The 57,671-nt window shown below is 63.7% G+C and carries 53 protein-coding genes (2 of these 53 only partly in view); 35 read left to right on the top strand and 18 right to left on the bottom strand.

Translation table 11 applies throughout. The annotated features are described in order from the left end of the window. The 4 genes from SB764_RS09590 to SB764_RS09575 form a co-directional block, all read left to right on the top strand. A protein-coding gene (locus SB764_RS09590) for an AAA family ATPase (protein ID WP_410863376.1) crosses the window boundary here: on the top strand, positions 1-2,301 show its 3' portion. It extends 2,988 nt beyond the left edge of the window; the window shows 2,301 of its 5,289 coding nt (coding positions 2,989-5,289); its start codon lies off the left edge, out of view; its stop codon occupies positions 2,299-2,301. A 266-nt stretch (positions 2,302-2,567) separates the two neighbouring features. Beyond that, complete coding sequence (locus SB764_RS09585; RefSeq protein WP_410863375.1) at positions 2,568-3,014, top strand: DUF3331 domain-containing protein; 447 nt, start codon at positions 2,568-2,570, stop codon at positions 3,012-3,014. A gap of 288 nt (positions 3,015-3,302) precedes the next feature. Then, entirely contained in the window at positions 3,303-4,070 is a 768-nt protein-coding gene (locus tag SB764_RS09580) for a class II aldolase/adducin family protein (protein ID WP_410863373.1), read from the top strand. Between the two features lie 76 nt (positions 4,071-4,146). Then, the gene (locus SB764_RS09575) at positions 4,147-5,166 is read left to right on the top strand and encodes a 2-dehydropantoate 2-reductase (RefSeq protein WP_410863371.1); all 1,020 of its coding nucleotides are present in this window, start codon (positions 4,147-4,149) and stop codon (positions 5,164-5,166) included. 54 nt (positions 5,167-5,220) lie between these two features. On the opposite strand, the gene SB764_RS09570 is transcribed toward SB764_RS09575, so the two are convergent. Beyond that, complete coding sequence (locus SB764_RS09570) at positions 5,221-6,369, bottom strand: branched-chain amino acid ABC transporter substrate-binding protein (RefSeq protein ID WP_065058863.1); 1,149 nt, start codon at positions 6,367-6,369, stop codon at positions 5,221-5,223. 521 nt (positions 6,370-6,890) lie between these two features. On the opposite strand from SB764_RS09570, the gene SB764_RS09565 reads away from it, so the two are divergent. The 3 genes from SB764_RS09565 (at position 6,891) to SB764_RS09555 (ending at position 9,759) form a co-directional block, all read left to right on the top strand. Continuing rightward, positions 6,891-7,688 (top strand): PhzF family phenazine biosynthesis protein, encoded by a 798-nt coding sequence (locus SB764_RS09565; protein WP_410863369.1) that lies wholly within the window; start codon positions 6,891-6,893, stop codon positions 7,686-7,688. A gap of 91 nt (positions 7,689-7,779) precedes the next feature. Beyond that, a complete protein-coding gene (locus tag SB764_RS09560; protein WP_321869864.1) occupies positions 7,780-8,562 on the top strand; it encodes a DeoR/GlpR family DNA-binding transcription regulator in 783 nt (260 codons plus the stop codon). Positions 8,563-8,613: 51 nt separating this feature from the next. Next, entirely contained in the window at positions 8,614-9,759 is a 1,146-nt protein-coding gene (locus SB764_RS09555) for an MFS transporter (RefSeq protein ID WP_074986928.1), read from the top strand. Between the two features lie 30 nt (positions 9,760-9,789). Here the strand turns inward: SB764_RS09555 and SB764_RS09550 are convergent, their stop codons facing one another. The 4 genes from SB764_RS09550 to SB764_RS09535 form a co-directional block, all read right to left on the bottom strand. Further along, the gene (locus tag SB764_RS09550; protein ID WP_410863367.1) at positions 9,790-11,529 is read right to left on the bottom strand and encodes a hypothetical protein; all 1,740 of its coding nucleotides are present in this window, start codon (positions 11,527-11,529) and stop codon (positions 9,790-9,792) included. Between the two features lie 204 nt (positions 11,530-11,733). Then, complete coding sequence (locus tag SB764_RS09545; RefSeq protein ID WP_410863366.1) at positions 11,734-13,218, bottom strand: aldehyde dehydrogenase family protein; 1,485 nt, start codon at positions 13,216-13,218, stop codon at positions 11,734-11,736. Between the two features lie 61 nt (positions 13,219-13,279). Then, complete coding sequence (speB, locus tag SB764_RS09540; RefSeq protein ID WP_065058795.1) at positions 13,280-14,230, bottom strand: agmatinase; 951 nt, start codon at positions 14,228-14,230, stop codon at positions 13,280-13,282. A 116-nt stretch (positions 14,231-14,346) separates the two neighbouring features. Further along, positions 14,347-15,189: a helix-turn-helix transcriptional regulator gene (locus SB764_RS09535; protein WP_410863364.1), complete on the bottom strand. Its 843-nt coding sequence runs from the start codon at positions 15,187-15,189 to the stop codon at positions 14,347-14,349. Between the two features lie 251 nt (positions 15,190-15,440). Between SB764_RS09535 and SB764_RS09530 the strand changes: the two genes are divergently transcribed. The 5 genes from SB764_RS09530 (at position 15,441) to SB764_RS09510 (ending at position 21,238) form a co-directional block, all read left to right on the top strand. Next, positions 15,441-15,788: a cupin domain-containing protein gene (locus SB764_RS09530; RefSeq protein ID WP_074986924.1), complete on the top strand. Its 348-nt coding sequence runs from the start codon at positions 15,441-15,443 to the stop codon at positions 15,786-15,788. 301 nt (positions 15,789-16,089) lie between these two features. Beyond that, entirely contained in the window at positions 16,090-17,526 is a 1,437-nt protein-coding gene (locus tag SB764_RS09525) for an NAD(P)/FAD-dependent oxidoreductase (protein WP_241030695.1), read from the top strand. A 19-nt stretch (positions 17,527-17,545) separates the two neighbouring features. After that, the gene (locus SB764_RS09520) at positions 17,546-18,469 is read left to right on the top strand and encodes a LysR family transcriptional regulator (RefSeq protein WP_110328761.1); all 924 of its coding nucleotides are present in this window, start codon (positions 17,546-17,548) and stop codon (positions 18,467-18,469) included. A 157-nt stretch (positions 18,470-18,626) separates the two neighbouring features. Further along, entirely contained in the window at positions 18,627-20,168 is a 1,542-nt protein-coding gene (locus tag SB764_RS09515) for a purine-cytosine permease family protein (RefSeq protein WP_080180882.1), read from the top strand. Between the two features lie 209 nt (positions 20,169-20,377). Beyond that, on the top strand, positions 20,378-21,238 hold the full coding sequence (locus tag SB764_RS09510) for a mechanosensitive ion channel family protein (protein ID WP_082991771.1): 861 nt from the start codon (positions 20,378-20,380) through the stop codon (positions 21,236-21,238). Positions 21,239-21,242: 4 nt separating this feature from the next. On the opposite strand, the gene SB764_RS09505 is transcribed toward SB764_RS09510, so the two are convergent. Further along, positions 21,243-22,637, bottom strand: coding sequence for a DHA2 family efflux MFS transporter permease subunit (locus SB764_RS09505; RefSeq protein WP_410863361.1), 1,395 nt, complete (start codon positions 22,635-22,637; stop codon positions 21,243-21,245). Positions 22,638-22,792: 155 nt separating this feature from the next. Between SB764_RS09505 and SB764_RS09500 the strand changes: the two genes are divergently transcribed. Further along, entirely contained in the window at positions 22,793-23,188 is a 396-nt protein-coding gene (locus SB764_RS09500; protein WP_074986968.1) for a hypothetical protein, read from the top strand. Between the two features lie 16 nt (positions 23,189-23,204). Here the strand turns inward: SB764_RS09500 and SB764_RS09495 are convergent, their stop codons facing one another. The 7 genes from SB764_RS09495 to SB764_RS09465 form a co-directional block, all read right to left on the bottom strand. Beyond that, a complete protein-coding gene (locus tag SB764_RS09495) occupies positions 23,205-23,486 on the bottom strand; it encodes a DUF971 domain-containing protein (RefSeq protein ID WP_074986921.1) in 282 nt (93 codons plus the stop codon). Further along, entirely contained in the window at positions 23,483-24,463 is a 981-nt protein-coding gene (locus SB764_RS09490; RefSeq protein WP_183716889.1) for a HEAT repeat domain-containing protein, read from the bottom strand. The genes SB764_RS09495 and SB764_RS09490 overlap by 4 nt, the downstream gene beginning before the upstream one ends. A gap of 58 nt (positions 24,464-24,521) precedes the next feature. Beyond that, positions 24,522-24,767 carry a ferredoxin family protein gene (locus SB764_RS09485; protein WP_065058806.1) on the bottom strand — a complete coding sequence of 82 codons (246 nt, stop codon included), beginning with the start codon at positions 24,765-24,767 and terminating at the stop codon, positions 24,522-24,524. Between the two features lie 26 nt (positions 24,768-24,793). After that, positions 24,794-26,530 carry a fumarate reductase/succinate dehydrogenase flavoprotein subunit gene (locus SB764_RS09480; RefSeq protein ID WP_110328757.1) on the bottom strand — a complete coding sequence of 579 codons (1,737 nt, stop codon included), beginning with the start codon at positions 26,528-26,530 and terminating at the stop codon, positions 24,794-24,796. Beyond that, the gene (locus tag SB764_RS09475) at positions 26,527-27,318 is read right to left on the bottom strand and encodes a GntR family transcriptional regulator (protein WP_065058809.1); all 792 of its coding nucleotides are present in this window, start codon (positions 27,316-27,318) and stop codon (positions 26,527-26,529) included. Before SB764_RS09475 ends, SB764_RS09480 begins: the two co-directional genes overlap by 4 nt. Positions 27,319-27,485: 167 nt before the next feature. Further along, the gene (locus tag SB764_RS09470) at positions 27,486-29,603 is read right to left on the bottom strand and encodes a secretin N-terminal domain-containing protein (RefSeq protein ID WP_321905703.1); all 2,118 of its coding nucleotides are present in this window, start codon (positions 29,601-29,603) and stop codon (positions 27,486-27,488) included. Between the two features lie 832 nt (positions 29,604-30,435). Continuing rightward, the gene (locus tag SB764_RS09465) at positions 30,436-30,636 is read right to left on the bottom strand and encodes a hypothetical protein (RefSeq protein WP_234775384.1); all 201 of its coding nucleotides are present in this window, start codon (positions 30,634-30,636) and stop codon (positions 30,436-30,438) included. On the opposite strand from SB764_RS09465, the gene SB764_RS09460 reads away from it, so the two are divergent. The 9 genes from SB764_RS09460 to SB764_RS09420 all read left to right on the top strand — a co-directional run bounded on the left by SB764_RS09460 (position 30,614) and on the right by SB764_RS09420 (position 40,049). Then, on the top strand, positions 30,614-32,239 hold the full coding sequence (locus SB764_RS09460; RefSeq protein ID WP_260183781.1) for a phospholipase C: 1,626 nt from the start codon (positions 30,614-30,616) through the stop codon (positions 32,237-32,239). The genes SB764_RS09465 and SB764_RS09460 overlap by 23 nt on opposite strands. A gap of 100 nt (positions 32,240-32,339) precedes the next feature. Beyond that, complete coding sequence (locus tag SB764_RS09455) at positions 32,340-33,770, top strand: cytochrome-c peroxidase (RefSeq protein ID WP_065058812.1); 1,431 nt, start codon at positions 32,340-32,342, stop codon at positions 33,768-33,770. A gap of 47 nt (positions 33,771-33,817) precedes the next feature. Beyond that, positions 33,818-34,222, top strand: coding sequence for a type II secretion system minor pseudopilin GspI (gspI, locus tag SB764_RS09450; RefSeq protein ID WP_322019449.1), 405 nt, complete (start codon positions 33,818-33,820; stop codon positions 34,220-34,222). Next, the gene (locus SB764_RS09445) at positions 34,200-34,886 is read left to right on the top strand and encodes a type II secretion system protein J (protein WP_074986914.1); all 687 of its coding nucleotides are present in this window, start codon (positions 34,200-34,202) and stop codon (positions 34,884-34,886) included. Before gspI ends, SB764_RS09445 begins: the two co-directional genes overlap by 23 nt. 2 nt (positions 34,887-34,888) lie before the next feature. Further along, on the top strand, positions 34,889-35,980 hold the full coding sequence (gene gspK / locus SB764_RS09440; protein ID WP_410863357.1) for a type II secretion system minor pseudopilin GspK: 1,092 nt from the start codon (positions 34,889-34,891) through the stop codon (positions 35,978-35,980). 163 nt (positions 35,981-36,143) lie between these two features. Beyond that, positions 36,144-36,335 (top strand): hypothetical protein, encoded by a 192-nt coding sequence (locus SB764_RS09435; RefSeq protein ID WP_124263269.1) that lies wholly within the window; start codon positions 36,144-36,146, stop codon positions 36,333-36,335. Between the two features lie 194 nt (positions 36,336-36,529). Then, positions 36,530-37,087, top strand: a complete 558-nt coding sequence (locus tag SB764_RS09430) for a sugar dehydrogenase complex small subunit (protein WP_065058815.1) — start codon at positions 36,530-36,532, stop codon at positions 37,085-37,087. A 12-nt stretch (positions 37,088-37,099) separates the two neighbouring features. Continuing rightward, positions 37,100-38,701, top strand: a complete 1,602-nt coding sequence (locus tag SB764_RS09425) for a GMC family oxidoreductase (protein WP_065058816.1) — start codon at positions 37,100-37,102, stop codon at positions 38,699-38,701. 10 nt (positions 38,702-38,711) lie between these two features. After that, the gene (locus SB764_RS09420; protein ID WP_410863354.1) at positions 38,712-40,049 is read left to right on the top strand and encodes a cytochrome c; all 1,338 of its coding nucleotides are present in this window, start codon (positions 38,712-38,714) and stop codon (positions 40,047-40,049) included. 96 nt (positions 40,050-40,145) lie between these two features. Here the strand turns inward: SB764_RS09420 and SB764_RS09415 are convergent, their stop codons facing one another. Beyond that, on the bottom strand, positions 40,146-40,643 hold the full coding sequence (locus SB764_RS09415; RefSeq protein ID WP_176081801.1) for a GNAT family N-acetyltransferase: 498 nt from the start codon (positions 40,641-40,643) through the stop codon (positions 40,146-40,148). A 116-nt stretch (positions 40,644-40,759) separates the two neighbouring features. On the opposite strand from SB764_RS09415, the gene SB764_RS09410 reads away from it, so the two are divergent. Next, positions 40,760-41,710, top strand: coding sequence for a LysR family transcriptional regulator (locus SB764_RS09410; protein WP_065058818.1), 951 nt, complete (start codon positions 40,760-40,762; stop codon positions 41,708-41,710). Between the two features lie 140 nt (positions 41,711-41,850). Here the strand turns inward: SB764_RS09410 and gcvA are convergent, their stop codons facing one another. After that, complete coding sequence (gene gcvA / locus SB764_RS09405; RefSeq protein ID WP_074986909.1) at positions 41,851-42,759, bottom strand: transcriptional regulator GcvA; 909 nt, start codon at positions 42,757-42,759, stop codon at positions 41,851-41,853. A gap of 153 nt (positions 42,760-42,912) precedes the next feature. Here gcvA and SB764_RS09400 point away from each other — a divergent pair, with 153 nt between their 5' ends. From SB764_RS09400 to SB764_RS09380, 5 genes are all read left to right on the top strand, one after another. Then, on the top strand, positions 42,913-43,755 hold the full coding sequence (locus SB764_RS09400) for a DMT family transporter (protein WP_065058820.1): 843 nt from the start codon (positions 42,913-42,915) through the stop codon (positions 43,753-43,755). An 83-nt stretch (positions 43,756-43,838) separates the two neighbouring features. Further along, complete coding sequence (locus SB764_RS09395) at positions 43,839-44,261, top strand: GFA family protein (protein WP_410863351.1); 423 nt, start codon at positions 43,839-43,841, stop codon at positions 44,259-44,261. A gap of 69 nt (positions 44,262-44,330) precedes the next feature. Continuing rightward, the gene (locus tag SB764_RS09390) at positions 44,331-45,332 is read left to right on the top strand and encodes a hypothetical protein (protein WP_410863349.1); all 1,002 of its coding nucleotides are present in this window, start codon (positions 44,331-44,333) and stop codon (positions 45,330-45,332) included. Between the two features lie 262 nt (positions 45,333-45,594). After that, complete coding sequence (locus tag SB764_RS09385; RefSeq protein WP_065058822.1) at positions 45,595-45,903, top strand: hypothetical protein; 309 nt, start codon at positions 45,595-45,597, stop codon at positions 45,901-45,903. 272 nt (positions 45,904-46,175) lie between these two features. Further along, positions 46,176-47,450, top strand: coding sequence for a hypothetical protein (locus SB764_RS09380; protein WP_410863347.1), 1,275 nt, complete (start codon positions 46,176-46,178; stop codon positions 47,448-47,450). Positions 47,451-47,481: 31 nt separating this feature from the next. Here SB764_RS09380 and SB764_RS09375 read toward each other — a convergent pair whose 3' ends face one another. Beyond that, complete coding sequence (locus tag SB764_RS09375) at positions 47,482-48,096, bottom strand: carboxymuconolactone decarboxylase family protein (RefSeq protein WP_410863345.1); 615 nt, start codon at positions 48,094-48,096, stop codon at positions 47,482-47,484. Positions 48,097-48,134: 38 nt separating this feature from the next. Then, positions 48,135-49,481 (bottom strand): MFS transporter, encoded by a 1,347-nt coding sequence (locus SB764_RS09370; protein WP_410863343.1) that lies wholly within the window; start codon positions 49,479-49,481, stop codon positions 48,135-48,137. 393 nt (positions 49,482-49,874) lie between these two features. Between SB764_RS09370 and SB764_RS09365 the strand changes: the two genes are divergently transcribed. From SB764_RS09365 to SB764_RS09350, 4 genes are all read left to right on the top strand, one after another. Further along, the gene (locus tag SB764_RS09365) at positions 49,875-50,405 is read left to right on the top strand and encodes a PAAR domain-containing protein (RefSeq protein WP_410863341.1); all 531 of its coding nucleotides are present in this window, start codon (positions 49,875-49,877) and stop codon (positions 50,403-50,405) included. Positions 50,406-50,407: 2 nt separating this feature from the next. Continuing rightward, positions 50,408-50,920 (top strand): PAAR domain-containing protein, encoded by a 513-nt coding sequence (locus SB764_RS09360; RefSeq protein ID WP_082991773.1) that lies wholly within the window; start codon positions 50,408-50,410, stop codon positions 50,918-50,920. 114 nt (positions 50,921-51,034) lie between these two features. Next, positions 51,035-51,538, top strand: a complete 504-nt coding sequence (locus SB764_RS09355) for a lysozyme (RefSeq protein ID WP_074986902.1) — start codon at positions 51,035-51,037, stop codon at positions 51,536-51,538. Beyond that, on the top strand, positions 51,525-52,028 hold the full coding sequence (locus SB764_RS09350) for a lysozyme inhibitor LprI family protein (protein WP_410863338.1): 504 nt from the start codon (positions 51,525-51,527) through the stop codon (positions 52,026-52,028). Before SB764_RS09355 ends, SB764_RS09350 begins: the two co-directional genes overlap by 14 nt. A 348-nt stretch (positions 52,029-52,376) precedes the next feature. Here SB764_RS09350 and SB764_RS09345 read toward each other — a convergent pair whose 3' ends face one another. Then, positions 52,377-53,168 carry an AraC family transcriptional regulator gene (locus SB764_RS09345; protein WP_410863336.1) on the bottom strand — a complete coding sequence of 264 codons (792 nt, stop codon included), beginning with the start codon at positions 53,166-53,168 and terminating at the stop codon, positions 52,377-52,379. A gap of 321 nt (positions 53,169-53,489) precedes the next feature. On the opposite strand from SB764_RS09345, the gene SB764_RS09340 reads away from it, so the two are divergent. The 3 genes in view from SB764_RS09340 to fhuB are tightly spaced (at most 25 nt apart) and all read left to right on the top strand, a layout consistent with a single transcriptional unit that may run on beyond the window. Beyond that, positions 53,490-55,736, top strand: a complete 2,247-nt coding sequence (locus SB764_RS09340) for a TonB-dependent siderophore receptor (RefSeq protein WP_322005682.1) — start codon at positions 53,490-53,492, stop codon at positions 55,734-55,736. 25 nt (positions 55,737-55,761) lie between these two features. Then, positions 55,762-56,700: an ABC transporter substrate-binding protein gene (locus SB764_RS09335; RefSeq protein WP_410863334.1), complete on the top strand. Its 939-nt coding sequence runs from the start codon at positions 55,762-55,764 to the stop codon at positions 56,698-56,700. Beyond that, a protein-coding gene (gene fhuB, locus SB764_RS09330) for a Fe(3+)-hydroxamate ABC transporter permease FhuB (RefSeq protein ID WP_410863333.1) crosses the window boundary here: on the top strand, positions 56,693-57,671 show its beginning. It continues 1,046 nt past the right edge of the window; only the first 979 of its 2,025 coding nucleotides appear in the window; its start codon is at positions 56,693-56,695; its stop codon lies off the right edge, out of view. Before SB764_RS09335 ends, fhuB begins: the two co-directional genes overlap by 8 nt.

Genomic DNA, 57,671 nt, shown 5'->3' with positions numbered 1-57,671 from the left:
CAGTCGCGCTACAGGTCGCGCATCTACATGCGCTTCGGCAGCCTCGTGATTCCGTGGACGCGGCCCGCGCAAGACGGCATGCCCTATATCGAGCAGGCCACGAAGGTCGCGCGCGAAAGCGGCGATCTGGTGTTCGACGTCTCGGGCGCGCGCAACGTGACGAGCGTGCTGCTGCTGGCGGGCCGTCCGCTCGACGAGGTGCTCGTGCAGGCGCAGAACGGCCTGAACGTGGCGCGGCTGTCGAAGTTCTTTCTGTACTCGGGAATCTTCCGCGCGCAGATTGCGTTGATCGAGCAGGTGCGTGATGGACGTGATGGACGCGACACGCACGCCGTCGACGAAGAAGCGCAGCGCGACCTCGAACTCGTGAAGTCGAACGCGACGAGCGTGGGCTTCGCGTACTGGACCTGCAGGTTGCAGGCGAGCGTGATCGGCGGCGATCTGGCGGCGGCGCTCGAAGCGGAAGCGGCGGCGCAGCGCGCGATCGGCGCCTCGCGCATGTTCCTCGAATTGATCGAATATCGCTTCTTCGGCGCGCTCGCGCGGGCGAAGGCGTACATGCTCGCGGCCGCGCCCGCCGAAGCGGCGGCGCATCGCGCGGCGCTCGATGCGCATCATGCGCAACTGGCCGGGTGGGCGCGTGTGGGGCCCGCGAATCTCACGGGCCGCGCCGCGCTGGTCGAAGCCGAGATCGCGCGCATCGATGGCCGCGCGGGCGATGCGGAGCGGCTCTACAACAAGGCGATTCGCCACGCGCACGAACGGCGCATCCTGCATGTCGAGGCCATTGCCTGCGAACTCGCGGCGGATTTTCATCGGCAACAGGGACTCGCCACGGTTGCCGACGCGTACCTGCGCGACGCCTCGCACGCCTACGCGTGGTGGGGCGCGAACGCGAAGGTGCGCGCGCTTACGGAGCGCGGCGCGAAACCGGAAAGCGCTGCGGGCGCGCTGGCGGCGAGCGCGGACTATCCGGCGCAGCAACTCGATGTGGCGGCGGTGATCAAGGCGTCGAGCGCGCTGTCGAGCGAGATCGTGCTGAGCCGCCTGATCGAAACGCTCGTGCTCGTCACGCTCGAACACGCCGGGGCGCAGCGCTGTGTGCTGGCATTGCAGCACGAAGCGCCGCCGGGCGATGCATCGCGCGAGACACGCTGGCAGATCCACGCCGAAGCAGTGACGCTCGCCGAACTCGCGGAAGTCAACGTCGTGCGGCGCGCGGTGTCGAGCGAGGATTTGCCGCTCACGGTACTGCGCACGGTGATGCGCACGGGTCAGCCGCTCGCGCTGGGCGACGCGGCCGGCGACGGGGCTTACACGCGCGACGACTACGTGCGCCGCACGCGCGTGAAGTCGCTGCTGTGCATGCCGCTGCTGCGTCAGGGCGGGCTGGTCGGCCTGCTATTTCTGGAGAACCGCCTCAGCCAAAACGCCTTCACCGACGACAAAATCGCCGTGCTCTCGGTACTCGGCGCGCAGGCGGCGATCGCGCTCGAAAACGCGCGGCTTTATCACGACATGGTCGAGCAGAATCAGCGCATCGCGCACACCGAGGAAGCGTTGCGCAACGCGATGGCGGAACTGGCGCGCGTGACGCGGCTTACGACGATGGGCCAGTTCGTGGCGTCCATCGCGCACGAAATCAGCCAGCCGGTGAGCGCGATTCATTCGTCGGCATCGGCGGGCGTGCATTGGCTCAATCGCGAGCCGCCCGCCGTCGACGAGGCGCGCAAGCTGTTCGAACTCGTCGCGAACGAAAGCCAGCGCGCCTCGGACGTGATTCACGGCATGCGCGAACTCGCGCGCAACGTGCCGCCGCGCCTCACGGTGTTCGACTTGCGCGGCGCGGTGTCGGAAGCGCTGCTGCTCGCGGGCGCCGAAGTCGATCATCACGACGTGGAGGTGCGTAACGGCATCGCGTCGGGTTGCTTCGTGAAGGGCGATCGCATCCAGATCCAGCAGGTCGCGCTCAATCTGATCGTCAATGCGGTGGAGGCGATGGGCGGCGCCGCGTCGCCCGAGCGGCTGCTCGACCTGTCGAGTACGATCGACGACGACGGCCGCGCGCGCATCACGGTCGCCGATACGGGACCGGGACTCGACGCCACGGTCGCCCATTCGCTGTTCGAACCGTTCGTGACGACCAAGGCGACGGGCATGGGACTCGGGCTGTCGATCTGCCGCTCGATCGTCGAGCGTCATGGCGGCACGCTCGACGTCGAACCGAATACGCCGTGCGGTACGCGCTTCGTGTTCTCGCTGGCCGCCGCGTTCGGCCCCGGCGAAGCCGCTCCGGAATGAGCCGGTTCGCCTTTTTGTGCATACGCACAGATTCGGGGCGCGAGAGCGGCGCGATCGGGCGAATCGGCGCCCGGCGCATACCTCGCGCGCGCCCGGCTTATGCCTTGGTATAAGGCGCCCTACGCCAATGTATGGCGGCGGAAACCGATCGTGCAATGGACCGCGGCGATGCTCAACGGATAACGTTACGCTTGCGTGCGTGAGCACGCGTTGGCCCGGCGCGATGCCGGCGATGCCGAACAACGGAGCCCGAGGGAGCCACAGCGATGGACGTTTCCGCCATGCAATCCGATCCGTGGGCGCATACGCTCTTGGTGCTGTCGCGGCTCGCGTGCGCGCCCGGCGAGGCGCCGCGCGCGGCGCGTACGCGCAAGACGGCGTCGCCGCGTCTTGCGGCCGCTTCGCGTCCGCAGGGGGCGCTGGGTGCGAGAAGTAGCGCCGCCGTGCGCATCGTGGAGCGCCCGACGCCCATGACCGCTTCGATCATCTGGATGGACCCCACGGCGTGCCGTTACGGCGAGCAGATCTGGCGCTGCACGAAGGCGCGGCGCAACGGCGTGTGCGTGCTGAGCGGCGAGTCGATCCGGCGCGGCGACGAAATCTATCGGCCATTCGGGCGGCGGCCTGCGCCGGCGAATGCGGAGTCGATGATGCTCGCGACGCGCGTGCGCCTCGCTCCGATCAACGAACTGCTGGCGGCCGTGGCGACCTGAGCATTTTCGCGGCCGGTTATCTCGCGCGTCCGCTCGGCGGCGTGATCATGGCGCATTTCGGCGATCGCGACGGACGCAAGCGCATGGCGTGGTCGGTGCGCTCGCGGCGCTCAAAATCGGAATGATGAATAGGCATCCGAATTAATTTCAAGTTGACGAGTTCGGTGCTGCGATGTCGACCGCGCCCGGCGCCCCAGGCCCGATCGCATCGAGATGTCGCCTGGCCGACAAATGGCGGGCGCGTTCGCGCGCATGATAGCGCTTTCGAACCTCGATCAAGGAGCGACCGTGACTTCGTCCAATGCCAGCCTCAAGCACGACATTTCCCCCGCCGAGTGGGACGCGCGCGTCAATCTCGCGGCGGCTTACCGGCTCACCGCGCTGTTCGGTTGGGACGACTTGGTGTTTACCCACATCTCCGCGCGCGTGCCCGGCCCCGAGCATCATTTTCTGATCAACCCGTACGGCATGATGTTCGACGAGATCACCGCGTCGTCGCTGGTGAAGATCGATCTCGACGGCCGCAAGGTCAGCGACTCGCCTTACGACATCAATCCGGCCGGATTCACGATTCACAGCGCCATTCACCAGGCGCGCGAGGACGCGCTGTGCGTCATGCATACGCATTCGGTCAATGGCGTGGCCGTGTCGGCGCAAGGGGCGGGGCTGCTGCCGCTCTCGCAGCAGTCGCTCGGCGTGCTGGCCTCGCTCGGCTATCACGACTACGAGGGCATCGCGCTCAACGAAGCCGAAAAGCCGCGCCTCGTCAGCGACCTCGGTAAGAAGACCTACCTCATGCTGCGCAATCACGGCTTGCTGACCGTGGGCGCGACGGCGGCGGACGCCTTCGTGGCGATGTACTTCTTCGAAGCGTCCTGCATGATCCAGGTGCGCGCGCAGTCGGGCGGCGGCAAGCTCACGTGCATCGGCCAGCCGATTCTCGACGGCATCAAGCAGCAGATCGCGCAGGTCACGCGCGGCATCTCGCCGGGCGCGCTCGTGTGGCCCGGTTTGCTGCGCCGTCTCGACCGGCTCAACTCCGGTTACGCGCAATAAGCTTGCAGCACCGGGAATAACGCGCGCGGCCAAACGTTATTCCTCGGGCGGGACCTTTCGACACACGAGTCACGGCATGGCAAAAATATTCATCTGCGGGGCGGGATCGGTCGGCTGCTACCTCGGCGGGCGGCTGCTGGCGGCGGGCGGCGACGTCGCCTTCATCGGGCGCGCGCGGATCGCGGACGCCTTGCGCGCCGAAGGGCTCACGCTCTCGCGTCACGACGCGCGCCGCTGGCAGGTGCCGCCCGAACGCGTGGACGTCGCGACGCACGCGGCGCGCGCCATCGCCGCCGATCTCGTGCTGGTCACCGTGAAGTCGGCCGCGACGCCTGTCGCCGCGGCGGAACTCGCAGGCGTGCTGCGTCCCGGCGCGGTCGTCGTGAGCTTTCAGAACGGCGTGGGCAATGCGGACGTGCTGCGCGCCGCGCTGCCGCATCAGACGGTGCTCGAAGGGATGGTGCCGTTCAACGTCGTCGAGCGCGGGCCGGGCGCGTTTCATCAGGGATCGGCGGGCGAACTGGTGATCCGTCACGCCCCCGCCATGCAGCCTTTCGTCGATGCGTTCAGGCAGGCGGAACTGCCGCTCGTCGAGCACGCCGACATGCTGCCGGTGCAATGGGCCAAGTTACTGCTCAATCTGAACAACGCGATCAACGCGCTGGCGAACCGGCCGCTCAAGGAAGAACTGTCGCAGCGCGCGTACCGCTTGTGTCTCGCGATGGCGCAAAAGGAAGCGCTCGCGCTGCTCGGGCTGGCGGGCATCCGGCCGGCGAAGGTGACGCCGCTGCCCGCGACGTGGATTCCGCGTCTGCTGACGGTGTCCGATGCGTGGTTCGAACGCCTTGGCCGCGCGATGCTGACGATCGATCCGCATGCGCGCTCGTCCATGTCCGACGATCTGGCGGCGGGCCGCAGCACGGAAATCGACTGGATTAACGGCGAAGTGGTGCGCCTCGCGGGGCATCTGGGCCGCAAGGCGCCAGTGAACGGGCGGCTGGTCGAACTCGTACGCGAAGCCGAGCGCAGCGCAGCGCGGCCTTCGTGGACGGGCGACGCGCTGCTGGCGCAGTTGCGCGCGGCGCGACCCGCATAAAAAAGCCGCGAAAGCGCGCACGCCTTCGCGGCTTCGTGCGTGCACGTGCGCGGCTTAGTCCTTCACGCCCACGGTTTGCAGCGGCTTCCACTCGCCGCCCACGACCTTGTAGACCGTCACGCCGCCGTACTTCAGGTCGCCGTACTGGTCATACGAGAGTTCGCTGGTCGTCACGCCCTTCATGTTGGTGGCTTTCAGCGCGCTCAGGAACACGTGCGGATCGGTCGAATCGGCCTTCTTCATCGCGTTGAACACGGCCATCGTGCCGTCGTAGGCATACGGCGCGTACAGCTCGACCGGCTGGCTGAAACGCTTCTGATAGTGATCCGCGAACGCCTTGCCGCCGGGCATCTGCGCGAGCGGGCTGCCTTCCGACGCGGCCAGCGTGCCGTCCGACGCCTCGCCCGCCACCTTGATGAGGTTGGCCGACTGCACCATGTCCGGGCCGATCAGCGGCGCCTTGATGGCGAGCGAGCGCATCTGCTTGAGCATCGGCGCGGCCTGCGTGTCGGCGCCGCCGTAGAACACGGCATCGACGTTCGCCGCCTTGATCTTGGTGAGAATCGCGCGGAAGTCCACGGCCTTGTCGCTCGTGTATTCCTGATCGACGATGGTCGCGCCCGCCGCCTTCGCGGCCTTGCTGAATTCCTCGGCGACGCCCTGGCCGTAAGCCGTGCGGTCGTCGACGATGGCCAGACGCTTGAACTTGAGGCCCTTCACCGCGTAGTCGCCGAGCACGCTGCCGAGCTGCGTGTCCGAGGTCAGCAGGCGGAAGGTGGTCGGCAGACCGAGGCGCGTGTAGGTCGGCGCGGTGGCCATGGCGATTTCCGGAATGCCGGCCTTCGCGTAGATCGGCGCGGCCGGAATGCTGGTGCCCGAGTTGTAATGGCCGATCACGGCGACCACGCCGTCGTCGACGAGCTTCTGCGCGACGGTCGTGCCGGTGCGCGGATCGGCCTGGTCGTCCTGGGCGTCGAGCACGAAATGCACCGGCTTGCCGCCGATGACCGGATTGGCGGCGTTCATGTCGTCGATGGCGAGCTGTACGCCGCTCTTGAAGTCGGCGCCATAGTGGGCCTGGCCGCCGGTCAGCGGCGCGGCGAAACCGATCTTGACCTCGACGGGCGCGGCTGCGAAAACGCAGGGCGCGATGCTCAGGGTTGCGCCCAGAACGCATGCGGCGGAAACGAACGACTTCTGCATTTTCATTGTTGTTGGACTCCTCGATGGTGGATCGTGCGGGAACCTGCACCCTTGACGGTCTTGCAGGCGCGTGCCCCTCGCATTGCGGCATTGCGCTGGTCGGCTGCGAGCAATATAGAAGTCCAAAAGTGGTCGAGTCTTGCAGGAATTAAACAGCTTCGATGCAGAAATCGGCATAGCGGCGCATTTCGGGCCGGAGCTGTCGTAATTCGCCGGGCATGCCAATTATCAGAAACACTGATAAGTCCGAACATTTTTGGCAGGCTGATCGTCGCCAGACGCTCGATGCGAAAGGCGGTGATCGGGCATTGATCTGGTTTACCCCATCATGGCGGCGATTGCTTTCGTTCGGCATTCGGGGCCACTGTCGGCCGACCGGAAGCGAACAGTCGAGGTGAGTTTGCGCAGCGGTCAATTTTTATCGAGCTAAGTCTCAAGGCGTATCTGTCCGAAGCGAATAGCGGCCGATAGCATAAGGACGACTTTCGGAAGCAATTTATCGTTCAGGATAACCACGCGCCATGAAGCTGCCTCTCTACCAAATCGATGCGTTTACCAGCGAAATCTTCAAAGGCAATTACGCAGCGGTCGTATTGCTGGAACACTGGCTTCCCGTTTCGCTGATGCAAGCGGTGGCGACGGAAAACAACCTGTCCGAAACGGCTTTCGTCGCGCCCGATGCGAATGGGCGATTCGCCATTCGCTGGTTTTCGCCGATCACCGAAATTGCCTTTTGCGGGCACGCGACGCTGGCAAGCGCATTCGTGTTGTTCAAACGCTTTCCCGAACGCGAGCAGATTGAATTTCACGCCGATGCAGTGGGCGCATTTAGCGTTCGACGCGGCGCGGACGGCATGATCGAAATGGATTTTCCTGAGCGCGAAATCGAGCCGGTCAGCGAATTGCCGGATGAACTGGCGCGCGGTTTGTCGATTCGTCCGCGAGAAGTTTTTGTTTGTCAGCAAGCCTATATTGCCGTGTATGAAAACGAGGCGCAGGTGCGCGCCGTCGTGCCCGATCTCGCCTTGATTGCGCGCCTCGGGCCGCGTGATGTGGTGGTGACGGCGCCGGGCGATGGCGTCGATTTCGCGTCGCGCTACTTCTGGCCCGCAAATGGTGGCGATGAAGATCCCGTGACCGGCTCGATTCATACCGCGCTCACGCCGCTGTGGGCGAAACGGCTCGGGAAAACGCAGTTGCTCGCGTTGCAGGCTTCGCGGCGCAGTGGGCTGCTGCATTGCAGGCTCGATGCGGGCCGCGTGCGGATCGCCGGGCAGGCCGTGCAGTATCTGGAAGGGGTGATTGAGGTGCCGGAATGAGGAAGGACGCGATCAATCAGACCGATGGATAGGAATAAACGTGCACGTTTGTGCACGTTTACATTCTCGTTTATGCACGTTATCATCGGGCATGACCGATGACATTCCGCTTGCCCGCCGCGAACTGATCGCCAGCCGCCTCACCGCCGGCGAGTCCGTCGTGGCCGTCGCACTCGCCGCCGAATTCGGCGTGTCCGAAGACGCGATCCGCCGCGACCTGCGCGCGCTCGCCGCCGAAGGGCGCTGCCGCCGCGTCTACGGCGGCGCGCTGCCCGTCTCGCCCGCGTCCGCGCCCATGTCCGCGCGCATGGACGCCGCGCGCGAACGCAAGGCCGCGCTCGCGCGCGCCGCCGTCGCGCAGATCGAACGCGGCGAACTGCTGTTTCTCGACAGCGGCAGCACGCACCTCGCGCTCGCCGACGCGCTGCCCGAAGACCACGATCTCACCGTCGCCACCAATTCCATCGATGTCGCCGCCGCGCTGCTGCGGCGCGCCGACATCGCGCTCATCATGGTGGGCGGCGCGGTGGACCCGGTGGTGGGCGGCAGCGTCGATGCCGCGGCGCTCGCCTGCATCGCGAACATGAATATCGACCGCTGTTTTCTCGGCGCGTGCGCCGTCGCGCCGCAAGACGGCGTGAGCGCGTTCGAATTCGCGGATGCCGGTTTCAAACGCGCGCTGCTCGCGCGCAGCCGCCGCGTTGCCATATTGAGCACCACGGACAAACTCGGCGCGAGCGCCGCGCATCGCGTCGCGTCGATCGACGACATCGCGAGCGTGATCGTCGAGCACGACGCACCGCCTGCGCACATCAAGGCGCTCACGAAAGCGGGCACCGTGGTCATCAAGGCCGAACGTCCCGACGCACGCTGACGCGTCTGCCGCTTTCCCGCCATTCAACCTCACCGCACGGAGCCGAACCCGATGGATTTCGCCGATCGTCCCGCCACGCGTCTCGCGACGCGTCTGGCTTTTCTCGTCGCCGGTTTCGGCATTGCGTGCTGGGCGCCGCTGGTGCCGTTCGCGAAGCATCGGCTCGACGTGGACGACGGTCTGCTCGGCATGCTGCTGCTGTGCATCGGCCTCGGCTCGGTCGCGGCGATGATGCTAACCGGCGCGCTGAGCGCGCGTTATGGCAGCAAGCCGATCATCGTGGCGAGCGGCATCGGGCTCGCGATCGTTCTGCCGCTGCTGACGATCGCGGCCACGCCGCTTGCGCTCGGCATCACGCTGCTGGCGTTCGGCGCGGCGCTCGGTTCGCTCGACGTCGCCATGAACGTGCATGCCGTCGAGGTCGAGCGTGCGGCGCAACGTCCGCTGATGTCGGGCTTTCATGCGCTGTTCAGCGTGGGCGGCTTCGCGGGATCGACGTTCATGACCTTCCTGCTTTCGATGCAGGTGGGCGCGCTCGAAAGCACGCTGCTGTGCTCGGTGCTGATGCTGGCGGCGATGCTCGTGGCGCGTCCGCGTCTGCTGCGCGCGAAGCAGGCGGGCGGCGGTCCGTTGTTCGTCACGCCGCGCGGCATCGTGCTGCTGATCGCGGCGCTCACGGGCATCACGTTTCTCGCCGAAGGCGCGTTGCTCGACTGGAGCGCGCTGCTCATCACGGGCAAGGGGCTCGTGAGCGCCGCGCAGGGCGGCCTCGGCTACATGCTGTTCGCGATCGCGATGACGGCGGGCCGCCTGACCGGCGACGCCGTGACCGCGCGCATCGGCGACCGCGCGACGCTGATCTGGGGCGGCGCGGTGGCGGTGGCGGGGTTCGCGGTCGTGCTGCTCTCGCCGCTCGCGACGCTGGCGCTGGCGGGCTTTCTGCTGATCGGCCTTGGTGCGGCGAACATCGTGCCGGTGCTGTTCCGGCGCGCGGGTTCGCAACAGGCGATGCCCGCCGCCATGGCGATCGCCGCGATCACGACGACGGGTTATGCGGGGATTCTGGTCGGCCCGGCTGGGGTGGGCTTCGTTGCGAAGGCGGTGGGGCTGGAGACGGCGTTCTGGGTGCTGCTGGGGTTGCTGTGCATCGTGCCGTGCTGCGCGACGCTGGTGACGGCGAATTCCGCGAAAGCGTGAGGCGCGCCGCGTCGATGGCGCGCGTGGTGCTCAGTTTGCCGGTGTGGTTTCCGGCCCGCGCGTGAGGCAGTCGCAGGGGCGCGGCGCGGGATGCGGATGCGGGTGGGGTTTCGGTGCCGGCTTCGGCTGGGGTGCCGGCGTCGGCACGGGTGCAGGCCGCTTGATGGCATCGACATAGTGCGAGTAGCCGTGGAGGTAGGTGCGTGCGCCGTCCGGCGTGAATCCGACCAGTTGATCCTTGGGGACGCTGAGGTGCACGCAGGTCAGATGCGCGGGATCGAGGTGCGTCGGATACCGCAAGCGTTCCATCAGCAGCGAATCACAGCCGGTGTCCCGCTGTTGCTGCTGGGGAACGCCAAGACAGAGCGTCAGTTCACGCAGACGGATTTCGCCGTGTGCGTCGCTTGACGGCAATTGCCGGGACGCGCTGCCTTCGAGGCCACAGACCTGCGTGTCGTCCACCATCAGTTCCATGAGCACCGAATTGCCGAGGCGGTTCAGGATGTTCACGTTGGTCATCGTGATGCTCTCGTCTTTCTTCGCTTCACAATCCACGCCATAGGGACGCAGCGTCGCGCATTGCTGCGATGAGAGCGTGACGCTCGATGCGTAGATATTCCCGAGTCCCAGCATGCGTACGACCATCTGCGGATAGAACGTTGGGTTCTGCATCAGCAAAGGCACGAAGGCCACGCAGAAGAACAGCGCGCCTGCCATGGTCAGTAACCGCACCGTCGTCCTGTGGGCCGCGAAGCTCAGCCAGTTCAGCATGGCGAGCATCACGCAGCCGGCGACGGCCACGTATGTTTGCAGTTCCGTTTTACCGTTGACGACGATCGCCCAGAGGAACAGCACCGGCAACACCATCGCGAATCCAAAGAGCGCGGTGGTGAATATTTTCGCGTTGCGCAATCGCATTTCCTGGTCGGACACCAGCCGCTGGAACAGTGCTTTGATCTCCTTGAACCATCGCGTCAGGATGTAGATGGCGATCGCTACGGCTGCGATCGCTGCCACGCAATACAAGGGATTGAACGAAGACAGGCGATGAATGGCCAAGGTGAGCCAGTCGCCGCTTGATGGATCATGCGCGGCGGCGCTTGCTGTGGCAGCAGCAGGTTGCGCGGTAACGGGCGGGACCGGGCTGGGCGCATAGATTCGCCAGCCGAGCCACACGCTCCACGTCAGCAACATCGCTCCGCCCAATGCGAACTTCGGCCATGGGTGTAGCTGCTTGCGTTGCCGTTTGCGCCAGTCCGCCAGCGTGAGCGCAATCGCGCAGAGAAGCGAAGCGGCGTAGAAGGTCCAATTGACGAATGACGCGCGTCCCGCCGCATGCCAATCGACCACGACCGGGACAATGACACCGGACCATACGATGGAACAGATCACGGTTGCGCCGATGATGAATCGGCCCTTCATCAGATAGTCCACGATGCCGGTCTGCTCGATCTGCTCGACGAGCCTGGCCGGATTCGCCGCGCTCCAGTAACTGGCGAGCGGATAAAACGAGCGTACGCTCCAGCGTGCGGCAAAGCCCGCGGCCACCAGATAGACCGCGAGCAAAACACCAACGAACACTTCGGTGATGAACGTCGCGATCAGCGCGCCGGTCAGGTCGGTCAGCGAGAAGTCCGGCAACTGGTCGATGTGTAGCGCATAGGCCAGCAACGGAATGCCGCCCAGCGTGAGAATGCTGACGGAGGCGACAAAGGTGGGATTCGCCTTGGCGAATTCGCCAAACCATGTGAGCAGTTTTTGTGGTGTCATCGTGCCTGCGAAAATCGACGGTGCGAAGAATGTCCCTGAAGCAGGACAGCCAATGAAGTAACGGCTGAAATCTCCAAACCTTGAACGCGGCATTCACCTGCCACGGCACTGCGCGCGCACAAAAAAACGGCGCCGCCCCACCCGGGCAAGCGCCGCAAACACGCATACAACACTGGAGAAAATCGCCGCGGTAAATCGCTTCGATTAGCCCGCAGCGGCCACCGTGTGCCGCAATTCCTGATAGCTGCGCAAACCCGCGAGTCCCAGTTCGCGCCCGATGCCGCTCAAGCCCATTCCGCCCCAGCACACCTGCGGAAAGATCAATTGCGGCGTGTTGATCCAGACGAGGCCCGCGCGCAGTTCCGCCTTGTAGCGGCGTTGCGCCCCGGCGTCCTGCGTCACGACCGTCGCCACGAGTCCATAGCGCGTAGCGTTGGCCAGCGCGATGGCTTCATCGTCGGTGCGGAACGACTTCACGCACGCAACCGGCCCGAACACCTCATCGGTCCACAACACGTTGTCGGCGTCGGGCTCGGCCACCACCACGGGCGCCATGAAAAAGCCCGCGCCGCGCGCGCGGTCCGTGTTGCCGCTGAAGGCGATCTGCGCGCCCGCCGCCACGCCCTGTTCAACCAGCGCCTGCACGCGCGTGCGCTGCGCCTGCGAAATCAGCGGCCCCATCGAAACCTGCTCGACATCCGGCGCGCCCACGCAGACCGCACGCACCGCCGTCTCGAACGCGGCCATGAATTTGCGGTAGACGTCGTCCTGCACGAGAATGCGCGCCGTCGCCGAGCACATCTGTCCGGCGTTCGCGAACGCGCCGCTCACCGCGAGCGAAACCGCATGATCGATGTCCGCATCGGCGCGCACGATCAGTGCGGATTTGCCGCCCAGTTCGAGCGTCACGCGCTTCATGTCCAGCGCGGCCGTCTGCATCACCTTGCGGCCCACGGCCGTGCTGCCCGTGAATGAAATCTTGTCGACGAGCGGATGCGCCGTGAGCTGCGCGCCCACTTCGCCGCCGCCGTTGACGAGATTGACCACGCCATCGGGCACACCCGCTTCGCTGACGATCTGCGCCAGCAGATGTTCGACCGGCGAGGTCAGCTCGGACGGTTTCAGCACCACGGTGCAGCCCGCCGCGAGCGCGGGCGCGAGCTTCCACGCGGTCGTCACCATCGGGAAATTCCACGGCACGATCAGCGCGGCCACGCCGACCGCTTCGTAATAGCGCTCGCCTGTGACGGTCTCGTCGGGCAGCGCGATCGTTTCGGGTGCGAACGCGCCGGTTTCCGCGCACAGGTCGCCGTAATACGTGAAGGTCGCGACGGCGTCGCTCACGTCGAGATCGGCTTCGAACGGCGGCTTGCCGCTCACCTGCATCTGCATCGCGGCGAGGCGCGCGCGGTCCGCTTCGATCAGTTCGGCGATCTTGCGCAGCAGCTTGCCGCGCGCGGCGGGCGGGGTCGCGCGCCATGCGCCGAGTGCGTCATGCGCGGCGCGCACGGCGGCGTCGATCTGAGCGGCGCTCGCCGGTTCCTGCCAGCCGATCGTTTCGCCGGTCGAGGCGTTGTGGATGGCGGTGGCATGTCTGGCGTCGTCGGCGTGCATCGTTGCGCCCGCAACGAAGGCGGCGGGCAGCACGAACGGGCCGCCGTCGCGGCGAAGAGGAGTGACGGTGGTCATGATGAGTGTCCGTTGAGAATCGAGCCGGAGTTGGGCGTAATCGTGCGCATCGACGCGCGTATCAGCGGTACGCGACGCCCGGCATCACGCAGAGCATTTCGAACGCGAGGTTCGCGCCCACCAGCGCGGTCGTGCCGGCCTGGTCATACGGCGGCGAGACTTCCACGAGGTCGGCGCCCACCACGTTGAGGCCCTTCATGCCGCGCACGATTTCGAGGCCCTGCTGCACGGTGAGCCCGCCCACTTCCGGCGTGCCGGTGCCGGGCGCGAACGACGGATCGAGCCCGTCGATGTCGAAGCTCAGATACACGGGCGTGTCGCCCACGCGTTCGCGCACCTGCGCCATCAGCGGCGCGAGCGACTTGTTCCAGCATTCCTCGGCTTGCACGACGGTGAAACCTTGCTGACGGCACCAGTCGAAGTCGTCGGCGTGATAGCCGGTGCCGCGCAGACCGATCTGCGTGACCTTGTCGCATTGGAGCAGGCCGTCTTCCACCGCGCGGCGGAACGGCGTGCCGTGCGCGATCTTCTCGCCGAACATGGTGTCGTTGACGTCGGCGTGCGCATCGATGTGCACGACCGCGACCTTGCCGTACTTCTTGTGCAGCGCGCGCAGGATCGGCCACGCGATCGTGTGGTCGCCGCCGAGCGTGATCGGCCGGCAGCCGGTCGCGACGATCTCGTCGTAGGCCGCTTCGATCAGGCGGATCGAGTCCTTCAAATCGTACGGATTCGTGGCGACGTCGCCGATATCGGCCACTTGCAGCGAGTCGAACGGCGCGGCGCGCGTCGCCATGTTGTAGGGACGCAGCAGCACCGATTCCGAGCGGATCTGACGCGGCCCGAAGCGCGCGCCCGAGCGGTTCGAGGTGCCGAGGTCGAGCGGCACGCCGACGAAACACGCGTCGAGGCCTTCGGTGCGGGTCGCTTGCGGCAGCCGCATCATGGTGGCGATGCCGCCGAAACGCGGCATGTCGTTGCCGCCGAGCGGCTGGTTGAGTTCGCGCTGCATGTCCTGTGTCTCCGATCTTGAAGTGATGACGATCGGGCGATGGTAGGCGAGACGCGCGGCGCGCGAATTACGAAGTGGAGATGTTTACATCGACGTCGATCGATGCAAAAGCCGCGTTACGCGCCCTGCAAACGGGGGCAAGCGTGGCCCCAGGCCACCAGTTCGCGCTTGGTGCGCACGCCGAGTTTGGCGAAGGCGCGCTTCACGTAGGACTCGGCCGTGGCGGTGCGCACGCCGAGAATTTCTGCGGCTTCGGGCACGGTGCGGCCCGTGATGAGGTGCGCGCAGATTTCGTATTCGCGCTTCGAGAGGCGAATGGCGTCGGCCGCGATGCGCGCATCGAATTGCGCGAGCGGATGCAGAAACGAAGTCGGATGCGCGACGCGCCGCGCGGCGCTGGTGGTCGCGTGCAATTCGAGCAGCGGAAACAGGAAGTCGCTGACGTTGCGAAAGCGGTTCATCTCGGCGAGCGTGAACGGCGGCGCATTGAGGGCGCGTTCGAGCGCGATCGAATGCTGGCCGTGGCGCGTGCCGCGCGCGAGCACGCATTCGTGCGCAATGAGCGCCTCGTCGAAAAGACGCTGGCGGAATTCGCCCGGCGGAATCGCGCCGATGTCGCGCACCACGAGCAGCGTGCCCACCTTGCCGCGAATACCCGCGAACAGCGGATCGCTTTCGTAGAAGCGGTCGTAGTAGAGCGTCATCACGTCGGAAATCGTGCCGCTGTCCACGCCCACGCCGCTGCTGCCGATCCATTCGCAGCGAAAGCCCGTGGGCATGCTGCTGTCGACGCGCGAGCGTTCGATATGCACGACGTTGAGCGGCACGATTTCGTTGAGCAGCAGCGTGAGGCGCGGCACGAAATCGGGCGTGCCGACGGCTTCGATCACCTGACCGAGCGTCTTGAACGAGAGGGGGAAATTCGCGGAATCGGGGTGCGGGGGGACGTTGAGCAGCATGGCGCGCACCGGAAAACAAGGCGAATCGATTATAGCCGAAGGGCGGAACGCCCCGCGAGGCGGGGATTTGCACGCATCGATCGCCGTTGCGGCAACAGGCAAGCGCGAGCAAGGGAAAACCCCTGGAAACATGACGAAAATGCCGCAAAAGGCATATTGCCCCCCCTGAGGGGGGGCATACCGTCGCCTCGCGAGTCGGTAACTTTGGCGCCACCGAATCATTTGAAACCGACACATCGAAGGAAACCAACATGAGCAAGCTGATTCACGACGTCAAGGAACTGGGCGCAGGTCTGGGCGATTACACCAAGCTCGACTACGGCATGGACGAAGGCGACTGGCGTGGCGCCGAAGGCAAGAGCGGCAATTACGTGGTGGGCTGGTGGGAAGGCAAGGTCGGCGCGGTCGAATTCCCGGCCACGGGCGCCGACGAAGCCGTGTGGCTCGTCGAAGGCAAGATCGCGCTGACCGACGTGAACGGCGGCCGCAAGGAATTCACCGCGGGCCAGGGCTATCTGCTGCCCGCCGGTTTCGCCGGCCGCTGGGAAACGGTCGAGGACGCGAAGAAGTTCTACGTCCTGCTCGAACCGCAGCAGTAATTCAGCAAGCCGCGCCGTCCTCGTGTGGGCGGCGCGGCTTGATTCGAATGTCGCTTTACGTATCGCTTCAGTTCCGCCTCAACCCGCCTCAACCCGCCTCAACCCGCCTCAAGCAGCGAAGCCATCATGAGCCCCACCGCGAATCGCCCTGTCTCGCCCGCCGCCTGCGGCGCGCGGGCTTCCGTCCCCGTTGTCCCCGTCACGAACAGCCGGTTTCAACGCGACGCGCTGCATTGCGCCGCATCGGCACCGGAAGAGGAGACGCATCATGAATGACCGCGCCCAACTCTTCGAAGCGGGCATGCCTGCCGATGCAATCGACGCGCGCCCCGCCGCGCGCCAGCCGGTCGCACTGGGCGTGGAAGAAGCGCTCGCACGCACCAAGCTGTTTCCGTACTGGCTCGACAATCCCGCCGAACCGCCCGCCGAGCCGAAGCTCACGAGCGACACGCGCGCCGATCTGCTGATCGTCGGCGGCGGCTTCACGGGTTTGTGGGCCGCGGTGCAGGCGAAGGAGCAGATGCCGGAACTCGACGTGGTGCTGATCGAAGCGGGCCAGGTCGCGCATGGCGCATCGGGTCGCGCGGGCGGCATCATCTCGACTTCGGTGATGCACGGCCTGCCGAACGCAGTGCGCGTGTTCCCCGACGACATCGCCGAACTCGAAGAATTCGGCCAGCGCAATCTCGACGGTTTCGAAGAGACGCTCAAGCGCTACGACATCGACGCGGATATCGAATGGAACGGCGAAATGACCGTGGCCGTCGATCCCGAGCACGTCGCGCATCTGCAGGCCGATTACGATCTGCACACCGAATACGGCCACAACGTCGTGATGCTCGACGAGCAGGCCACGCGCGAGCAACTGAATTCGCCGCTGTTCGCGGGCGCGCTCTGGTCGCGCAATCGCAGCGGCATCGTGCATCCGGCGAAGCTCGCGTGGGGACTCAAGCGCGCGGCGCTCAAACTCGGCGTGCGGCTCTACGAACACAGCCCGCTCACGAGCGTGACCGACGAAGGCGAGAGCGTGTTCGTGAAGACGCCCGAAGGCAGCGTGCGCGCGAAGCGCGTGCTGTTCGGCAGCGGCACCGCGAAGGTGGGCATCGCCGATATCAACCGCCGTGTGCTGCAGGTGCGCGATCACGTGCTCGCCACCGAGCCGCTCACCGACGAACAACTCGCGCGCATCGGCTGGAAGAATCGCCAGGGCATTTACGACACGCGCACGCAGCTCAATTATTTCCGCCTCACGAAGAACAACAACATCATTTTCGGCGGCCTGGTGAGCTATCACTTCGACGGCAATCCGGATCCGCAGCAGGACCAGCAGCGCGAAACCTATTACCGTCTCGCGCAGGCGTTCTACAAGACCTTTCCGCAACTCAGCGACGTGCGTTTCTCGCACGCATGGGGCGGTCCGATCGATTACTGCTCACGCGGCTCGGTGTTCGCCAAGCGCTATCTCGGCGACAAGGCGGTGTTCGTCGCGGGCTACACGGGTTTCGGCGTGGCCGCGAGCCGCTTCGGCGCGTTCATGGGCCTGAACATTCTGTTCGATCGCCAGAGCCCCGAGCGCACGCTCGACATCGCCAATCAGAGCCCCACGTATATCCCGCCGGAGCCGGTGCGCTGGCTCGCCGCGAAAGTGACCTTCCATGCGTTCGACGGCGCCGATGCCGAAGGCGGCTGGAAGCGCGCCTGGATCAAGGGCATCAAGGCGATGGGTTTCCCCATGTAAGTGACGGCGGCGCAGCGGCATGTTCTCCAATACTTCCGATCTCGACCTGCGACTCGTGCGGGTCTTCCTGGCCGTCGTGGACGCGCGCGGCATCACCGCCGCCGAAGCCACACTCGGCGTGCGGCAGTCCACCATCAGCTCGCAGCTCTCGGCGCTCGAAGCGCGCGTGGGCTTCACGCTATGCGAGCGCGGTCGCGGCGGCTTTCGTCTCACGTCGAAAGGCGAGCGCTTCGTGGCGTCGGCGCGCGCGCTGCTTTCGGCGACCTCGCAATTCGTCGCGCAGGTGCGTGACATCGATCGCAAGCTGGTCGGCACGCTGTCGATCGGCTTGATCGGCCAGGCCTCGCATGTGGAGAACGCGCGTCTCGCGGAAGCGATCGGCGCGTTTCGCAAGCGCGATCAGGCCGTGCGTTTCGCCATGCGCGTCGCGCCGCCGCAAGAGCTTGAAGAAAGCCTCGTCAATCATCAGCTCGATCTGGCGATTGGTTACTTCTGGCATCGCGTGCCGGGGCTCGATTACACCGAACTCTTCAGCGAGCGCCAGGTGATCTGCTGCGGGCGCGGGCATCCGCTCTTTCACGAAGCGCCCAACGCGACGCTCGACGATCTGCGCACGCATGACTGGATCTGGCGCAGCTATCCGGTGCCCGAGGAACTCGCGAGCATCGGCGAGCGCCAGGTCACGGCTATCGCGGACAGCATCGACGCGGCCACGGTGCTGATTCTCTCGGGCAGTCATCTCGGCTATCTGCCCGAGCATCACGCGGAGCCGTTCGAACAGCGCGGCCTGATACGCGTGCTCGGACGCACGGCCTTCGGCTTCGACGTGCCGCTGCATCTCGCGACCAAACGCGGCACCGTCGACAAGCCCATCGTGCGCGCGTTTTGCGAGGACTTGCTCAACGTTTATGGCGCGCACGGAGGGGAGCGCGCGGCGGCCTGAGAAGCACCGCGTGGCCGCTGTATCGCGCCCGCATCGATACATTGGCCACGCGTGATGTGAACGTTTCGAATACGCAATATGGCGCGCACTCGCGTGATTTAGAGTGACCGTCAAGGTGAAGACAGCGCATCGCATCGATGCGCAAGGAGTGAGACACATGGCTGACAACACGAGCATTACGCAGATCGAAACATTCGGTTTCGAACGCATTCCCGACGTTTCGCGCTACGCGCGTCCCATCGATCTTTTCCGGCTGCTGTTCGGCGGCTGCAATACCTTTTCGACTTCCGTCCTGGGCGCGTTTCCGGTGCTCGTCGGGCTGTCGTTTCAGGCGAGCCTCTGGTCGATCGTGATCGGCGTCCTGGCGGGCACCTTCATGCTCGCGCCGATGAGTTCGTTCGGTCCGCGTAACGGCACCAGCGATCCGGTTTCGTCGGGCGCGCACTTCGGCATTCATGGCCGGATCGTCGGCTCGTTTCTCGCGCTGCTCACCTCGATTGCGTTCTTCTCGCTCGCGGTGTGGAGTTCGGGCGATGCGCTCGTCGGCGGCGCGCACAACATGGTGGGCGTGCCCGTGAACGGCTGGACGCTCGGCTCGGCTTACATGGTGTTCGCCGTGCTCGTGCTGGTCGTGTGCATCTACGGTTTCCGCTTCATGCTGTGGGTGAACAAGATCGCCGTGTGGGCCGCGAGTTTGATGTTCATTCTCGGCGCCTTCGCCTTCGCGAAGACTTTCGATTTTCACTACGCGGGCACGCTGCAACAAGGCAGCGCGGGATTCTGGGCGGCTTTCATCGGCGCGACGCTGGTGGCGCTGAGCAATCCGGTGTCGTTCGCTTCGACGCTCGGCGACTGGGCGCGCTACATTCCCGAGACCATTCCGCGTCGCCGCGTGATGGGCGCCGTCTACGCCGCGCAGATCGCGACCTTCGTGCCGTTCTTCTTCGGCCTGGCGACGGCGACTATCATCGCCACGCACGCACCGAGCTACATCACGTCGAACGATTATGTGGGCGGGCTGCTGGCCGTGTCGCCGCGCTGGTTCCTGTTGCCGATGTGCCTGATCGCGATTATCGGCGGCATGTCGACGGGCACGACCGCGCTGTACGGCACGGGCCTCGACATGTCGAGCATGTTCCCGAAGTTCCTCAACCGCGTGCGCGCCACGCTGCTGATCGGCACGCTGGCGATTGCGTTTATCTTCATCGGCCGCTTCGCGTTCAATCTGGTGGAAAGCGTGTCGACGTTCTCGACGCTCATCTGCACGTTCAGCTGCCCGTGGATGGCGATCATGGTGATCGGCTTCATGCAGCGACGCGGCTTCTATCTCGCCGACGATCTGCAGGTCTTCAATCGCGGCGGTCGCGGCGGTCATTACTGGTTCACGCGCGGCTGGAATCTGCGTGCGATGGGTGCGTGGCTGCCTGCTGCATTCATTGGCCTCTCGTTTGTGAATCTGCCGGGTCAGTTCGTCGGGCCGCTCGGCTCGCTGGCGGGCGGCTGCGATCTGAGCGTGCCGATTTCGTTCGCGGTCGGCGGCCTGCTGTATCTCGCGATGCTGTCGCTCTTTCCGGAACCGGAAGCGGTGTATGGCCCGCACGGCCGACGCTTCGTGCGCGGCACGCGTGTTGTGCGCGAAGAACGCAAAGAACACGAAAGCGTGCCCAATTTCGCGGCCAATCGTGAATACGCAGAGTAAGGATCTGAAGGCTGTTCACGAAACGCGTGTGCGGCGCGTGTATCGAATGATGTAATCGCATCGAAAGACGCAGGCATGGGACCTGCTCCGATATCACCAGTGCGAGCTTGCAGACTGGCCCCGTTTGATCGCCGCGTTACGCGGCGTGGGGTGCAGTGCAGGCTCGCGTCCTTTTTGCGCAATTTTTTGCAACGGGCTGGTGATCGACCATGGAAGATTTTTTCAATCGACTGTTTCATTTGCAGCCTACGCTGCTCGATTCGGCGACGCACGATGTCGTGCATCTGGTCGTGGCGGCGCTGATCCTCGCAGTGGGCTGGTGGATTTCGAATCGCGTGGCGCAACTGTCCGAGCACATGCTGGCGCGCTCGCACGCGGACCCGACGCTCGCACCGATGCTCGCCGGCATCATGGCGTGGGCCGTGCGCGTGATCGCGATCGTGGCCGCGCTCAGCGAAGTGGGCATTGCAACGGCGAGCGTGCTCGCGGCGCTCGGCGCGGCGGGTCTGGCCATCGGCCTCGCGCTGCAAGGCACGCTGCAGAACATCGCGGCGGGCATCATGCTGCTGTTTCTGCGGCCGTTTCGCGCGGGCGACGTGATCGAAGGCAGCGGCGCGGCGGCGGGCATCGTGCGCGAAGTGGGACTGTTCACGACGCGTATCGAACGCGGCGACGGCAACGCCGTGTTTGTGCCGAACAGTCAGATCTGGAGCAATCCGGTCATCAACTACAGCAGCGGCGGCACGCAGCGCGTGGACGTGACGATCGATCTCGCGCGGCGCGAACAGGTCGATGCGGCGATTGGCGCGCTCAAGAAAATGATCGCCGACGAACCGCGCGTGCTGGCGGGCACGACGCTCGCACCGGCGATCGTTGTTGATCGTTATCCGGAAGACGGCGGCGTTCGGCTGCGCATGAGCGTGTGGGTGCGAAACCCCGACGCGGTGTTTGCGACCGACGATCTGCGTGAACATGCGGGCGACGCGCTGGCGGCTGCGGGGATTGCGGTGAAGGGCGCGACGAAGCCGCTTGAGCACGAAGAGGCGGACGCGGCGCTGTCGCATTCATAAGCGCTTATTGCCGAATCACACGCACCGGCAGGCCCAGCGTCGCGAGCAGACACAGGCCGTGCAGCGCGGCGAGCAACACGAACGCGGGCACGAAATGCTGTGACTGCGCGACCGACGTGTCGCGCATCGCGAGCGCAACGGTCAGCGAAATCATCGTCGTCGCGAGCGGGCCGCCGATGCGCTGCGCGATGTTCAACGCAGTGTTGGCGGTCGGCAAATTCGCTTTCGGCAACGAGGCGTAAGCCGCCGAAATCGACGGCACGCTAATCGTGCCCTGGCCGAATCCGGCGAGCACCAGACTCGCGAACGCCCACGCCGTGGAATACGTGTGCGCGGCCATCCACGCCAACACGAGCGTGGCCACGCAAGCGAGCAGCGCGCCGCCGGCAGCCAGCGCGCGGCAGCCGAACTTCTGCGTCAATGGCCCGAGCACCGCGAACGCGGCCATCATGCCGACGCCCGTCGCTGCGAGCAGCGTGCCCGCCTGCGCCGCGCTCAGTCCGCACGCCAGCATCAAATACAGTGGCACGACGAGCTGGCGTCCGAACAGCATGCCGTTCGCGCAGCATTGCGTGACGGCGGCAATCGAAAAGACCCGCGTGGAAAAAATGCGCACGTCGATGAGCGCGGCGTCGCGCTTGCGCATCGAGTGCGCCACGAACACTGCGAGCAACAGCGCGCCCGCGAGCACGCAGCGTTGTCCCTCGCCGCGCGCGACGTTCTGCAAGCCATACACGAGCGCGACGAGGCCCGGCGAAATCAGCGCGAAGCCGAGGAAGTCGAAGCTGCGGCGCGCGGGCGTATCCGCATCGCGCGGCAGCAGACGCCAGGCCATCGCCACACCCAACGCGCCAATCGGTACATTGACGAAAAAGAGCCACGGCCATTCGGCGCGCGCGAGAATCGCACCGGCCAGCATCGGACCGAGTATCGGCCCGAGCAGAATCGGCAGCGTGGCGTAACCCATCACGCGTTCGAGATGTTTACCCGCGACGCGTCCGATCATCATCTGCGCCATCGGCACGAGGATGCCCGCGATCAGCCCCTGAAAGAGCCGCGCCGCGATCAGCGCGCTCATGCTGTGCGCGAGGCCGCACAGCGCCGAAGCGAACGTGAAGGTGGAAAAGCAGAACACGTACAGGCGTTTTGCGCCGACACGGTCGACGAGCCAGCCGTTGAGCGGCAGTGTGAGCGCCATCGCCAGCAGGTAGCCGGTCACGATCCATTGCGCGGTGGCGAGATGCGCGTCGAGTGCGTGGCCGATGGTGGACAGCGACACGTTCACGAGCGTCGAGTCCATCTGCGACATGAACGAGCCGAGTGACACCACCGCCGCGACTTTCCAGACGGCGGGGGCAATGCGGTCCGCCGCAGTGGGGCGTGAATGCGGATCGGTCATGAAGGCGTTTGGCGGGCGTGGGTTCGGATCAGCCGCAAGCATGACTATTCGCCGCGCGGCTGGCAAGTCCATGTGCGCCTGCGGGCCGCGCCTGCGCGATGCCATTACAATGCCTCACTTCGACTCACTTCCGGTATTGCAACCGCACGCGCGCCATGAAATTCTTTCCCGCCTTCGCTCTCGCCACGCTTTCGATGACTGGCGCCACGCTCGCCTACGCGCAAGGCGCCGGTAACGCGGCGCAACAATCGTGCTCGATCGGCACCGTCAGCGGCGTGGGCGGCGCGGCGTCGAGCATGAGCGAGTACCTCGCGCTGCCCGAGCGCGATCGCTACAAATACTTCTCGGACCACCAGATCCAGTGCGACGTCACCGACGATAGCCGCGCGAAGAATTGCGTGGGTCTCACGAATCTGCGCAACGATAAAGTCAGCATTTATGACGACAGCGACAGCGTGACGACCACCGTGGTCGCGAAGATCGAGCTGGAACACGGCACGTTTCCGGCGATCATCGTCGTGCGCAAGCAGGACATCAAGTGCGAAGACTGAAGAACGGCAACCGCGTTTAGCCGTTTGCGCTGAACGCTTCGAACCAGGGCCACGGAAAGATGCCGCGATCGTGGCCGTCGCTGAATACGAGTTGCACGCCGTAACCCATCGGCGCAATGTCGCGCACCGTGACATCGTCGGCGACGTCGATTACGCCGCCTGCGAGGCGCGTGCTTCTGCACGCCGAGCACGGGCAGGCGCGCCGCAACGCGGCGTGCGCGATGCGCTGCACGTCGCCGTTCGGCCAGACCAGCGAGAGCGCGTCGCGCGCCTGGCGTAGTTCGACCGGCGCGTTCACGGCGTCCGTCCTTCGCGCTGCTGCAACGCGATGCGCACCGCTTTGCGCACTTCCGGATCGCGGTCTTCGAGCGCCGCGCGCAACGGCGCGATGACCTCGGACGTATCGAGTTCGCCGAGCGCCAGCGCCGCTTCCTTGCGCAAATTGCTGATCGAGTGGTCGAGCAGCGCGATCAGGGCGGACGCAGCCTGCACGTCTCCCATGCGACCGAGCGCCCGCGCGGTACGCAGGCGCACTTGCCAGTAATCGTCCGCGAGCGCTGCGATCAGCGGATCGCGCGCGCGCGCCACGGGCAGCTTGCCGAGCGTGGTGGCCGCTTCCTCGCGCACCTGCCAGTCGGCGTCACGCAGCGCATGCAGCAGGGCGTCGCCGAGCGTGGCGTCGTCGATCGGGCCGAAACCCAGCGCGCCGGTGGCGGCGCGGCGCACGACCGCTTGCGTGTCGTGCGCGGCGACGTTGGCGAGCGGTCGCAGGGCGCGCGCATCCTTGAGCCAGCCGAGCACGGCTACCGCTTCGAGGCGCACGTCGGCATGAGTGTCGGCGAGTGCGTCGAGCGCCGGTTCGAAGGCGCTTGCGTCACGCAACTCGCGCAGGCCGCGTAGCGCCGCGCGCCGCACGAACGGTTCGGGGCGCTGCGCCCAGCGGCGCAATACCGGCGCGGACGTGGCGTCCTTGAGTTCCGAAAGCGCTTGCGCCGCCGCGTCGCGCACGTTGTCGTCGGCGTCGAGCAGCGCAGCGCAGAGCGCTTCGGTCACGTCTTCGCTTTCCCACGACGCCAGCACGGTGGCCGCTTCGCGGCGCACCTCCGGCGCGGCGTCGTCGCGCAACGTGCCGACGAGCACGCCGACAAGCTCGGGCGCTTCGAGGTCGCCAATATCGAGCACGGCAATCCGGCGCACGGTTGCGTCTTCGCTGGCGAGCCGCGCGAGCACGGCGGCGGCTTCGGGCGGCAAATCGGTGAGAGTCGGATCAATCATTGAACAGGATGGCTAATTAATGGCGATGGGCGGGCGATCGTCGAATGCGTCTCCATCGCTATCGAAGCAGATAGGGAATGTCGACTTTCACCGCGCCGGTCGGGCAATCGCGCTCGCAGGGCATGCAATACCAGCATTCGTCGAATTGCATGTATGCCTTGCCTTTCGAGGTGTCGATGGCGAGTAGATCGAGCGGGCAGACGTCGACGCAAACCGTGCAGCCTTTATCCGCAATGCAGCGTTCTTCGTCGATGGTCACCGGCGCGCTGCTGCGCTGAAAAATGTCGTGGGGCGTGAAGCTCATGATCGTTTCCTGATGGCGGCCGGCGATTAGTGCGTGACTAGTGCTTCTTCGCGTTGGATGCGCATGCGGTCGTACGCGCTGCGCTCGTCGTTCGAAACCGGCACGATATACGGCTCGACGGGGCGCTTTTCGCTGACCATGCGGCCCGCTTCGTCCTTGCGCAAATGCGTGTGGCAGAACCACTGTTCGTCGTCGCGCTGCGGAAAGTCCACGCGATGGTGATACAGGCCCCAGCGACTCTCGGTGCGAAACAGCGACGCGCGTGCGGCCATTTCCGCGCAGTCGCGAATCGCACGCACTTCAGCCGCGCGCATCAATTCATGCGGATTGTTGGCCTTGATTGCGCCGATATCTTCTTCGATCGCCTCGAAGCGTTGCAAGCCAATTTCCATTTTGCGCGTCGCTTTCGGCGGTTGCAGATAATCGTTCACCATGCGGCGCAATTTATATTCGACTTGCGAGGGCGCGAAACCGTCCGCGCGTTCGAGCGGCGCGTAAATGCGCGCGCGTTCGGCTTCGACCTGCTCGCTATCGAGCGGCGCGTGTTCGCGGCTTGCAGCATATTCCGCGGCGTTTTCTCCGGCAAACCAGCCGTAGGTGAACGCGCCGAGCATATAGTTGTGCGGCACGGCCGCCATGTCGCCCGCCGCATAAAGACCCGGCACCGTGGTTTGCGCGCGCGCATCGACATACACGCCCGAGGCGCTATGGCCGCTGCAAAAGCCAATTTCGGAGATATGCATTTCCACCATCTGCTCGCGATAATCGGTGCCGCGTCCCGCATGAAAACGCCCCCGACTCGGCCGCTCGTTCGTGTGCAGAATCTGCTCGATGGTTTGAATCGTTTCTTCGGCGAGGTGATCGAGTTTCAGGAATACCGGTCCGTTGCCGCTTTGCAGTTCGCGGTAAAACTCCCACATCATCTGGCCGCTCCAGTAATCGCATTCGATGAAGCGTTCGCCTTTACCATTCGCCGTGAAGCCGCCGAGCGGTCCCGTTACGTAAGCACACGCGGGGCCGTTGTAATCCTTGATCAGCGGATTGATCTGGAAGCATTCGAGATTCGCGAGCGCCGCGCCCGCGTGATACGCCATGGCATAACCGTCGCCGGCATTGGTCGGATTCTCGTACGTGCCCATCAAATAGCCGGACGCGGGCAAGCCAAGGCGTCCTGCCGCGCCGCAGCAGAGAATCACGGCTTTCGCGCGCACGACCGTGAATTGCGCCGTGCGGCAGTCGAAGCCGAGCACGCCGCAAACAGCGCCTTGTGCGTCGGTCAGCAGGCGCGTGGTGACGATGCGATTCGTCATCTCGATGCGCGCGCGCTTGAGCTGCCGATACAGAATCTTCTTGATGTCGTGGCCTTCGGGCATGGGCAGCACATACGCGCCCATGTGATGAACCTTCTTCACCGCGTAATCGCCATTGCCATCCTTTTCGAATTTCACGCCCCAGCGGTCGAGTTGCTCGATAGTCGTGAAGCTGTGCTTCGCATAGGCATACACGGCCTCCTGATCGACAATGCCGTCGTTCGCGATGGTGATTTCGCGCGTATATTGCTCGGGCGTGGCGTGGCCCGGAATCACGGCGTTATTCAGGCCGTCCATGCCCATCGAAATCGCGCCGCTGCGCTTCACATGCGCTTTTTCGAGCACGAGCACCTTCAGTGCGGGATTGCGCTCCTTGGCCTTGATCGCCGCCATCGGGCCGGCCGTGCCGCCGCCGATCACCACGACGTCGTAGTCGAGCACTTCGGTATTCATTGCGTTTTCCTCGTTTGCGAACGGCCGCGCGCTCGCGGTTGAGCGGCTTTCTCGCGGTCCACGCGCAAGCGGTACTGGAATGCGTCGCCGCGAAAGTAGAGATATTCAAAGTCGATCGGCGTGCCCTGCGCGTCGTGCGTGGTGCGTTCGATGCGCAGCACGGGGCTGCCTTCTTCCACGCGCAGCGCGTTGACGATTTCATCGTCGGCGAGCATGGCGTCGATCGACACATCGGCGTGGCCGAGCGCGACGCCGCAATCGTTTTCAAGAATCAGAAAGATGTCGCGCGTGGCGAGATCGGCATTCGCCAGACGCTTGCCGAGCGACTCGGGCAACCACGTGAGTTCGAGCGAAACGGGTTCGCGATTGAGCAGGCGCACGCGGCGAATTTCGGTCACGTTCGCGCCTTCGGGCAGGCCGAGTTTCGCGGCGATATGGCGGTCGGCTTTCGTCACGCGAAAGCGCCGCAACTGATTGACGATCTCGTAGCCCATCGACGACATCGCTTCCGCAAAACCTTGCAGGGAAGTCACGTTCTGGAACGCGCGCGGCTTGGAGACGAACGTGCCTTTGCCATGCAGCTTGAACACGAGCCCTTCTTTTTGCAGGTCGCCGAGCGCCTGGCGCACGGTGATACGGCTCACGCCGAACATCGCGCAGAGTTCGTGTTCGGACGGCATGCGGCTGTGCGGCGGATAAGCGCCGTCGAGAATGCGCGCGCGCAGTGTCTCCTTGATCTGCGCGTAGAGCGGCTGGGGCGCCAGCTCGACGAGATTGGTATTGGCCATCGGCTTGTGGGGTCGGCGTATCGCGGACTTGTTATGACAAGATGATCCGCAGTGTAGGCAACGCCGCCTGGGCCGCAAACGAAGGAATTCTGCTAAGGATGTGCCGCCGCGCTATTTGCGCGCGGGCGCGGCCCGCGACGGCCGCGCCGGGTTGGTTCGCCGGCGGGTTACGGCGCGATGGAAGGCGGCACGCCGTCCGTGGCGGGCGGCAGAACCGCCGCGCGGCGCACGCGGGTCAGATCGACGATCTCGCCGTCGTGCCCTTGCAGGGCGGGCAGCGCGGGCACCGTGTCGTCCTTGACCAGCCAGTTATCGGATTTGTAGTTGGCCGAGCGCGCCTGCATATAGCCATAACGATCGGCGGCGATGGCCTGAAGCGTCGCGCCGTCGCGCACGATGACGGGCCGCAGGAAGATCAGCAGATCCTTCTTCTCGCGGCTCTTGGTTTCGTGCCGGAACAGTGCGCCGAGCACCGGAATCTTCGAGATCCACGGCGTGCGCGTGTTGCCGTTCGTATAGCTGTCGCTGATGAGGCCGCCGAGCGCCACGATCTGGCCATCGTCCGCGAGAATGGTGGTCTGCAACGAGCGCTTGTCGATGGTATATCCGCCCGATTGATCGCCGGTGCCGCTCTCGACGCTCGAATCTTCCGAATAGACCTGCATGGTGACCGTGCCGCCTTCGTTGATGCGCGGCTTCACGTTCAGAATAATGCCGACGTCGGTGCGCGAATACGTATTGAACGCATTCGCCGCCGATGAGCTCGACGAACTCGTGGAATACGAACCGGATTCGATCGGCACGTTGCTGCCCACGAGAATGCGCGCCTCGTGATTGTCGAGCGTGACGAGACTCGGCGTGGACAGCACGTTCACATCGGAATTCGTTTGCAGCGCGCGAAATAAGCCCTTGGTGCCGAGAATATTGCCGAATCCCGCCACCACGCCCACGTCGGTCGTGGTTTCAGCCAGCGATTCAAGGCCGGATGTCGTCATCCATTCAATGCCGAATTCACCGTCTTTTTCCGAGGTGACTTCCATGATCAGCGATTCGATATAGACCTGAACCTTGCGTTGATCGAGTCGCGCGATCACGGTGCTCAGATTGCGAAACACCGGATCGGGCGCGGTGATGATCAGCGAATTAGTCGACGTGTCGGCGACGATTTCGTTGCTGCCTTTGTCGCTTTGATCGTCGCTGGAATGCGCATCCGCTGAACCGCTGCCGCTCGAATTGCCCGAAGTGGACGAACTCGTGCTCTTGGTCGACGACGTATCCGATCCGCTCGGCAACGGCGGCAACGATCCATTGCTGTTGGGAAGTCCGGACGAACTCTGCGCGCTGCTGCCTAGCGCGCTCGTGAGCGAATCGCTGCTGCCGCTCGACTGGCCGAGGATCTGGCGCAGCGTCTTGGCGAGATCGGTCGCATCGGAATTGCGCAAGGTGACGATATGGATATTGCCGGGCGCGCGCGTGGGCGTATCGAGCTTGACGATCAGCGATTGCGCTTCGTCCAGTCGTGCCGCGCTGCTCGAACGCAACAACACCGCATTGCTGCGCGTGTCGGGCGTGACCACGACTTTCTGCGTCGGATCGTTATTGCCGATGCCGCTCAGATCCAGCATTTTCGTGGCTTGCTGGGAGACGTCGGTGGCGTCGGCGTAGTTCAGTTGCACGACCGCGATGTGCGGCGCGGACGCCGCTTCCATGCCCGCGATGATGGTCGCGATGCGACGCACGTTGTCGGCGTAATCGGTCACGACGAGCGTGTTGTTGCTTGCGTTCGCGGTGATTGTGTTGTTGGGCGTCACCAGTTGCCGCAACGTCGGTTGCAGCGTGGCGGCCGACTCGCGATGCAGCTGAAACACCTGCGTGATGACCTGATCGCCGCGCGCGACCGGTTCATTGCCCACGTAAGTCGGCACGCCCTGATTTTTTGCGTCCACTTCCGGCACGATCTTGAGCACGCCGTGGTCCTGCAACAGCGAGAAGCCGCGCATGCGCAGCGCCGATTGCAGGGTCTTGAGCGCTTCGTCGTCGGGCACCGCATTGGCCGAGACCAGGTCGAGCTGGCCTTTGACGCGCGGGTCGACAATGATGGTTTTGCCCGTGGCTTCGCCAATTGCGCGCGCCACGACGCTGATGTCCGCGTGCGCGAAGTTCATGACGACGGAAGCGTCGGCGGCGTGCGCGTAAATGGCGAAGCTGGCGGCTGCGGCGAGTCGCGCCGCGGTCGAGCGCAATACGGGAATGCGCGGCGCCGGATCGCGTTGAAGAGCTGTCATGGTCGCGTGGGCGTCGAGAAGGTGTGCAAGCATTGGCTTAGGGGCGAGCCACGGTAATAGGTTTGAATCGCACTGCGAATAACGGGGTGCTTCGGCTGACGAGAGCGTGAAGCGGGCGTCGCCTGAAATCTAATCGGACATGCGCGGCGGAACTGACTGAATTCTCTGGAGCGACGAAGTCTATTTTTTTCGCGTGGCTGAACAGTGACGATTCGTGGGAATGAAAATTAATGAATATTTCTATCCACGATGATTTCGACCGCTATTTATTACGCGGATGTAGTGAATGGGTGGAAAGCGTAAGCAGGTGTTCGACGCCGACCAGCGCGGTCGGCGTGCGCTTCAATTCGCGCTCTGGTGGCAATCGGGCGGCGGCCCGTTGGGCGGAGGACCATCCGGATGATGCGGCGGCGTGGCGCCGTCGAAATGCGAGTTGGCGTCGTCGGACGGCGGGTGGCCCGGCGGCGGTCCAGGCGGCGGACCACCGCAAGGCGGACGCGGCGGCGCACCGTTTGAATCGCCGCCGCCCGGATAGGACTGGGCCATGGCGCTCACGGCGGCACCGCCCAATACAACGCATGCAATCAAGGCTTTGAACTTCACGAGACGCTCCTCCTGATTGATTAACTCGTGTTCTTACGTCGTTGATCGCGCAACGGTTTAAATCTCGTTGCGCGAAGCGCAGTATTGCTTGGAAACATGACAGCGCGCAGCACGCTTTTACGCTTTCAAACCCGTATTTTTTTGGAAGGAATGCATCTGGAAAGAATCGTGAATAACCGGTGTTGTACCTGAAATATTCGATACGTTTCGACGTCACATTGGCAATGCATCATTCCCGCGCTGCGAAAAGAGCGAAGCAGTGGTCATTCAAAAACAGTAAATCAACGTAAAAGAAGGGGATTTTGATGCGCCGAAAAGTGACAGCCATCGCACTGGCTGCGATTGCAAGCTGGCTAGCCGCGTGCGGCAGCAGCACGAACAGCACCACCGTCAGCGCGCAAGATGCGTTGAACACCGCGACGCCGATCAAGCATCTCGTGGTGATCTACGGTGAGAACCAGTCATTCGATCATTACTTCGGGACTTATCCGAATGCGGATAATCCGTCGGGCGAGCCGGCCTTCACGGCGGCTTCCGGCACGCCGACGGTCAATGGCCTGACCACCACGCTGCTGACCGACAACCCGAATTCATACAATGCCACGAATCTCACGATTTCGGGCATTACGGCCGCCTATCTCGAGCCGTTCCGTATCGACCGTTCGCAGGCGAATACCGCTTCGCAGAACCACAATTACAGCCCCGAGCAGGAAGCCGAAGACAACGGCGCGATGGACGAATTCCCGTATTACACGGGTAAAGCCACCACGACCGGCTCCGGCGTGTTCGACACGAAGGGCATGGTGATGGGCTATTTCGACGGCAATACCGTCACCGCGATGTGGAACTACGCGCAGCAGTTCGCGATGAACGACAACGCCTATACGGGCACGTTCGGTCCGTCCACGCCGGGCGCGCTTGAAGTCATCTCCGGTCAGACCAACGGTGTGACCTTGACGACGGGCACGAGCACCAACAGCACGACCATTTCGAGCGGCACGTCGCTGAGCACGCAGGCGATTGCCGACGGCGCGGACGGCTTCTCGCTGATTGGCGACCTCGATCCCACCAACGACGCCTGCACGATCTCGAACGACAGCAGCACGACGGTCACGGCCGCGATGTCGTCGTCGAACAAAAATATCGGCGATCTGCTGAATTCGGCGGGCATTACGTGGGGCGGCTTCATGGGCGGCTTCAATCTGGACACCGTCAACGCGAACGGCACGACCGGCTGCACGCGCAGCACGTATTCGTCGGTGCTCAATTCGTCGATTGTCGATTATGTGCCGCACCACGCGTGGTTCCAGTACTACACGACGACCTCGAATCCCGCGCACACGCGCCCGACCTCGACGGCCTATATCGGCTACACCGAACCGAAGGACAGCACGTCCACGCCGGTGCATCACCAGTACGACATCAACGACTTCTACACGGCGGTGAAGGCCGGCAATTTCCCGTCGGTGAGTTTCCTGAAGGCGCCGGCGGTGCAGGACGCGCACGCGGGTAATTCCGATCCGCTCGACGAGCAGGCTTTCGTAACCAACGTCGTGAACTTCCTCGAAGAGCAGCCGGACTGGAAGAACACGGCCGTGATCATCGCTTATGACGATTCGGACGGCTGGTACGACCACCAGTACATCACGCCGACGAGTTCCTCGTATTCGAGCAACGACTATCTGAACGGCACGAGCACCTGCGGTACGGGTACGGCGCCGCTGGGCGTGACGGGCTCGCCGGTCAACGGCCGTTGCGGCCCGGGCACGCGCACGCCGTTCATCGTGATTTCGCCGTGGGCGCGCAGCAATTACGTGGATAGCACGGCGATTACGCAGGCATCGATCACGCGCTTTATCGAAGACAACTGGCTGGGCGGCACGCGCATCGGCAGCGGTTCGTTCGACGATACGGCGGGCAGTATCACCGCGATGTTCAATTTCAGCGGCAGCGGCAATACCGGCAAGCTGTATCTGGATTCGAACTACGGCACGAAGCTGTCTTCGGCGCCGGCCATATCGGTGACGAACTAGCGGCACGGCCACGCTCGACGCGTGGTCTGAGCAGCGGGTTGGCGCAGGACGCCGACTCGCTTTTCGCCTATTCGCTGTTTATCTCTTAGTTGTTGTCGCCATGAATTCAAGCTCGAATGTTGTTCCGCCGTTGACCGCGCATGGCTCGCAGAATGCGGGCGCGCCGCGCCGATATCGCCTCGTGCTCTGGAGCGCGCTGGCCGTTCTGCTGATGATGACGTGCGCGGCCTACGCGTTCATGCATCCGGAGCGTATGCCGAAAGCCGTCGGCGAAATGCTCGAAAACGAGTTTGGCGTGAATCCCCACCCGGTTCATCTGATGCGGCCGCAGAATGCGCCATTGAGCTTGCTGGCGCAAATCGGCAAACAGATTTTCTACGATCCGTCGCTCTCCGCGTCGGGTACGCAGTCTTGCGCGTCGTGCCATAGCCCTCAGCATGCTTATGGTCCGCCGAACGCGCTCGCCGTGCAGTTGGGCGGCGAGCATCTGACGCTCGAGGGTTACCGGCCGCCGCCGTCGCTGACCTATCTGTATCGTCAGGCGAACTTCAGCATCGGCCCCGATCCCGTGGATATGGACACGACGCCGGTGAGCCTCACCGATACGGCACAGCAGGCGCAAGGCGTGGCGCGCGCGCAGAAGAACGCCGGCGTCGCGCCGGCCGCACCCGCGATGGTGCCGCAAGGCGGGCTGTTCTGGGACGGCCGCGCGGATACCTTGCAGGCGCAGGCAATGGGGCCGCTGTTCAATCCGGTGGAAATGGCGAATACGAGCGAAGCCGAAGTCGCTCAAAAATTATTGCGCGGCGGTTATGCCGAGAAACTGAAGAAGCTCTTTGGACCGGCGATGCTGCATTCGCCGGTGATGTTGGTCGATGAAGCGATGTCGGCCGTCAGTCGCTATCAGATCGAAGATGCCTCGTTCCATGAATTCAACAGCAAATACGACGAATGGCTCGAAGGCAAAGCGCGTTTGAGTCCGGCGGAATTGCGCGGTCTGCGTCTGTTCAACAATCAGGACAAGGCGAATTGTGCGGGTTGCCATTTGAGTCAGCCGGGTCGCGATGGATTGCCGCCGCTCTTTACCGATACGCAATACGAGGCATTGGGCGTGCCGCGTAATCCGGCGCTTGCGCAGAACAAGGACGCGAAATTTTTCGACATGGGCGTTTGCGGTCCCTATCGTCATGATCTCGCCACTCAGACGCAGTATTGCGGCATGTTCCTGACGCCGACGCTGCGCAATGTCTCGACGCGTCAGACGTTCTTCCATAACGGTGTGTATCGCGACCTCAAACAGGTGATGGATTTTTATAACCTGCGCGAGACGAGCCCGGAAAAGATCTATCCGCGCGATGCGGCGGGCAAGGTGGAAAAGTACAACGATATTCCGCCGAAATATGCGGCGAATATCGATGTGGCGGACGCGCCGTTCGATCGTAAATTCGGCGACAGGCCCGCGATGTCCGAGCAGGATATCGACGACATCATTGCGTTCCTGAAGACGTTGACGGACGGGTACAAGAATTGAGCGCAGTGTGTTCGAGTGCGGCTTCCGTAACGGCCGCGTCGGGATCCGTGGCCACGCGCGCATCCCGGCGTTTCAATCGACGCGCGCGCGGTTTCACGATGATCGAAGTGCTCGTCGCGCTTGCGATTATTGCCGTGGCGCTCGCGGCTTCGCTGCGCGCGGTCGGCAATCTGGCGTCGAGCGATGCCGAATTACATCGGCGCATGCTCGCGGGCTGGACGGCCGATAACGCCTTGACGGAATTGCGCCTCACGCACGCGTGGCCCGCGCCTGGTGTGCGGCAGTTCGATTGCTCCGAAGGCAATCTCGCGCTGATGTGTACGCAGCGTGTGAGCACGACGCCCAACGCGCAATTCCGGCGCGTGGAAATATTGGTCACGACGCCAGGCCGCAAAGAAACGCTGGCGCAAGTCATGACGATGCTCGACGATGAAAATAACCGCTCGCTCTAGACGCCGCGCCAAACCGCGTGCGCGTACGCGCGGCTTTACGCTGATCGAACTGATGGTGGCTATCGCGATTCTCGCGGTGGTCGCCGTGCTTTCCTGGCGCGGACTCGACGCCATCGCGCGCGGCCGCGATGCGATCTCGCGTTCGATGGACGACGAGCGCGTATTTGCGCAGTTGTTCGATCAGATGCGCATCGACGCGCGGCAAGCGGTCTCCGATGACGAAACCGGCGGCAGTGCGATCGTCGCCGAGCGTTCGGGCCTGCAGATCGTGCGCACGTATGCGGTCGGGCAGGATCGCGCGCCGCGTCTTCAAGTGGTGCGTTATGAGGTTGCCAATGGGCTGGTCACGCGTTATGCGTCGCCGCCGCTGCGTAATTTCGGCCAGGTGCGTCGTGCGATGCGCAGCGGCGCGGACAGCACGTGGACGGCGGTGCCGCTCATGAGTGGCGTCGGCGAGATTCAGGTGCGCATGTTCGTGCCGCCGGGCGGCTGGACGATGCAGATGGCAGACGTGCGCAACGCCATCGAAACCAACGACAACAATCTGACGATTCCGCAACTGGCCGCGATGCCGTTGCCGCGCGCCGTGGCCGGGTTCAAGGTCAGTATCCGGTCGTCGTCGCTCGCGCGGCCCATCGACCGCGCGTTTCTGGTGGGAGAGTGACGATGCCGCTAAAGCAGCGCCTGAAAAAGCGGCGCGAACGCGGCGCAGCCATCATCACCGCGCTGCTGGTCATGGCGCTATCGGCGGTCATGGTGTCGGGCATCGTGTGGCGCGAGCAGGTGCAGGTCCGCCGCATCGAGGACCAGCGGCTGATCGTGCAGGCGCAATGGGTCGCGCGCGGCGCGCTCGACTGGACACGGCTAATCTTGCACACCGAAGCCGACACCATGCCGACCGCCACTTATCTGGGCGGCTTGTGGAGCACGCCCGTGGCGCGCACGCGGTTGAGCCATTTTCTCGGCGGGATGGAGAACGAGGGTAGCAGCCAGGTCGGATCGACCTGGCTGTCGGGCTCGGTCGAAGACGCGCAATCGCGTTTCAATCTGCGCAGCCTCGTGTCGAATCCGTCGCCGGGCGTGCTGCAGGTGAACGTCACGCAACTGGAGGCGTTCCAGCGCTTGCTGCAACTGCTCGGCATCAACCAGCAGCTCGCGAACAAGACGGCGTTGGCCGTGCGCTCGGGGCTTTCTCATTCGGCCACGCGCTTCGAAAATGCGAGCACGTCGGGCGGCAGCGCGTCAACGGCGCAATCCTCGCAAACGCAAGGTGACGGCGACAGCTTCACCGATCAACCCGGCATCGACGATGACGACGAGCACAGCGCCACGGCGTCGCTGCTGATGACCGATGTGAACGCGCTGCTCGATATCCCCGGTTTCACGCCGGGCGCGGTGGCGCGACTGCGTCCATTCATAACGGTGTTGCCGAACGCGACGCCGGTGAACATGAACACCGCGAGCGCCGAGGTGCTGGCCGCGATCGTGCCGGGCATGACGCTGGCGAAAGCGCAGACCTTCGTCGCCGCGCGCCAGACCGTGTTTTTCCGCAACATGAGCGACGTGACGCTCGCGCTCGAGGCGGCGGGCATGGACGGCGTGTCGCTCGATTCGTCGCTGTACGACGTCACCACCAGCTATTTCTTCATTCACGGCAGCGTGCAGCAGGAACGCGCGGAGGTGGACCGAACCACGCTCGTCTGGCGCGATCCGCAGACACACAAGACGCGCATCGTGCGCGTCCAGGATGCGCCGTGAATCAGGTCGGCAGGGTAAAGAAAGCTAATTGCAAGCAGCGGGAAATGTTTGGTAAGTAGTTTCGTTTCTCGCTTGATGATTGCGATTTCGTCCGCGCGACGCGCGCGTATGCTGAAACTACAAAAAAGGACGTCACGAACTCCCTTTCTAACAGGCTACCCCCGTGTCTCGAACAATCGTCGGTCTACCGCTGCGTAGGCTTCTCCTGCTGCTGCTTATCGCTTCTTCCACTCTGTTTCAGGGTTGCTCGTCGACGCTGGGCAATATCGCGCTCGGCATGGGACTGGGCACCGTCGGCACCGTGAGTGCGCTGGGATGCGCGCTGACCTGCCAGGGCGGCGACCCCGGCTGGTAACGCCATCGCTGATTTACGGCGCCAATGAAATGGGGTTTGGCGCTTTGGTGGAATTGCACTACGCTGTTCTGTAAGCGGGAGTGCGCCAATCCGCCACATCGAGTACACTGCACGCGTTTTTAACTATTTAGTACAGATTTGACAATTCGGACGAGGCGCCGTGGCGCAGCCGGAATGCACAATCTGGAAACGTGATGACGTCCCCACAGCAACCTCCGTCCCAGCCGTTCGCGCCTTCGCGGCGGCAATTTCTGATCGGCACGACCGTGCTCGCGACGCTGAGCGTGGCCGGCCTCGGTGCGATCGCTTCGATCGGCGCGGCCCACGCGCAAGCCGCCGCCGCGAACGCCGATGCCGACTTCGCCGCTTTCATCAAGCTTTCGCAATACCTAACCGGCAAGACCGCGCTCGACGTCGAAATCGGCCGCGCGATTCTCGCCGGGCTCAAGGTCGACGATGCCAACGCGAGTGCGATCATCGCACAGCTCAACGACTTCGTCGTACGCACGAATACCCCTGCAAACGGCCTGCAAACGGTGCTGGACGCCTCGCAGCCGGCGCTCGCCAAACTGCCGAAGAAAGTGATGACCGCGTGGTATCTCGGCGTGGTCGGCAGCGGCAAGAACGCACGCACCGTCGCCTACGAACAGGCGCTCATGTATCCGCCGATCGCGGACGTCATCGTCATGCCGAGCTACGCGCGCGGCGTGCCTGGCTACTGGGCCAAGCCCCCAGTGTTGTCCCATTCCTGATCCCTGCATCCCATGGCAACGAATCAATCCGCCGACGTCGTGATCGTCGGCGCCGGCATCGCGTCCGGTCAGATCGCACAGAAGCTCGCCAAGGCGGGCATCGACGTGCTCATGCTCGAAGCGGGGCCGCGCATCGAGCGCTGGCGCATCGTAGAAAATTACCGGAATAGTCCATTTAAGTCGGATTTCCAGTCGCCGTATCCGCCCACGGAGCACGCGCCGCATCCGCAGTATTCGCCGAGCAACGACTATCTCGTGCAGCGCGGCCCGGAACAGTACAAGGCCGGTTATCTGCGCATGGTCGGCGGCACGACGTGGCATTGGTCCGCGCAGTCGTGGCGTCTGCTGCCCAACGACATGAAGCTGAAAACGCTGTATGGCGTGGGCCGCGACTGGCCGATCAGTTACGACGATCTCGAGCCGTATTACTACGAGGCCGAAGTCGAAATGGGCGTGGGCGGTCCCGAGGACCTCGGTTCGCCGCGCTCGAAGCCGTATCCGCATCCGCCGCTGCCGCTCTCGGACTTCGACCAGAAGTTCAAGGACGTGGTCGAGAAAGCGGGATACAAGCACGTAACCGAACCGGCTGCGCGCAATACTGCGCCGTTCGACGGCCGTCCCGCGTGCTGCGGCAACAGCAACTGCATGCCGATCTGCCCGATCGAAGCGCAATACACGGGCGAAACCGCCATTCGCAAGGCCGAAGCCGCGAAGGCGCGCCTGCTGCCGAACGCCGTGGTGTATCGCATCGAGCACGATGAAAACGCGCGCATCGTCGCGGTCCATTACAAGGACCCGGACGGCAATACGCAGCGCGTGACCGGCAAGATTTTCGTGCTGGCGTCGAACGCGATCGAAACGCCCAAGCTCATGCTGATTTCGAAGAGCGACAAATTCCAGAACGGGATTGGCAACAGCTCGGACCAGGTGGGCCGTAATCTGATGGATCACCCGGGCACGACGGTGACGTTCCTGTCCGCGGAACCGATGTGGCCGGGTCGTGGTCCGATGCGTCTCTCGTGCATCAACAATCTGCGCGACGGTGCATTCCGTTCGGAATATTCGGCGATGAAACTCAACGTCGGTAATTATTCGCCGATGCGCGCCGTGAGCGATTATCTGATTTCGAAGGGCGTCTACGGCGCGGAACTCGACGAGAAGATTCGCGACTACGCTTCGCGCTGGGTCGTGGTGAACAGCTTCTTCGACATTCTGCCGGACCCCGAGAACCGCATTACGGCGAGCACGGAATTCAAGGACAAACTGGGCATCGCGCGTCCGGAAGTGCATTACCGCATCGACGATTACATCAATCGGGCGGCGAAGGTCGCGCGCGGTCATTACGCGCATATCGCGGACCTGTTCGGCGGCACGGAAGTGCGTTTCGACGATTCGTACTTCAACAACAATCACATCATGGGCACGCTCATCATGGGCGACGATCCGCGTGATTCGGTGGTCGACAAGGATCTGCGTTCGCACGATCACGAGAATCTCTTCATCGCGTCGAGCGGCACGATGGCGAGCGCGGGCACGGTGAATTGCACGCTGACGCTGTGTGCATTGTCGATGCGTCTCGCCGACAAGCTGATCGACGAAATGAAGCATGCTTGAGGCGCGCGCGATGAAACTGACCCACACAACGACAACCCACACGCGCCGCATCTTCAACGTATTGCGCAAATGGCTGCCCGCCGGCGCGCTGGCCTTGAGCGGTGCGCTGACCGGCACGCTCGCGCACGCGGCCAGCGCGAGCGACGAGGTCGCGCTCGTCAAGCGCGGCGAATATCTCGCACGCGCGGCGGACTGCATTGCGTGCCACACGTCGAACAAGGCAAAGCCTTATGCGGGCGGCGTGCCGTTCGATCTGCCGTTCGGCACGATCTATTCGACGAATATCACGCCGGATAAAACCTATGGCATCGGCAATCTGAGCGATGCGGACTTTATCGGCCTGGTGCGCGAAGGTAAATCGAAGGACGGCAAGCGTCTGTATCCGGCCATGCCGTATACGTCTTATACGCAATTGACCGACGACGATATTCTCGCGATCCGCGCGTATCTGCGTACGATTGCGCCGGTCGCGAAGGCCGCGCCTGCGAATACGCTCGGCTTCCCGTTCAACCAGCGCTGGGCGATGGTGTTCTGGAATCTCTTCAATTTCGATTCGGGCCGTTTCCAGCCCGATCCCGCGAAGAGCGCTGAATGGAATCGCGGTGCGTATCTGGTCGGTGCGCTCGCGCATTGCCAGGAGTGCCATACGCCGCGTAATTTCATGCAGGGCTTGTCGAGCCAGTCGCTCGCGGGCGCGCAACTCGGCAACTGGACGGCGTATAACATCACGCCGGACCGCGTCGCCGGGATCGGCGGCTGGACCGACGAGGAGTTGATCGCCTATCTGCGTGACGGCGCGGCGCCCGGCAAGGCGAACGCGGCGGGACCGATGGCGGAAGTCGTCGAGAACAGCACGCGCTTTCTTTCGGACCAGGACCTGCGCGCGATGGCGACGTATCTGCACACGGTGCCCGCGCAGAACAATGGCATGAGCGCCACGAGCCTGCCGCGTTATGGCTGGGGTTCGCCGGTGCAGAGCGTGACCGCGTTGCGCAATCAACCGCTGACCGTGCTCGGTGGCGGCGCGGCAGCGGACGGCCGCACGCTCTTCAACGCCAATTGCGCGAGCTGTCACGGCTGGCAAGGCACGGGCGTGGGCGGCAAGGATGCGGGCGCGTATCCGTCGCTGCTGCATAACACCAGCGTGGGCGCGTCGAATGCCGACAATCTCACGATGGTCGTGCTGCACGGCGTGAGCCGCCAGACCAACAACGGTCATATGTCGATGCCGGCATTCGCGGGCGAGTTGAGCAATAGCGAAGTCGCGACGCTGGTGAATTACGTCACCACGCAATTCGGCAATCCGTCCGCGACGATTACGGCGGATAAAGTCGCGAAGATGCGTTAAGTGCGTACATATGACGCCAATGCAAAAAGCGGGCTTCGGCCCGCTTTTTTTTCGACCGCTCGGGTCGTGCGTTTAACGCTACAGCCGCAAGGCGATTTATGCGGCAATTTCCGGCGACGACAACGCGAGCGCGCGAATCGCTTCATCCTCGACGCGATAGCGAATCCATTCGGCCTGCGGTTTCGCGCCGAGCGATTGATAGAACTCGATAGCCGGCGTATTCCAGTCGAGCACGCTCCATTCGAAACGGCCGCATCCGTTTTCCACCGCGATGCCGGCGAGATGCTGCAACAGACGCTTGCCCGCGCCCTGGCCGCGCGCATCGGGCGAAACGTAGAGGTCTTCCAGATACAAACCGGATTTCGCCTGCCACGTCGAATACGAAAAGAAATACACGGCATAACCCACGGCGCGGCCGTCGAGTTCGCAGATCAACGCTTTAGCGGGCGATTGCGCACCAAACAGCGAGGACGTAATGGTTTCCGTCGTCGCGGCAACCTGATCTTCGGCCTTTTCGTAAATTGCGAGTTCGGTAATGAAATGAAGAATGAGGGCCGCGTCGTCGGCGGTGGCGGGCCGGATGGTCAGTGCCATAAGCGTAATCGGGTTCCAGATGAGCAATCAAACTGCTGAGAACAGCAACGGACTCACGATGGTAGTCGATATCCAATCTGCGTATACTGCATTGTTGTCATCATGGATTGAACGTTATGCATCGTGATCTGCGCCGGCTCGACCTGAACCTGTTGCTGGTGTTCGACGCGCTCGTGCGCCATCGTTCGGTCACGCTGGCGGCGGAAGAACTGGCGATGAGCGCTTCAGCGTTGAGTCACGCGCTCGCGCGTCTGCGCGACGCGATGGCCGACGAACTGTTCGTGCGCATCGGCAACGAAATGCGGCCCACGGCCACTGCCGAAGGCATGATGCGCCCCATCGGCGAGGCGCTCGATCTGCTGCACGCGGGGCTCGCGCCCGCGCGGCAGTTCGATCCCGCCGCGAGCGAGCGCACCTTCATCTTCGCCGCCACGGACTACACGGCGTTCGCCATGCTGCCTGCGTTCATGGCGCGGATGCAGCAGGTCGCGCCCGGGCTGCGCTTCAAGGTGGTGTATTCGCGGGGCCGCGAATCCGCAGACGAACTCGCGTCGGGCCGCATCGACTTCGCGCTCGGTTACGACGAGGAAGCGTTGCCGCTGCCTGCGGGCGTCGAAAGCACCGACTGGTTTTCGGACGACTACGTGGTGATCGCGAGCCGCGAGCATCCGGCAATTGGGCGCAAGCTGACGATGACGCAGTATCTCGCCGCGCAACACGTGGTGGTGACGCCGTGGGACGAATCGCGCGGCTCGATCGATCTCGTGCTCGACCGGCTTGGCGTGATGCGTGACGTGGCGATGCAGTTGCCGAGCGTGCTCGTCGCGCCGTTCATCATCGCGCGTTCGCATTTGCTGATGACGATCCCGCATCGCGCCGCACTGATCCTGCGCGATGCCGCGCCGGTTGCGATCTATCCGACGCCGTTCGATGCGCCGCGTTATACGCTGAAAATCTATCAGCACACACGGCATGCGGGCACGCCTGCGCACCGCTGGATTCGCGATCAGTTGCTGCAATCCGTGCCGGATTCGCGCGGATCGACGGCGCGCAAGGGGCGTGATTAAGCGGCCGGAATCACGAATACAGGAACGTGCGCCGTCGACGCCCAATTCGACGATCTCCCAAGTGAGCATGCCGACGTTGGTTTTCGCGGCAGTCTTTCGCCCGCCGAAGCAACCCGCGTCGTAAAGGCACGCGAGCCGCTTCACCCATTGCGTCCCATCGACGACGCCGAGCCTTCGCGTTCGAGCCACGCGCGAAACAGCAGCACGCGCTCGTCGTTGGCCTTTTCATCGGCGACATAGGTGCAATAGCTGCGCGACGGCAGACGCGGACCGGCGAAGGGCGCGACGAGGCGGCCCGCCGCGAGATCGTCGGCGACCAGCGCGGTCGGTCCCATTGCAATGCCGATGCCGTCGATGGCCGCCTGCAAGGTCAGATAGAAGTGATCGAAGGTCAGCGTGGCGGCGGGCGCGAGCGCGGGAATCTGCGCGCTTGCGAGCCAGTCGGGCCAGAGCCGCGGCAGGCTCGACGTGTGCAGCAAGGTGTGCGCGCGCAGGTCGCCGGGCGTGCGCAGCGGCGCGCGCTGCAACAGCGCGGGGCTGCAGACCGGCAGCCGCTCCTCGGTCAGAAAGGGGCGCATGGCGTAACCGTAAAACGTATCCGGGCCGCCGCGAATGATCACGTCGTAACCGTCCTTGAGACTCTCCGGCGGCTCGTTCGAGGTCTCCACCTTCACTTCGATGTCGGGATGCGCGGCGCGGAACTTCGCCAGACGCGGCACCAGCCAGCGCAAGGTGAAAGTCGCGAGCGAACTGACGGTAAGCGTGCGCGGCACCGCGCGCGGCGCGCCGTATTTCGCCGTGGCCTGCGAAAGCTGTTCGAACAGCGGGCCGATTTCGTCGAGATACACCTGCGCCGCCGGTGTGAGCTGCACGCGCCGGTTGAGCCGTTCGAACAGCGGCGCACCGAGCCATTCCTCGAGCAGCCGCACGTGCTGGCTCACCGCGCCAGGCGTGACGTGCAGCTCCGCTGCCGCTTCCTTGAAGCTGCCGAGCCGTCCCGCCGCCTCGAAGGCGCGCAGGGCATTCAGCGGGGGCAAGACCGGTTTCATTCGAATTAGTTTAACTGGTTCGAAAGCGCAATTTATCTGGTTTGCCGGTCACGGACAAGATAGTTATCCTTCGTGCTTCTCGGCGCGGGTCGTCGCTTCGCTGGCGCCTCGTTCGCTGTCTCACGTCCTTCCGGCCATCGCGCCGCCACGCCCATGCTCAGTTACACCGGCGGTATCGTGCTGCTCGCCGCCATGCTCCACGCGACCTGGAATGCGATGCTGCACGGCAACCGTGACCGTTTTCTGTCGATGACGTGGATGAGCATCGCCATCGCGGCGGTCGCGACGCTCGTCATCGTGGCGAGTCCGCTGCCGGCGCGCGCGTCCTGGCCGTATATCGTCGCCTCGGGGCTCGTGCATGGCTTCTACAACGCGAGCCTGGTGCGCTCGTATCGACGTAACGATCTGGCGCTCGCGTATCCGATTGCGCGCGGATCGTCGCCGCTGCTCGTCACGCTCGGCGCGGCGCTGTTCGCGCATGAAGCGATTGGCCCGGTGCACGCGCTCGGGATCGCGATGATTTCGGGCGGCATTTGCGCGATCGCGCTGCTGGGCCGCCGCGTGTCGCGCTCGGGCGCACTGGCCGCGCTGACGACCGGCGCGACGATTGCGCTCTACACGGTCATCGACGGCATGGGTGTGCGCGTGTCCGATGGCCAGTCGGTGGCCTATACCGCGTGGATGTTCCTGTTCTACTGGCTGACGCCGGTCTATTTCATCGCGCTGCGCGGCGTCGCGCCGCTGCGTGCGTCGTTGCGCGACGAGCCGATGGCGCTCGGTTCATCGCTCATGGGCGGGCTGGTCTCGATTGCGGCGTATGGCATCGTGATCTGGGCGCTTCAGTCGGGCGCGATGGGTACGGTGTCGGCGTTGCGCGAAACCAGTGTGGTGTTCGCGGTGCTGATCGGGCGCGTGTTTCTGCGCGAAACGGTGAGTGTCACGCGCTGGATCGCGTGTTTGATCGTGGCGGCGGGCGCGGTGTGTCTCGGGATTTAATGCTCGGGCTTTGACGCCTGATTCAAGGTTTGCAAATGACTTTCGGCACGAGGTATTTTCATATGATTAGCGATCCGAATAAAATGAAAGGGCAGTGCCATTGCGGTGCGGTGCGTTTCGAAGCGACGCTCAATGACGGCTTCAACGGCATTCGTCGCTGCAATTGCTCGTATTGCCGGATGCGTGGCGCCGCTGTCGTGCCACTCGCCATGAATGGACTGTGTTTTTTACAGGGCGAGGACGTGCTGTCCGCTTATCGCTTCAATACCGGCGTTGCGCAGCACTTCTTTTGCTCGCGATGCGGTATTCACACGCATCTTCAACGCCGCTCGAATCCGCAGCTTTACGCGGTGAATGTGGCGTGTCTCGACGGCGTCAGCCCGTTCGACTTTGCCGAGGTGCCGGTGACGGACGGCATTCATCATCCGGGCGATACCGGCGAGCCCGCGCGTCAGGCGGGCGTGATGTGTTTCGTCGCGCAGGAGTCAAGGAGTAACAATCGGTAAATTGCTTGTCGGGGCACTGAAATCGCGGTGCCGTAGAATCGGTCGCGCTCACTTGCCCCTTTTTCTACGATGCTCCGCTCTTTCGAATCGACCGCGCGTCGCGCCGCGCGCTGGCTGGCCGTCGCGCTGACGATGCTCATGGGCGCTTACATTCCGCTCGCGCACGCCGATTGCCGTCCCACGGCGCAGCCCGGCGCGGTGGTGCTGCCGCTTTCGCCCGCCCAGCTTTCGGTGCAGCTCAATGCGCCGGTGGGCACGGTGCTCGGTTCGGCGCATGTGGCGGCGCTCAACGACATTCCTTTCACCTGTAGCGGCCCGGACAACGCGCGCGAACTGCGCGTGCTCGCGCCCGCCGACACGGGTTCGGGGCTCGGCAATGTCTACGCGACGAATCTCCCCGGCATCGGCTTTCGCATCGTGACGCGCGGCGGCAGTTTCGCGGGCATCGACGACGGCCCGCGCGATGCGGCTTATCGCGTCACGCTGCCGCCGCACGCGGCGCGGCTCACGGGTTTTACCGCCGATGTCGAGTTCATCACGACGGGCCCGAGTCATGGCGGCGTGCTCGCGCCCGGCAAACTGGCGAGCGTGATGATTGGCGGCACCGATTTTATCGATGTCGTCGTGCCGGAGAATGGCGTCGTGATCGACGCGATGCAATGCGCGCCGGTGTCGGTGAGCGGCGAAATGTCGGCGGGCGTGGGCACGATGGGCTCGTTCACGCAGGAAGCGGCGGTCATCAGCACCGGTTGCGGGCCGGTGGGCGTGAGCCTCGCGATCGGCGTGGGGCAGGGCTACGTGTATGGCGCGCATCCCGCGCTCAATGCGAATGCGCCGCCCGCGCATCACCCGCACGACGCCGGCGGTTTCGCCGCGCTCGACGCGGCGCATGGGCCGAATGCGGCGGGCGTGACGCTCACACGCAATCGCAATACCGCGCGCGCGACGTCGCTCGACGACAGCCAGTCGGACAGCGCTGAATCGGGCACGACGCAGAGCTCGGGCAGCACCGGCTGGTCGGGCGGCAGCTTCGGCGCCGGTGGAGGAATGGGCGGCGGAATGCGTCGCTGAGCGTTGCGCCGCGGTTTGAATGGCGGCTTCTCCCGCGCGATGGCGTGATCTTCTTGCCGATTATTAACGGCGCTCAGTTTGTGCTCGGGCGCGCTCCGCCGCGTTCAAACGATGCCCGAACGGTGCCTGATCGCCGCGCGATTCGAATCTCTCCGTATCGATATGAAGAATTGACTCGCCGCTGAGATAGAATCGGCGTCGGCCAGGCATGCCGTATGAATCTGGAGACAATGAACCTTGTTGGAAGTGTGAGGGAGAACCTATGAAGAAGGACAGGCTCGTGGCATTCGCGCTGATCGCCGCTGCGTTGGCGCTCGCAGGCTGCACGTCCGTAGCCCAGAAAAATACCGATCAGTGCGTGGATAAAATGCAGGCGTCCGCCGAACCCGCGCTCGTCTCGGTCAGCGACAAGCGGCCCTCGGCCGATGGCCGCTCGGTCACCGTCAGCGGCATGATGGAAGACCGCCGCTCGCAATCGCTCGTGCCCGCGCAAGTCGAATGCCAGTTTCAGGGCAAAGTCCTGACCGGTTTCCGCTGGCTCGTCCCGGCGAATTTCGTATCGCAGCACTGAGCATTCGCGCCATTCAAGCGCGCCGCGTGCGCTTTGCGTTGCGTTGCAAAAAAGCCCGGGCCTGATCCGCCTGGGTTTTTTGCTTGTTGGTGCGAGTCGACCCTGACCGCGTTGAACGTGGCCGCGTCAGCCGGTTGAATTCAATTCGTAATCGTCCGTAATGTTGGCTGTAACCTGAGTAAGTTTTACCCGGCCTACACTCCAGCGTTTTAACGCTGGTCTGTCGTCGGATACATTCGGCAACGGGCAATTGAATTCATTACCGAGGTCGCATGAAGCCCGAACCCCAAGCCATTTTCCTGCATACCGGATATCGAACGGCGGGGACGTGGTTATGGTCCTGTTTTCGCAATCTGGATCAGGTGACGGGATATTACGAACCGCTGCATGAAATGCTCGCGACCATCGATCGCGACATGCTCGACAAAAGTACGTCGAGCAGCTGGCGGTCGGGGCATCCGAATCTGGAAAGCCCGTATTTCGCGGAGTTCGCGCATCTGCTCGACGGCGATCGACCGGGGATTGCCGGTTACGACGAAGTGTTTTCGATCGACAGCTTTTCCGGCGCTGCACCCGAAGCGGCGCCGCGTATCGTCGATTATCTGAATACGCTCGCGCAGACTTCGCGTGCACAAGGGCGCGTGCCGGTATTCAAGTTCTGCCGATCGCTCGGACGGCTCAAATGGTTTTACGAGACGTTTCCCGATGCGGTGCATATCGTCGTCCTGAAGAATCCGATTACGCAATGGCAATCGTGCTGGGAATTGCTGGCGAAACATCGCAATGCGCATTTCGTTGCCATTCCGTTTGCCGTGCTCGATATGAATCGGCATGTGCCGCTCGCGCGCAAGGTGATGGACGCGCTGCGTATTACGCTGCCGGAGATGCCGGAGAGCGGCGAAGCAATCACGCTTGAAACACGCCTCACGTTCTTCAAGGAATACGTGGCGAAGATCGATCCCGCCGACGCTTATCGCGGCTTTCTCGCGCATTGGCTGCTGACGTTGCGCCACGCGTTCACATCGTCGGATGCGGTGTTCGATTGCGATCTCGCCGCGCGTTCGCCCGTGTATGCGCAGGCCGCGGAGCAGTGGATCGCGGAGATGTCGGGCTTGAGCCCGTCGTTCGGCAGCGTGCAGCCCGCCGATGGTCCGCGCCAAAGCGGTTTCGACGCGACGCGCGGTCTGGAGATTCACCTCGACGCGCTGGCGCTGTCGCGCGCGCTCGCCGAATCGGGCGAAATCAGCGGGGAAACGCAATCGTTCTGGACGAGCAAACTCGCGCAGGCGACGCAGGTGCTCGCCTTCGGCCCCGACGTGAACTGGCCGCACGGCGCCGTACCGCTGCATCGCTCGACGCGTGTGGTGGATATCGCGCTGATCGACGGCATCGCCGCGGACGCCGCACTCGTGAACGAACTGGCGGCTACGCGTAGCGCGCTGGAAAGCGCGCGTCGGCAGATGAAGGCGCTCAAGCGCGCGCCCTTGCGTCGGCTTGGCACGAAGGTGCGCAAGCTGTTCGCGTCGAATGGGCGTCGCGCGGCCTGAGCCGCGCAGCTTTATCCGCGTCGCGCGCGGGTCAGGCGTGCTGGTCGCGAAACGCGTCGGTGACGTGCAGCGTGTGAGCGTAGACCGCCCCGGCGCGTAAGACGACGGCGATCGCATACGCCTCGTCCAGTGCTTCGGGAGGCGCATCGGCGGCCAGCGCCTGCTCGTTCAGCGCCTGGCGGCGCGCGTCGTCGGACTGCGCATAGGCGACGGCGGCGGCGGTGATCCACACCAGCGCCGGTGCGATCGCATCGGTGGCGAACACCGTTTGTGCGAACGCGAGACGTGCTTGCGCGATGGGCGTGTTGCGCACGGCGGTTTCGTCCTCGATTGCCACCGTGCCGTGCACAACATTCAGCTTGCCTTCGCCGATCGATTCCAGCGCCGCGCTCACGTAGCTCACCGCCAGCGCTTCGGCTTCGGTCGCGCCGCACTTGCGCGCGAGCGCGGCGTGATGCTCGATGCAGAACGCGCAGCGCGTGATCTGTGCAATCGCCACGGCGACCAGATGCTTGTCCTTCTCCGATAAACGGCCCGCGCGCCAGACCGGCGCGGACAGCGTGCGGAAGGCTTTCGGACCGGCGTGGCTGCGTTCGAGTGCGCCCACGATGCGGGCTTCTTCGTCGTGTGTGCGGAGTTCGCTCATCGAAATTGACTCTTTAAAAATGGGCTCGGCGCGAGCAATCAACGCGGGCTCGCAATGGCGGCGTCACTCGGCGCAGACGCGTTGCGCGCGTCGCGCAACCGGCGCGCGGGGTCGGCCGCCGCCAGCACGGCGATCAGACTCAACACGCCCAACGCGCTGATATACGCGCAGATGTACCACGGCGAACCGTTGCCCAGCACGAGCAGCGCCGCGGCGACGAAGGGCGTCAGGCCGCCGGAAATCAGCGTGCCGATCTGATAACCCAGCGAGATGCCGCTGTAACGCACCTCGACGGGAAACTGCTCGGCGAACCAGGCCGCGCCGGGCGCGTAGATGGCCGCGTCGAACAGCGCGAGTTCGATGGCGAACACCACGGGCAGATAGCGCAGATCGCCGTGATCGAGGAACCAGAAGAACGGCCACACGAGCAGGCTGATGCCGACCACGGCCCACACCGCAGGACGCCTGCGGCCGATGCGGTCGGACAGCGCGGCCCACAGCGGCGTTGCGACGATGGCGAACGCCGAACCGATGATCACCGCGCTGAGCGCGAACGACGCGCCGCCGCGCTTCAGGTTCAGATAGCTGATCGCGTAAGTGGTGACGATGGCGTACATGGCCGGCTGCAGCAGGCGCAGGCCGATCGTCACGAACAGCGCGCGGCGATGATGGCGGAACACGTCGGCGACCGGCAGGCGGCGGAGCTTGCCTTCGGCTTGCGCGTCGAGAAACGGCGCGGGCTCGTGAATGCGCGCGCGCACGAACACGCCGACGGCCACCAGCACCACGCTGAACAGGAACGGCAGACGCCAGCCCCACGCGGCGAAGTCATCGGCGGACAGCCACTGCCGCACCGTGAGGAAGGTGCCCGACGCGAGCAGCATGCCCGCCGCTGAACCGACCTGGGTGAACGAACCGAGCAGACCGCGCGAACGCTCGCTCGCGTGCTCGACCGAGAGCAGCGACGCGCCGCCCCATTCCGCGCCGGTCGCGACGCCTTGCAGCAGACGCAGCGTGACGAGCAGCGCAGTCGCCAGCAGACCGGCCGTTGCATAGGTCGGCAGCAGACCCGTGAGCAGTGTGGCGATGCCCATCAATACCAGCGAAAAGACCAGCACGCGCTTGCGCCCGATGCGGTCGCCGAAATGCCCCGCGATCACCGCGCCGAGCGGACGCGCGAAGAAGCCCACGCCATATGCGGCGAACGCGCCGAGGATGCCGGTCAAGCCGTTCGCGCTGGCGGGGAAGAACGCGTGACTGAAGACCAGCGCGGAGGCTGTGCTGTAAATGTAGAAGTCGTACCACTCGATCGTGGTGCCGATGAACGCGGCGAAGCCGACGCGTGCTGCGCCGTTGCGCGGCGACGAAGAGGAGCGGGTTGACATGATTCGATCAGCATAGGAAAGCCGACCAGTTGATCATTGTCGCTGTCGTTTTCCTAACAACGATTTGTGCTTTGGTTTGAAGTTGGGTGGCTTATAAGGAATGTGGGAATGGTGATTTGCGGTGTTGAACGGCGTGGCGTGGCGGGCTTATCTAGTCGGGCGACGTTCTCGTTGCTGAATAAATTGCGATGTCAGACTCAATTTGTCGAATGTCAAATTGCGTTTTGATCATGACGCAATACAGATAAATCAAACTCCACTTTAAAGATTGTCTGATGGTCTGCCCCCTTGCGTAATCCGACGATTACCGGTTAGCGGCGGAGGGTCCGTCGTGACTGTGCTGGTCGCGTATCTGCACGGTTTCCATACCTGCAATCGAACGAGGGCACGCACATGAGGCGTTATCTGTTGAGGCTAGGCGATAAATCCACGGCGGGCGGTGTTGTCCTGGAGGGCGCAGAAAACTGCACGCACCACGGCATACCGATTACGTTTATCGGAGCAAGGGTCTGGTGCGAAGGCTGTAAATCACACGGTTATATCGAGTCGGCGGGGCCCCACCGCAACGCAACGATGCGGGGGAAGCAACAGGCGCTGGAAGACGATATCTGCATCTGCAAGTGTTCACCGCCGCCTGTTTTCAGTGCATCGCAAGCAAGCGCCTCTCACAGTTGGGAGGACGAATGGGGGGACATGGGTTATGCAGCAAGCCTGGCCGCGTTACTCGACAGGCAGAGCGCCACACACGACGAACGGTTCAAGCTATGCGATCGCGCCGGAAACCCGCTCGCGGATACCTATTACACCGTTCGTTTGCCATCCGGTGCAACGGTGAAAGGCGTAACAGATTCGAACGGCTATACCGCGCGCTATCAAACTGATGGCGAGTGCCGTATTGCCGTGTACATCGGCCACAAGGAGTAGTCGTGCCTACCAGACTTGCACTGAAAGACGATCGCACGACCACGGGCGGGTCCATCCTCGGGCCCGGATCGGACTGGTTTAACGAAGACGGTAGAGCCTTCGCGCTGGCCGAAGACAAGGCAACATGCGGCAACTGCAAAGGCGTGTGGCCCGTTGGTGGCACCGCCCATAGCGTAATGGACCAAGGCCAATCCTTCGTTAAAGACCTTGCGCCGGTCTATTGCCCATGCGGCAAAAATCGCGTGCTTGCGAGCGGTGAATCGCCCTTCTTTTATTCCGAGGATTGCGAAAGCGACTCACAGACCACCGCCGTAGCAATACAACCATTCCACGATGAACAGTTCACGCTGTGCGACGCGCGCGGCACGCCGATGCGCGGAACGTACTACACGGTGCGGCTATCAACTGGTGAGATTGAACACGGCACCACCGACGAGCAAGGCCGTACCGCGCGATATGCAACGGAACACGCTGCTTCGATTCACGTTTATCTTGGGCACAGAGAGGAAATGTAAATGCCTGACGCACTTGGAAGCGCAGTAACGAATACGAACCCGAATTCGTGTGTTAATTTGCAGACCGATCGGTTATGCAAGCCTTGGACTCTCTCGCAGCAAGGCATAACTTTCATGGCCGTCCTTGAAAGTGGAATTCTCAATGGTACGTATCATCAGGTGCTTCACCATCATACAAACAACCTTCCCGTTTCCCAAGGCTTCATCTTGCAGGTATACGACGATGGACACGGAATTCCAACGACCGGTTTAGGACATCGCGTTTGGCCCGCCGACAATCTGCATATGGGACAAACCATCACACTCGAACGCGCAAAAGAACTATTCCGACACGATCGAGAGCCTGCCGAAGGAGCGATCAACAACAGCGTTAACGTGCCGCTATATCAGTACGAATATGATGCACTGGTATCCGTATTGTTCAATACCGGCACTGGTCGCGGACCCCATGACCCGTGGCCTGGAACCAGGGCTCAATACTTGGCAGACTTTCTGAATCATGGCGAATACGAACGGATGCGCGATGTGATACGCGGTTTCATAGCTAACATTGTCTCTGGCCGCCGCCAGAGGGAAGCACGGTTGTTTGATACGGGAGTTTACGATGCGACTCACTAAGTTCTTGCCTGTCTGCGTGTTCGGCATCTCCACTTATATGGTTGTCGCCCCAATTGCGGATGCCGCTACAGTTTATGGGGCCAGTTTTGATTACAGGAAAGCTGAACCAGCCATCGAGCAGTATCCAGGAATGACGCCGGACCAGATCAAGGCGCATTGTAAAAACGAAAACCTGGGAGGTATGGAAATGGCAACGTGCGCGCAATTTAGTTTTGAAGCGGCGAATGCAACTCTCGCTAAGGCAGTAGAAGAAAATGAAAAGGAAATCGCAAAAAACGACATGGAAATTAGAAAGAATCACAACCCCGTCGCGCTGCCGTATTTCAAGCGTGCACAAATAAGCTGGCAAAATTATCGCGATAATCAATGCTACGCGAACGTGTATGAAATTGGTGAGGCATCTATACGTTTCATTGATTTTTACGCATGCATGGAGAAAATTACGAATTCGAGAATTGACGAGCTGAGTACCCCGGATGCACGTCAGTAATTCGATTATTTTAACCGCCCCGTTTCGACGGGTCGTTTTTGCGATGCGGCAACCCAAAGTCCTTTGAATTGATTTCTGCAATTCACGCGATTTATGTGTCTTTTAATTGAATGGGGGATCAGGACGATGAACCAGGAACAGAAGGTCAAGACGCAATACATTACGCCCCTGTCGTCGTAGCTTGTCGTGCGAGTATTGAACCCGCCTGGGTAGGCGATTCCCAAATGAGCGGTCCGGCTATCTTCACGTCGCAAATCCTCGCGGCGGTGTACGCATAGGTGTGCAACACGTGCCACGCTGAGGATGATTCAGACAACTGGCGCGTGTTGCCGTTCAAATCACGCCCATTCACGCCGGCTCCGCCCCCGCAGCGCACATCATCGACTGATACTTCAGCGGCGTGATCTGCAGCACGCGCTTGAACATCACGGCGAAGGAGTTCGCGTCGGCGTAACCGAGGCAACTCGCGACTTCGTCGATGGGCGTATGCGTCGACAGCAGGCACATCGCTTCGGACACGCGCATCTGCTCGCGCCATTTCGCGAACGGCATGCCGGTTTCGCGCTGGAAATGCCGCGCGAGCGTGCGCGAACTCGCGCCGAAACGGTCGCCCCAATGCTCGAGCGAATCGTTGTTGGCGGGCTGCTCGATCAGCGCCTGGCAGATGCGGTGCAGACGCGGATGCTGCGGCAGCGGCAGGCGGCCAGGCTGGTCGTCGGCGGGCGATGCCGCGGCGAGCAGATTGACGATCAGTTGCGTGAGGATATTGGCGAGACTGCCCGGTTCGCGCGTGCGCGCGGGTTCTTCGACCATCGCGAGAATCGCTTCGCGCAGCAGGCCGTTGACGGGCAGCAGTCGGCCTTCGTCGCCGCCGATCGCCGGGCACGGATCGACGTACAGCGTGCGAAAGCCGACCTTGCCCACCATCTCCAGCTCGTGCTCGACGCGCGGCGGCACCAGCATCGCGCAATCGGGCGTGACGACCCAGCTCGCGGCCGGCGTGCGCACGCGGATCAACCCGCTCGTCGCGTAGAGCAACTGCGCGCGCGCGTGCGTATGCGCGATCTCGCGCGAGCCCGATTCGTACTCGATCGCCTGACCGAACACGGTCGGCAAATCGCTCTTCGCGGGAGGCGGCACAGGCTGCGCGCCGCCTCTCGGCTTCGTACGTGGAGTGTCCGTTTGTGTCGAAAAAGCTTCCATAACGTTCCATCTGGACAAAAGTTGTCCGGGTGATCGGACAAGTCGTCTGCCTCTGCGCGGGCCTAACTTGTATCATCTGACCTCGCCAGCGCGGCCTCGCCCTTTGTTCATGGGCCTCCGGCGGCTGCGCCTCTAACGACATAGTCCCCCAAGTCTGCACAAACGCCTTTGGCCCGCGACGTTCATCGCCGTGGGAAGTATAGCTTTTGTGATTGTAATAAGAAGCATTATCATTAACATTCAACTGGTGAATCGACGATGAAGGGACGTAAAAACAACAAGATGACGGGGCTGCACGGGTTGTCCACGAAGTTTTCGCCGATGCGGTGTGCATTGTTGGGGATGCCGCTGGCATTCTCGGTCGTCGCACACGCACAGACCGCTGATGACGCCAGCGGCGTTCAAAACGGACAAAACGCCGGATCGACGCAATCGGCTCAATCGACGAAATCGACCCACGCGTCGGCGAAAGGCACGCTGCCGGCGGTGAACGTCGACGCGCAGCGCGAGTCGCCGAGGGGCCCGACCTCGGGCGTCGTCGCCAAACGCACCATGACGGGCACCAAGACCGACACGCCGATCGTGCGCGTGCCGCAGTCGATTTCGGTCGTCACGCGCGAGCAGATGGATCAGCAGGGCGCGACCACGGTCGATCAGGCGCTGCGCTACACGCCAGGCGTCTACTCGCAGGATTCGACCGATTTCCGCTTCGACCAGTTGCGCGGGCGCGGCTTCGATTATTCGGAATATCTCGATGGCCTCGCGCTGCAGGCGGACCAGTATTACGCCAATCCGCGTATCGATCCTTACTTCCTTGAGCGCATCGATGTGATGCGCGGTCCGTCGTCGGTGTTGTACGGCGCGGGGAGCCCCGCCGGCATCGTCAACATGGTGTCGAAGTTCGCGACCGAGGATCAGGTCAACGAGGTTCAGTTGCAGTTCGGCAATCACAACCGCTATGAAGCCGCGTTCGACGTGGGCGGCAAGCTGGACAACGACGGCACCGTGCTGTGGCGCATCGTGGGTCTGGGTCGCGACGCCGACACGCAGGTGGACGGCGTGAAGGATCAGCGCATTGCCTTTGCGCCGAGCGTCACGATCAAGCCGAACGCCGACACGCGCCTCACGGTCTACGCGCAGTATCAGCGCGATCCGGCGGGCGGTCTGTTCGATTCGCTGCCGGTGCAGGGCACGGCCACGTACAACCCGAACGGCAAGGTCAGCCCGGGCACCTACATCGGCAATCCGGACACCGATTATTTCCACCGCACGCAGTACGCGTTCGGCTATCAGTTCGAGCAGAAGATCAACAACGTCTTCACGTTCCGTTCGAGCGCGCGCTACATGCACGACGACGTGGATTATCGCCAGTCGTATTTCGGCACGTGGAAGGCGGGCACGAACCAGTCGGTGCTCACCATGAGCGCGTTTCTCGATCGCGAGCACCTGAGCCAGTTCGCGATGGATAACCAGTTGCAGGCGAAATTCTCGACGGGCGACGTCAAGCAGACGGTGCTGTTCGGCGTCGATTACCAGCGTCTGCTGAGCGGTACGAATTCGGGCTCGGGCTCGGTCGGCACGCTCAATCCGTTCGATCCGGACTTCTCGACGGTCGGCCAGATCTACACGACCACCAAGCGCGTCGATACCGCCACCGATCAGCTTGGCGTGTATTTGCAGGATCAGATCGAATATCGTCACTGGCTGCTCACGCTCGGCATCCGCAACGACTGGACCTCGACCAACATCCAGACGAGCGGTTCGAGCACGGGCCTGCAAAACCAGACGCCGCACGCGTTCACGTGGCGCGGCGGTCTCTCGTATCTGTTCGATAACGGCATCGCGCCGTACTTCTCGTATGCGAAGTCGTTCCAGCCGACCACGGGCGTGAATTACGCGGGCCAGGCGCTGGTGCCGACCACGGGGCAGGAATACGAGGTGGGCGTGAAGTATCAGCCGAAGAGTTATAACGCGCTCTATTCGGCGGCGATTTTCGATCTCACGCAGCACAACGTCACCACGACCGATCTGAATCATCCGGGCTCGTCGGTGCAGACGGGCGAAGTGCGCTCGCGCGGTCTCGAACTCGAAGGCCATATCCAGCTCACCGACAATCTCACGGTGCTCGGCTCGTACACGTATCTGAACCAGGTCGTGCTGGAATCGAACACGGCGGCGCAGGTGGGCAAGCGCCTGACGATGGCGCCGCGCAACATGGCCAATCTTTGGGCCGATTACACGCTGCATGGCGGCGCGCTGCGCGGTCTGGGCTTTGGCGGCGGCGTGCGTTATATCGGCATGTCGGCGGGCGATACGACGAATACCTTCGACGTCAGCAGCGTCGTGCTGCTCGACGCGGCGGTTCACTACGATCTTCGCAACTGGAAGTTCGCGGTCAACGCGACCAATCTGACGAACCGCACCTATGTCGCGTACTGCTCCGGCGGTGCGTGCTATTACGGTTCGAAGATCGGCGTGCTGGGCACGGCGAAGTATCAATGGTAAGCGGTTCACGATGAAGGGCGCGCGCATGCAACGACGTCAATGGCTCGCGGCCGCCGCCGCGGGTCTCGCATGCGCGCTCGGACCGCGTGCGGTGTGGGCGGGGGCGGACGTGGCGGGGGTGGGAGGAACGTCGGCGCCGAAACGCATCGTCGTGATGGATTTCGGGCTCACCGAAATGCTGCTCACGCTCGGCGTGACGCCGCTCGCCACCTCGGTGCCGGACTGGTATCGGCGCACCAACGTCGCGCCGCCGCTGCCCGCCGGGGTGATCGATATCGGCTTGTTGTATCAGCCGAACGTCGAATTACTCGAACAATTGCGTCCCGATCTGCTGCTGCTCACGCCCGCGCATGCGCCGATGCGTGCGCAACTCGAACGCATCGCGCCGACGCTCACGCTCGCGTTGTCCGCGAACGGCGTGGCGCCGTGGATGCAGATCGCGAACGAGACGCGCCGGCTCGCGCGCGTGCTGCATCGCGAGCCGCAGGCGCAGACCGCGATCGCCGCCGCCGACGCGCAAGTGAGCGCGGCGCGCGCGCGTCTGCCTGCGGGCGGCGAGAGCGCCGCGCCGATTTTCGTCGTGGAGTTTATCGACGACCGGCATCTGCTCGTGTTTGGAACCGGCAGTCTGTTCGGCGATGTGATGACGCGCATGGGGCTGCGCAACGCGTGGACCGGGCCGACCAACGCGCGCGGCTATGCGGTGACCGACTTCACGCGTCTGGCCGATGCCGCCGACACCGCCGATGCCGCCCACGCGCGCCTCGTCCATATCGACCCGCTGCCCGACGCCGCGCGCGCGACGCTCGCGCAGGGCGTGCTCTGGCACAGCCTGCCGTTCGTGCGCGCGGGCCGTGTGGCGGGCATGCCGAAGGTCTCGCAGGGCGGCGCGCTCTACAGCGGCGCGCGCTTCGCGCGTCAACTCGCGGATGTGCTGCTTGCACCGGAGGGCCAACATGCATGATCTGCCGATGACGCGCGCAGCGGGCACAGCTCACGCACGCGCGCCCTTGATCGAATTGTTCGGATTGCTGATTATTGCCATCGCGCTGACGTTGCACGGTCTTTCCGCGCATCTGCCCGCAAGCGACTGGATGCGCGCGCTGATCGCGCCGAACGTGGACGACATCCGCGAAATGGTGGTGCATGAAAGCTGGCTGCCGCGCCTCGCAATCTCGCTGCTGTGCGGCGCGGCGCTCGCGCTGGCGGGCGTGGTGTTCCAGCAGATCTTGCGCAATCCGCTGGCCGAGCCGATGACGGTGGGCGTGTCGGCGGGCGCGTATCTCGCGTTGCTGCTCGCGACGCTGTGGGCGCCCGCGTGGCTGCTGCCATGGCGCTCCGGCATCGCGCTCGCGGGCGGCGCGCTGGCGATGCTGGTCGTGTTCGCGCTCGCCTGGCGGCGTGGCTTCGCGCCGATCACGCTCGTGCTCGGCGGCATGATCGTCAACCTGTATTGCGGCGCGCTGAGCCTCGCGCTGTCGATCATTTACGAGCGCTCGCTGGCGGCGATGTTCATCTGGGGCGGCGGCGCGCTCGCGCAGCAGGACTGGCAAACGACGCTGTGGCTGCTGCCGCGCGTGCTCGTCTGCGCGGCGCTATGCGGCGCGCTGGTGCGCCCGCTCACGCTCGCCGGACTCGACGACGCGGGCGCGCGCAGCCTTGGACTCGCGCTGACGCGCACGCGCTTGCTGGCGCTGGCGGCGGCGGTCGCGTTGACGGCGTTCGTGGTCGCAGCGGTCGGCGTGATCGGCTTCATCGGGCTGGCCGCGCCCGCCGTGGCGCGTGCGTGCGGTGCGCGGCGTCTGCGCGATCAACTGACTTGGGCGCCCGCGATCGGCGCGCTGCTGCTCTGGGTCACCGATCAGGCGATCCAGCAACTCGGCGGCCTCGCGGGCGAACTGTTGCCGACGGGGGCCGCGACGGCGCTGTTCGGCG

Source organism: Paraburkholderia sp. SIMBA_027, from assembly GCF_046535315.1.
In the GTDB taxonomy this organism is placed as follows: domain Bacteria; phylum Pseudomonadota; class Gammaproteobacteria; order Burkholderiales; family Burkholderiaceae; genus Paraburkholderia; species Paraburkholderia tropica.
Note: the sequence above shows the minus strand (reverse complement) of the source record. Positions and strands in the feature narration are given on the sequence as shown.

Coding starts and splice junctions, on each gene's coding strand:
- SB764_RS09585 (WP_410863375.1), top strand. CDS start 2,568: ATGGACGTTTCCGCCATGCAATCCGATCCGTGGGCGCATACGCTCTTG.
- SB764_RS09575 (WP_410863371.1), top strand. CDS start 4,147: ATGGCAAAAATATTCATCTGCGGGGCGGGATCGGTCGGCTGCTACCTC.
- SB764_RS09570 (WP_065058863.1), bottom strand. CDS start 6,369: ATGCAGAAGTCGTTCGTTTCCGCCGCATGCGTTCTGGGCGCAACCCTG.
- SB764_RS09565 (WP_410863369.1), top strand. CDS start 6,891: ATGAAGCTGCCTCTCTACCAAATCGATGCGTTTACCAGCGAAATCTTC.
- SB764_RS09560 (WP_321869864.1), top strand. CDS start 7,780: ATGACCGATGACATTCCGCTTGCCCGCCGCGAACTGATCGCCAGCCGC.
- SB764_RS09555 (WP_074986928.1), top strand. CDS start 8,614: ATGGATTTCGCCGATCGTCCCGCCACGCGTCTCGCGACGCGTCTGGCT.
- SB764_RS09550 (WP_410863367.1), bottom strand. CDS start 11,529: ATGACACCACAAAAACTGCTCACATGGTTTGGCGAATTCGCCAAGGCG.
- SB764_RS09545 (WP_410863366.1), bottom strand. CDS start 13,218: ATGACCACCGTCACTCCTCTTCGCCGCGACGGCGGCCCGTTCGTGCTG.
- speB (WP_065058795.1), bottom strand. CDS start 14,230: ATGCAGCGCGAACTCAACCAGCCGCTCGGCGGCAACGACATGCCGCGT.
- SB764_RS09535 (WP_410863364.1), bottom strand. CDS start 15,189: ATGCTGCTCAACGTCCCCCCGCACCCCGATTCCGCGAATTTCCCCCTC.
- SB764_RS09530 (WP_074986924.1), top strand. CDS start 15,441: ATGAGCAAGCTGATTCACGACGTCAAGGAACTGGGCGCAGGTCTGGGC.
- SB764_RS09525 (WP_241030695.1), top strand. CDS start 16,090: ATGCCTGCCGATGCAATCGACGCGCGCCCCGCCGCGCGCCAGCCGGTC.
- SB764_RS09520 (WP_110328761.1), top strand. CDS start 17,546: ATGTTCTCCAATACTTCCGATCTCGACCTGCGACTCGTGCGGGTCTTC.
- SB764_RS09515 (WP_080180882.1), top strand. CDS start 18,627: ATGGCTGACAACACGAGCATTACGCAGATCGAAACATTCGGTTTCGAA.
- SB764_RS09510 (WP_082991771.1), top strand. CDS start 20,378: ATGGAAGATTTTTTCAATCGACTGTTTCATTTGCAGCCTACGCTGCTC.
- SB764_RS09505 (WP_410863361.1), bottom strand. CDS start 22,637: ATGACCGATCCGCATTCACGCCCCACTGCGGCGGACCGCATTGCCCCC.
- SB764_RS09500 (WP_074986968.1), top strand. CDS start 22,793: ATGAAATTCTTTCCCGCCTTCGCTCTCGCCACGCTTTCGATGACTGGC.
- SB764_RS09490 (WP_183716889.1), bottom strand. CDS start 24,463: ATGATTGATCCGACTCTCACCGATTTGCCGCCCGAAGCCGCCGCCGTG.
- SB764_RS09485 (WP_065058806.1), bottom strand. CDS start 24,767: ATGAGCTTCACGCCCCACGACATTTTTCAGCGCAGCAGCGCGCCGGTG.
- SB764_RS09480 (WP_110328757.1), bottom strand. CDS start 26,530: ATGAATACCGAAGTGCTCGACTACGACGTCGTGGTGATCGGCGGCGGC.
- SB764_RS09475 (WP_065058809.1), bottom strand. CDS start 27,318: ATGGCCAATACCAATCTCGTCGAGCTGGCGCCCCAGCCGCTCTACGCG.
- SB764_RS09470 (WP_321905703.1), bottom strand. CDS start 29,603: ATGACAGCTCTTCAACGCGATCCGGCGCCGCGCATTCCCGTATTGCGC.
- SB764_RS09455 (WP_065058812.1), top strand. CDS start 32,340: ATGAATTCAAGCTCGAATGTTGTTCCGCCGTTGACCGCGCATGGCTCG.
- SB764_RS09445 (WP_074986914.1), top strand. CDS start 34,200: ATGAAAATAACCGCTCGCTCTAGACGCCGCGCCAAACCGCGTGCGCGT.
- gspK (WP_410863357.1), top strand. CDS start 34,889: ATGCCGCTAAAGCAGCGCCTGAAAAAGCGGCGCGAACGCGGCGCAGCC.
- SB764_RS09430 (WP_065058815.1), top strand. CDS start 36,530: ATGACGTCCCCACAGCAACCTCCGTCCCAGCCGTTCGCGCCTTCGCGG.
- SB764_RS09425 (WP_065058816.1), top strand. CDS start 37,100: ATGGCAACGAATCAATCCGCCGACGTCGTGATCGTCGGCGCCGGCATC.
- SB764_RS09420 (WP_410863354.1), top strand. CDS start 38,712: ATGAAACTGACCCACACAACGACAACCCACACGCGCCGCATCTTCAAC.
- SB764_RS09415 (WP_176081801.1), bottom strand. CDS start 40,643: ATGGCACTGACCATCCGGCCCGCCACCGCCGACGACGCGGCCCTCATT.
- SB764_RS09410 (WP_065058818.1), top strand. CDS start 40,760: ATGCATCGTGATCTGCGCCGGCTCGACCTGAACCTGTTGCTGGTGTTC.
- gcvA (WP_074986909.1), bottom strand. CDS start 42,759: ATGAAACCGGTCTTGCCCCCGCTGAATGCCCTGCGCGCCTTCGAGGCG.
- SB764_RS09400 (WP_065058820.1), top strand. CDS start 42,913: ATGCTCAGTTACACCGGCGGTATCGTGCTGCTCGCCGCCATGCTCCAC.
- SB764_RS09395 (WP_410863351.1), top strand. CDS start 43,839: ATGAAAGGGCAGTGCCATTGCGGTGCGGTGCGTTTCGAAGCGACGCTC.
- SB764_RS09390 (WP_410863349.1), top strand. CDS start 44,331: ATGCTCCGCTCTTTCGAATCGACCGCGCGTCGCGCCGCGCGCTGGCTG.
- SB764_RS09385 (WP_065058822.1), top strand. CDS start 45,595: ATGAAGAAGGACAGGCTCGTGGCATTCGCGCTGATCGCCGCTGCGTTG.
- SB764_RS09380 (WP_410863347.1), top strand. CDS start 46,176: ATGAAGCCCGAACCCCAAGCCATTTTCCTGCATACCGGATATCGAACG.
- SB764_RS09375 (WP_410863345.1), bottom strand. CDS start 48,096: ATGAGCGAACTCCGCACACACGACGAAGAAGCCCGCATCGTGGGCGCA.
- SB764_RS09370 (WP_410863343.1), bottom strand. CDS start 49,481: ATGTCAACCCGCTCCTCTTCGTCGCCGCGCAACGGCGCAGCACGCGTC.
- SB764_RS09365 (WP_410863341.1), top strand. CDS start 49,875: ATGAGGCGTTATCTGTTGAGGCTAGGCGATAAATCCACGGCGGGCGGT.
- SB764_RS09355 (WP_074986902.1), top strand. CDS start 51,035: ATGGCCGTCCTTGAAAGTGGAATTCTCAATGGTACGTATCATCAGGTG.
- SB764_RS09350 (WP_410863338.1), top strand. CDS start 51,525: ATGCGACTCACTAAGTTCTTGCCTGTCTGCGTGTTCGGCATCTCCACT.
- SB764_RS09340 (WP_322005682.1), top strand. CDS start 53,490: ATGAAGGGACGTAAAAACAACAAGATGACGGGGCTGCACGGGTTGTCC.
- SB764_RS09335 (WP_410863334.1), top strand. CDS start 55,762: ATGCAACGACGTCAATGGCTCGCGGCCGCCGCCGCGGGTCTCGCATGC.